Origin of the sequence: Pantoea sp. B550, assembly GCF_024158165.1 — a bacterium.
Classification (GTDB): Bacteria; Pseudomonadota; Gammaproteobacteria; order Enterobacterales; family Enterobacteriaceae; genus Pantoea; species Pantoea alfalfae.
On sequence record NZ_JAMYXI010000003.1, the window covers coordinates 1,660,823 to 1,717,830 of the forward strand.

General features: G+C 55.8%; 52 protein-coding genes (2 of these 52 running past the window's edge). 23 read left to right on the forward strand and 29 right to left on the reverse strand.

The genetic code is table 11. The annotated features are described in order from the left end of the window. The 9 genes from NIM72_RS10890 to NIM72_RS10930 form a co-directional block, all read right to left on the reverse strand. A protein-coding gene (locus NIM72_RS10890; RefSeq protein ID WP_253420307.1) for a sn-glycerol-3-phosphate import ATP-binding protein UgpC crosses the window boundary here: on the reverse strand, positions 1–623 show its 5' portion. 451 nt of this gene lie to the left of the window's left edge; only the first 623 of its 1,074 coding nucleotides appear in the window; the start codon lies at positions 621–623; the stop codon falls past the left edge of the window. Position 624: 1 nt separating this feature from the next. Further along, a complete protein-coding gene (ugpE, locus tag NIM72_RS10895; protein ID WP_161735538.1) occupies positions 625–1,470 on the reverse strand; it encodes a sn-glycerol-3-phosphate ABC transporter permease UgpE in 846 nt (281 codons plus the stop codon). Continuing rightward, positions 1,467–2,354 (reverse strand): sn-glycerol-3-phosphate ABC transporter permease UgpA, encoded by an 888-nt coding sequence (gene ugpA, locus NIM72_RS10900; RefSeq protein WP_010253295.1) that lies wholly within the window; start codon positions 2,352–2,354, stop codon positions 1,467–1,469. Before ugpA ends, ugpE begins: the two co-directional genes overlap by 4 nt. Before the next feature lie 53 nt (positions 2,355–2,407). After that, complete coding sequence (ugpB, locus tag NIM72_RS10905; RefSeq protein ID WP_161735542.1) at positions 2,408–3,724, reverse strand: sn-glycerol-3-phosphate ABC transporter substrate-binding protein UgpB; 1,317 nt, start codon at positions 3,722–3,724, stop codon at positions 2,408–2,410. A 439-nt stretch (positions 3,725–4,163) separates the two neighbouring features. Then, positions 4,164–4,877, reverse strand: coding sequence for a high-affinity branched-chain amino acid ABC transporter ATP-binding protein LivF (gene livF / locus NIM72_RS10910; RefSeq protein ID WP_013359341.1), 714 nt, complete (start codon positions 4,875–4,877; stop codon positions 4,164–4,166). A gap of 1 nt (position 4,878) precedes the next feature. Further along, positions 4,879–5,646: a high-affinity branched-chain amino acid ABC transporter ATP-binding protein LivG gene (gene livG, locus NIM72_RS10915; RefSeq protein ID WP_013359342.1), complete on the reverse strand. Its 768-nt coding sequence runs from the start codon at positions 5,644–5,646 to the stop codon at positions 4,879–4,881. Next, positions 5,643–6,914, reverse strand: a complete 1,272-nt coding sequence (locus NIM72_RS10920; RefSeq protein WP_161735544.1) for a high-affinity branched-chain amino acid ABC transporter permease LivM — start codon at positions 6,912–6,914, stop codon at positions 5,643–5,645. Before NIM72_RS10920 ends, livG begins: the two co-directional genes overlap by 4 nt. Continuing rightward, on the reverse strand, positions 6,911–7,837 hold the full coding sequence (gene livH / locus NIM72_RS10925) for a high-affinity branched-chain amino acid ABC transporter permease LivH (protein ID WP_009087789.1): 927 nt from the start codon (positions 7,835–7,837) through the stop codon (positions 6,911–6,913). Before livH ends, NIM72_RS10920 begins: the two co-directional genes overlap by 4 nt. A gap of 134 nt (positions 7,838–7,971) precedes the next feature. Next, complete coding sequence (locus NIM72_RS10930) at positions 7,972–9,084, reverse strand: branched-chain amino acid ABC transporter substrate-binding protein (RefSeq protein WP_013359345.1); 1,113 nt, start codon at positions 9,082–9,084, stop codon at positions 7,972–7,974. 395 nt (positions 9,085–9,479) lie between these two features. Here NIM72_RS10930 and panM point away from each other — a divergent pair, with 395 nt between their 5' ends. Then, complete coding sequence (gene panM, locus NIM72_RS10935) at positions 9,480–9,875, forward strand: aspartate 1-decarboxylase autocleavage activator PanM (RefSeq protein ID WP_013359346.1); 396 nt, start codon at positions 9,480–9,482, stop codon at positions 9,873–9,875. A 60-nt stretch (positions 9,876–9,935) separates the two neighbouring features. Here panM and rpoH read toward each other — a convergent pair whose 3' ends face one another. The 4 genes from rpoH to ftsY all read right to left on the reverse strand — a co-directional run bounded on the left by rpoH (position 9,936) and on the right by ftsY (position 14,381). Further along, on the reverse strand, positions 9,936–10,793 hold the full coding sequence (gene rpoH, locus NIM72_RS10940; protein ID WP_003852201.1) for an RNA polymerase sigma factor RpoH: 858 nt from the start codon (positions 10,791–10,793) through the stop codon (positions 9,936–9,938). Positions 10,794–11,033: 240 nt separating this feature from the next. Then, complete coding sequence (gene ftsX / locus NIM72_RS10945) at positions 11,034–12,023, reverse strand: permease-like cell division protein FtsX (protein WP_013359347.1); 990 nt, start codon at positions 12,021–12,023, stop codon at positions 11,034–11,036. Beyond that, positions 12,013–12,681 (reverse strand): cell division ATP-binding protein FtsE, encoded by a 669-nt coding sequence (ftsE, locus tag NIM72_RS10950; protein ID WP_253420311.1) that lies wholly within the window; start codon positions 12,679–12,681, stop codon positions 12,013–12,015. The genes ftsX and ftsE overlap by 11 nt, the downstream gene beginning before the upstream one ends. Positions 12,682–12,686: 5 nt before the next feature. Next, positions 12,687–14,381 carry a signal recognition particle-docking protein FtsY gene (gene ftsY, locus NIM72_RS10955; RefSeq protein ID WP_161735572.1) on the reverse strand — a complete coding sequence of 565 codons (1,695 nt, stop codon included), beginning with the start codon at positions 14,379–14,381 and terminating at the stop codon, positions 12,687–12,689. A 231-nt stretch (positions 14,382–14,612) separates the two neighbouring features. Here ftsY and rsmD point away from each other — a divergent pair, with 231 nt between their 5' ends. Together rsmD and NIM72_RS10965 are read left to right on the forward strand one after the other, a co-directional pair. Continuing rightward, positions 14,613–15,212, forward strand: coding sequence for a 16S rRNA (guanine(966)-N(2))-methyltransferase (rsmD, locus tag NIM72_RS10960; RefSeq protein WP_253420314.1), 600 nt, complete (start codon positions 14,613–14,615; stop codon positions 15,210–15,212). Beyond that, positions 15,202–15,474, forward strand: a complete 273-nt coding sequence (locus tag NIM72_RS10965; RefSeq protein ID WP_003852192.1) for a DUF1145 family protein — start codon at positions 15,202–15,204, stop codon at positions 15,472–15,474. Before rsmD ends, NIM72_RS10965 begins: the two co-directional genes overlap by 11 nt. Before the next feature lie 26 nt (positions 15,475–15,500). Here NIM72_RS10965 and NIM72_RS10970 read toward each other — a convergent pair whose 3' ends face one another. Continuing rightward, on the reverse strand, positions 15,501–15,857 hold the full coding sequence (locus NIM72_RS10970; protein WP_253420317.1) for a DUF2500 domain-containing protein: 357 nt from the start codon (positions 15,855–15,857) through the stop codon (positions 15,501–15,503). A gap of 144 nt (positions 15,858–16,001) precedes the next feature. Here NIM72_RS10970 and NIM72_RS10975 point away from each other — a divergent pair, with 144 nt between their 5' ends. Together NIM72_RS10975 and NIM72_RS10980 are read left to right on the forward strand one after the other, a co-directional pair. Continuing rightward, positions 16,002–16,631 carry a lysoplasmalogenase gene (locus NIM72_RS10975; RefSeq protein ID WP_253420318.1) on the forward strand — a complete coding sequence of 210 codons (630 nt, stop codon included), beginning with the start codon at positions 16,002–16,004 and terminating at the stop codon, positions 16,629–16,631. 85 nt (positions 16,632–16,716) lie between these two features. Then, positions 16,717–19,008 carry a zinc/cadmium/mercury/lead-transporting ATPase gene (locus NIM72_RS10980; RefSeq protein WP_253420324.1) on the forward strand — a complete coding sequence of 764 codons (2,292 nt, stop codon included), beginning with the start codon at positions 16,717–16,719 and terminating at the stop codon, positions 19,006–19,008. Positions 19,009–19,060: 52 nt separating this feature from the next. On the opposite strand, the gene tusA is transcribed toward NIM72_RS10980, so the two are convergent. Then, positions 19,061–19,312, reverse strand: coding sequence for a sulfurtransferase TusA (gene tusA, locus NIM72_RS10985; RefSeq protein ID WP_161735554.1), 252 nt, complete (start codon positions 19,310–19,312; stop codon positions 19,061–19,063). A gap of 204 nt (positions 19,313–19,516) precedes the next feature. Between tusA and NIM72_RS10990 the strand changes: the two genes are divergently transcribed. Together NIM72_RS10990 and NIM72_RS10995 are read left to right on the forward strand one after the other, a co-directional pair. After that, a complete protein-coding gene (locus tag NIM72_RS10990; protein WP_253420327.1) occupies positions 19,517–20,182 on the forward strand; it encodes a 7-cyano-7-deazaguanine/7-aminomethyl-7-deazaguanine transporter in 666 nt (221 codons plus the stop codon). A 116-nt stretch (positions 20,183–20,298) separates the two neighbouring features. Then, positions 20,299–20,853 (forward strand): DcrB family lipoprotein, encoded by a 555-nt coding sequence (locus NIM72_RS10995; protein WP_010253333.1) that lies wholly within the window; start codon positions 20,299–20,301, stop codon positions 20,851–20,853. Positions 20,854–20,902: 49 nt separating this feature from the next. Here NIM72_RS10995 and iolE read toward each other — a convergent pair whose 3' ends face one another. From iolE to iolD, 3 genes are all read right to left on the reverse strand, one after another. Next, positions 20,903–21,799, reverse strand: a complete 897-nt coding sequence (iolE, locus tag NIM72_RS11000; protein WP_161735556.1) for a myo-inosose-2 dehydratase — start codon at positions 21,797–21,799, stop codon at positions 20,903–20,905. A 47-nt stretch (positions 21,800–21,846) separates the two neighbouring features. Next, on the reverse strand, positions 21,847–22,857 hold the full coding sequence (locus NIM72_RS11005; RefSeq protein ID WP_253420330.1) for a Gfo/Idh/MocA family protein: 1,011 nt from the start codon (positions 22,855–22,857) through the stop codon (positions 21,847–21,849). A 62-nt stretch (positions 22,858–22,919) separates the two neighbouring features. After that, positions 22,920–24,860, reverse strand: coding sequence for a 3D-(3,5/4)-trihydroxycyclohexane-1,2-dione acylhydrolase (decyclizing) (iolD, locus tag NIM72_RS11010; protein WP_253420333.1), 1,941 nt, complete (start codon positions 24,858–24,860; stop codon positions 22,920–22,922). Between the two features lie 544 nt (positions 24,861–25,404). Here iolD and iolC point away from each other — a divergent pair. Continuing rightward, positions 25,405–27,318 carry a 5-dehydro-2-deoxygluconokinase gene (gene iolC / locus NIM72_RS11015; RefSeq protein ID WP_253420336.1) on the forward strand — a complete coding sequence of 638 codons (1,914 nt, stop codon included), beginning with the start codon at positions 25,405–25,407 and terminating at the stop codon, positions 27,316–27,318. A 572-nt stretch (positions 27,319–27,890) separates the two neighbouring features. After that, positions 27,891–28,733, forward strand: coding sequence for a MurR/RpiR family transcriptional regulator (locus tag NIM72_RS11020; RefSeq protein WP_253420338.1), 843 nt, complete (start codon positions 27,891–27,893; stop codon positions 28,731–28,733). A gap of 98 nt (positions 28,734–28,831) precedes the next feature. On the opposite strand, the gene iolB is transcribed toward NIM72_RS11020, so the two are convergent. Both iolB and NIM72_RS11030 read right to left on the reverse strand, forming a co-directional pair. Further along, positions 28,832–29,650: a 5-deoxy-glucuronate isomerase gene (iolB, locus tag NIM72_RS11025; RefSeq protein WP_161735564.1), complete on the reverse strand. Its 819-nt coding sequence runs from the start codon at positions 29,648–29,650 to the stop codon at positions 28,832–28,834. A gap of 112 nt (positions 29,651–29,762) precedes the next feature. Then, the gene (locus NIM72_RS11030; RefSeq protein ID WP_161735566.1) at positions 29,763–31,268 is read right to left on the reverse strand and encodes a CoA-acylating methylmalonate-semialdehyde dehydrogenase; all 1,506 of its coding nucleotides are present in this window, start codon (positions 31,266–31,268) and stop codon (positions 29,763–29,765) included. Between the two features lie 420 nt (positions 31,269–31,688). Here NIM72_RS11030 and NIM72_RS11035 point away from each other — a divergent pair, with 420 nt between their 5' ends. Beyond that, the gene (locus NIM72_RS11035; RefSeq protein WP_253420341.1) at positions 31,689–32,504 is read left to right on the forward strand and encodes a TIM barrel protein; all 816 of its coding nucleotides are present in this window, start codon (positions 31,689–31,691) and stop codon (positions 32,502–32,504) included. 75 nt (positions 32,505–32,579) lie between these two features. Here NIM72_RS11035 and NIM72_RS11040 read toward each other — a convergent pair whose 3' ends face one another. After that, entirely contained in the window at positions 32,580–33,803 is a 1,224-nt protein-coding gene (locus NIM72_RS11040; RefSeq protein ID WP_222924882.1) for an MFS transporter, read from the reverse strand. A 276-nt stretch (positions 33,804–34,079) separates the two neighbouring features. On the opposite strand from NIM72_RS11040, the gene NIM72_RS11045 reads away from it, so the two are divergent. Continuing rightward, the gene (locus NIM72_RS11045) at positions 34,080–35,135 is read left to right on the forward strand and encodes an AI-2E family transporter (protein WP_161734145.1); all 1,056 of its coding nucleotides are present in this window, start codon (positions 34,080–34,082) and stop codon (positions 35,133–35,135) included. Here the strand turns inward: NIM72_RS11045 and NIM72_RS11050 are convergent. Continuing rightward, the gene (locus tag NIM72_RS11050) at positions 35,124–35,807 is read right to left on the reverse strand and encodes a FadR/GntR family transcriptional regulator (protein ID WP_222924881.1); all 684 of its coding nucleotides are present in this window, start codon (positions 35,805–35,807) and stop codon (positions 35,124–35,126) included. The two genes, NIM72_RS11045 and NIM72_RS11050, sit on opposite strands and share 12 nt — an antisense overlap. 148 nt (positions 35,808–35,955) lie before the next feature. Here NIM72_RS11050 and uxuA point away from each other — a divergent pair, with 148 nt between their 5' ends. From uxuA to NIM72_RS11075, 5 genes are all read left to right on the forward strand, one after another. Continuing rightward, positions 35,956–37,140, forward strand: a complete 1,185-nt coding sequence (uxuA, locus tag NIM72_RS11055) for a mannonate dehydratase (RefSeq protein ID WP_253420344.1) — start codon at positions 35,956–35,958, stop codon at positions 37,138–37,140. 287 nt (positions 37,141–37,427) lie between these two features. Next, positions 37,428–39,035, forward strand: coding sequence for an EAL domain-containing protein (locus NIM72_RS11060; protein WP_253420347.1), 1,608 nt, complete (start codon positions 37,428–37,430; stop codon positions 39,033–39,035). Positions 39,036–39,459: 424 nt separating this feature from the next. Next, entirely contained in the window at positions 39,460–40,965 is a 1,506-nt protein-coding gene (gene proP / locus NIM72_RS11065) for a glycine betaine/L-proline transporter ProP (protein WP_161734137.1), read from the forward strand. A gap of 127 nt (positions 40,966–41,092) precedes the next feature. Next, positions 41,093–42,070 carry a porphobilinogen synthase gene (hemB, locus tag NIM72_RS11070; RefSeq protein ID WP_033734324.1) on the forward strand — a complete coding sequence of 326 codons (978 nt, stop codon included), beginning with the start codon at positions 41,093–41,095 and terminating at the stop codon, positions 42,068–42,070. Positions 42,071–42,173: 103 nt separating this feature from the next. Continuing rightward, the gene (locus tag NIM72_RS11075; protein WP_222924879.1) at positions 42,174–43,142 is read left to right on the forward strand and encodes a sensor domain-containing diguanylate cyclase; all 969 of its coding nucleotides are present in this window, start codon (positions 42,174–42,176) and stop codon (positions 43,140–43,142) included. Positions 43,143–43,168: 26 nt separating this feature from the next. On the opposite strand, the gene NIM72_RS11080 is transcribed toward NIM72_RS11075, so the two are convergent. Further along, positions 43,169–44,191, reverse strand: a complete 1,023-nt coding sequence (locus NIM72_RS11080) for an alpha/beta fold hydrolase (protein WP_253420350.1) — start codon at positions 44,189–44,191, stop codon at positions 43,169–43,171. Positions 44,192–44,538: 347 nt separating this feature from the next. On the opposite strand from NIM72_RS11080, the gene NIM72_RS11085 reads away from it, so the two are divergent. Continuing rightward, positions 44,539–45,039: a helix-turn-helix domain-containing protein gene (locus NIM72_RS11085; RefSeq protein ID WP_013359375.1), complete on the forward strand. Its 501-nt coding sequence runs from the start codon at positions 44,539–44,541 to the stop codon at positions 45,037–45,039. On the opposite strand, the gene NIM72_RS11090 is transcribed toward NIM72_RS11085, so the two are convergent. Further along, positions 45,040–45,699: an epoxyqueuosine reductase QueH gene (locus NIM72_RS11090; RefSeq protein ID WP_150011223.1), complete on the reverse strand. Its 660-nt coding sequence runs from the start codon at positions 45,697–45,699 to the stop codon at positions 45,040–45,042. 270 nt (positions 45,700–45,969) lie between these two features. On the opposite strand from NIM72_RS11090, the gene NIM72_RS11095 reads away from it, so the two are divergent. Next, a complete protein-coding gene (locus NIM72_RS11095; protein ID WP_161734131.1) occupies positions 45,970–47,358 on the forward strand; it encodes a sugar porter family MFS transporter in 1,389 nt (462 codons plus the stop codon). A gap of 15 nt (positions 47,359–47,373) precedes the next feature. On the opposite strand, the gene NIM72_RS11100 is transcribed toward NIM72_RS11095, so the two are convergent. Continuing rightward, positions 47,374–48,051, reverse strand: coding sequence for an SDR family oxidoreductase (locus tag NIM72_RS11100; RefSeq protein ID WP_222924877.1), 678 nt, complete (start codon positions 48,049–48,051; stop codon positions 47,374–47,376). A gap of 227 nt (positions 48,052–48,278) precedes the next feature. Between NIM72_RS11100 and NIM72_RS11105 the strand changes: the two genes are divergently transcribed. Beyond that, positions 48,279–49,298: a LacI family DNA-binding transcriptional regulator gene (locus NIM72_RS11105; protein ID WP_161734127.1), complete on the forward strand. Its 1,020-nt coding sequence runs from the start codon at positions 48,279–48,281 to the stop codon at positions 49,296–49,298. A 342-nt stretch (positions 49,299–49,640) separates the two neighbouring features. Continuing rightward, positions 49,641–50,723, forward strand: coding sequence for a type I restriction endonuclease (locus NIM72_RS11110; RefSeq protein WP_253420353.1), 1,083 nt, complete (start codon positions 49,641–49,643; stop codon positions 50,721–50,723). A gap of 32 nt (positions 50,724–50,755) precedes the next feature. Here NIM72_RS11110 and NIM72_RS11115 read toward each other — a convergent pair whose 3' ends face one another. Both NIM72_RS11115 and NIM72_RS11120 read right to left on the reverse strand, forming a co-directional pair. Beyond that, a complete protein-coding gene (locus NIM72_RS11115) occupies positions 50,756–51,583 on the reverse strand; it encodes a hypothetical protein (RefSeq protein ID WP_253420356.1) in 828 nt (275 codons plus the stop codon). Position 51,584: 1 nt separating this feature from the next. After that, the gene (locus tag NIM72_RS11120; RefSeq protein ID WP_161734151.1) at positions 51,585–51,782 is read right to left on the reverse strand and encodes an anti-sigma-F factor Fin family protein; all 198 of its coding nucleotides are present in this window, start codon (positions 51,780–51,782) and stop codon (positions 51,585–51,587) included. 292 nt (positions 51,783–52,074) lie between these two features. Between NIM72_RS11120 and NIM72_RS11125 the strand changes: the two genes are divergently transcribed. Beyond that, entirely contained in the window at positions 52,075–53,061 is a 987-nt protein-coding gene (locus NIM72_RS11125; protein WP_253420359.1) for an aldo/keto reductase, read from the forward strand. 7 nt (positions 53,062–53,068) lie between these two features. On the opposite strand, the gene NIM72_RS11130 is transcribed toward NIM72_RS11125, so the two are convergent. Then, positions 53,069–54,253 carry an NAD(P)/FAD-dependent oxidoreductase gene (locus NIM72_RS11130; RefSeq protein ID WP_222924875.1) on the reverse strand — a complete coding sequence of 395 codons (1,185 nt, stop codon included), beginning with the start codon at positions 54,251–54,253 and terminating at the stop codon, positions 53,069–53,071. A 243-nt stretch (positions 54,254–54,496) separates the two neighbouring features. On the opposite strand from NIM72_RS11130, the gene pitA reads away from it, so the two are divergent. Continuing rightward, positions 54,497–55,999, forward strand: coding sequence for an inorganic phosphate transporter PitA (gene pitA, locus NIM72_RS11135; RefSeq protein ID WP_150011381.1), 1,503 nt, complete (start codon positions 54,497–54,499; stop codon positions 55,997–55,999). Between the two features lie 36 nt (positions 56,000–56,035). Here the strand turns inward: pitA and uspB are convergent, their stop codons facing one another. Further along, positions 56,036–56,371, reverse strand: coding sequence for a universal stress protein UspB (gene uspB / locus NIM72_RS11140; RefSeq protein ID WP_150011237.1), 336 nt, complete (start codon positions 56,369–56,371; stop codon positions 56,036–56,038). Between the two features lie 415 nt (positions 56,372–56,786). Here uspB and uspA point away from each other — a divergent pair, with 415 nt between their 5' ends. Beyond that, a protein-coding gene (uspA, locus tag NIM72_RS11145) for a universal stress protein UspA (protein ID WP_161734119.1) crosses the window boundary here: on the forward strand, positions 56,787–57,008 show its 5' portion. The gene runs 216 nt beyond the window's last position; only the first 222 of its 438 coding nucleotides appear in the window; it begins with the start codon at positions 56,787–56,789; the stop codon falls past the right edge of the window.

A 57,008-nucleotide genomic window follows, 5' to 3' on the forward strand; every position in this document is an offset into this window, starting at 1 on the left:
ATTACCATCACCCGCTGCGCCAGCGTCATCGCCTCCACCTGATCATGCGTGACATAGAGGCTGGTGGTCTGTAAGCGGCGATGCAGCTGTTGCAGTTCCAGCCGCATCTGCACCCGCAGGCGGGCATCAAGATTCGACAACGGCTCATCAAACAGAAACACTGCCGGTTCACGTACGATGGCGCGCCCCATCGCCACGCGCTGGCGCTGTCCGCCAGACAGCTCGCGAGGCCGCCGCATCAGCAGGTGATCCAGCTCCAGACTGCGCGCCGTTTCAAGTACCCGCTGGCGAATCTGCTCTTTGCCCATACCGCGGATTTTCAGGCCATAGGCCATGTTCTCCTCTACCGACATATGGGGATAGAGCGCGTAGTTCTGGAACACCATCGCAATGCCGCGATCTTTCGGCTCTTCCTGAGTGACGCGCCGGTTATCAATATAGATATCGCCGGAGGTGACGCGCTCCAGTCCGGCCACCATGCGCAGCAGGGTCGATTTGCCGCAGCCGGACGGCCCGACCATCACCATAAATTCGCCGTCATTGATGGTGACGTTCAGCGGCTGAATGATCTGATTTTTGCCATCGTAGGACTTGGTTACTGCCTGAAGGGTTACGCCTGCCATCTTATTTCTCACTCTCAACCAGACCGCGCACAAAGGCACGCTGCATGACTAACACCACCACCAGCGGTGGGATCAGGGTTAATAACATTGCCGCCATCACTTCGTTCCACTGGGTCGGCGAACCGCTGGAGGAGATCATGCTTTTGATCCCTGCCACCGCCGTGCCGAGGCTGGCGTCATTGATAATCAGCAGCGGCCAGAGATACTGGTTCCAGCCGTAGATAAAGGTGATGACAAACAGCGCCGCCAGATTGGTTTTTGACAGCGGCAGAACAATGTCGATAAAGAAGCGCATCGCGCTGGCACCGTCGATGCGCGCCGCTTCCACCAGCTCATCCGGCAGTGACATAAAGAACTGGCGGAACAGAAAGGTCGCGGTTGCCGATGCCATCAGTGGCAGGGTTAATCCGCTGTAGCTGTCGAGCAGGTTGAGATCGGCAATCACCTGAACCGTAGGAAAGATACGCACCTCTACCGGCAGCATCAGGGTGATGAAGATCAGCCAGAAAAAGAGCGTGCGCAGCGGAAAACGGAACCAGACCAGCGCAAACGCCGACAGCATCGACACGGTGATTTTGCCGAAGGTGATGCCCAGCGCCATGATCATGCTGTTGAGCAGCATCAGGCCAAACGCTGGCCCGCTGCCGTTGACGCCATGGGTCCAGATGCGCGAGATGTTCTCCCACAGGTGCGTACCGGGCACCAGCGTCATCGGCACCTGATAGACCGCCTCGTTATCCAGCGTCGCCGCCACAAAGGCGACATAGAGCGGAAACAGGATAGTGAGCACGCCCAGCACCAGCACGATGTGGCTGAAGATATCCAGCCCGCGTCGATTCTCAATCATTGGTATTGCACCTTACGTTCAACAAAGCGGAACTGGAGCACCGTCAGCCCGATGACCAGCAGCATCAGCACCACCGACTGCGCCGCGGACGAGGAGAGATCCAGACCGGTAAAGCCTTCACGATAGATTTTGTAGATCAGCGTGGTGGTCGCCTGCACCGGCCCGCCGCCGGTCGCGGCATCAATCACCGGGAAGGTATCGAAGAAGGCGTAGATGAGGTTCACCACCAGCAGAAAGAAACTCACGGGCGTGATCAGCGGCAGTGAGAGGTTGAAGAAGCGACGCACCGGCCCGGCACCGTCAATGGCGGCGGCTTCCACCAGCGATTTGGGAATAGATTGCAGGGCGGCAAAAAAGAACAGGAAGTTGTAGCTCATCTGCTGCCAGATTGATGCCAGCACAATCAGGAACATCGCCTGACCGCTGTTTTGCGCATAGTTCCAGTTGTAGCCGATGTGGTTCAGCAGATAGCTGAACAGGCCCAGACCGGGGTTAAACAGAAACATCCACAGCACCGCAGCCACCACAGGCGCAACGGCGTAGGGCAGCAGCAGCAGGGTCTGATAGAGGCGGCGCAGTCGCACCACATAATCCACCAGCGCCGCCAGCAGCAGCGAAAAGACCATGCCGAACACCGTGACCATGCCGCTGAATTTTATCGTGGTCCAGAACGAGTCCAGATAGTAGGGATCGGCAAACAGGCGTCTGAAGTTTTCCAGCCCGACAAAGCTGCTGGAGATGCCAAAGGGGTCGAGGCTTTGCAGCGAGTACCACAGCGCTTCACCGGCAGGCCAGAGAAAGAAGATGGCGGTAATCAGCAGTTGCGGCAGCACCAGAAGATAGGGCAACAGGCTGGTGCGAAAAACCGGACGGGATGAAGACATGGCGTACCTGGCGTCAGAAAAGAGGGGCCAGCCTGGGCTGGCCAGAGGAGAGATTATTTCACCTGCTGCTGAAAGCGGCGCAGCAGTTCGTTGCCGCGTTTCACTGCGTTATCCAGCGCGCTTTGCGGCGACTGTTTGCCGGTCCAGACGCTTTCCAGCTCCTCGTCGATCACGGTACGAATCTGCGGCATGTTGCCCAGACGCATGCCTTTGGTGAACGGCAGTGGCGGCTTGTTCATCATCTGGCGGGTCGCAATATCTGCACCCGGATTCTTATCGTAGAAGCCCTGCTGTTTCGTCAGCTCGTAGGCGGCGGTGGTAATCGGCAGATAGCCGGTTTTCTGGTGCCATTCCGCGGCGATTTCCGGTTTAGCCAGGAACTGCATGAACTCGGCCACGCCTTTGTAGGTTGCCGCATCTTTGCCTTTCATCACCCACAGGCTGGCCCCGCCGATCAGGGCGTTCTGCGGTGCATTCGGCACGGTGTCGTCATACGGCATCATGCCGACGCCGAAGTTGAATTTGGCGTAGTGGCGGATATCAGCCAGCGATCCGGATGAGGCGGTGGTGATACCGCAGTCACCGTTGTAGAACTTGGCGGTGGACTCATCTTTGCGGCCAAAGTAGGTGAAGTCCCCTTTTTTGTTCATCGCTTCCAGCAGGTCGATGTGACGAACCTGTACCGGCTTGTTGAACTCCAGCACCGCGTTGAGCCCATCAAATCCGTTGTTCTCTGTCGCCACCGGCAGCGCATGCCAGGCGCTGAAGTTTTCAATCTGGATCCAGCCCTGCCAGCCGCTGGCGTAGCCACAGCTCATCCCCGATTTGCGCAGTGCGGCGGCATCCGTCGCCAGCTCCTGCCAGGTTTTAGGGGGTTGATCCGGGTTAAGGCCCGCTTTTTTGAAGGCGTCTTTGTTGTAGTAGAGCACCGGCGTCGAGCTGTTGAACGGCTGAGAGATCAGCTGACCTTTGCTGTCGCTGTAGTAGCCCGCCACCGTTGGTACGAACTGCTTTTCATCAAAGGGGATGCCAGCATCTTTGAAAACCTGATGCACCGGCACAATCGCCTTAGAAGCCATCATGGTCGCCGTACCGACTTCATAGACCTGCAGTACCGCGGGGGCTTTGCCGCTGCGCACGGCCGCAATCCCTGCCGCCAGGCTCTGCTCGTAGTTACCTTTGTAGGTCGGAACAATTTTGTAATCGGGATGCGTCTGGTTAAAACGCTGTGCCAGCGAATCCACTTCTTTGCCTAACTCGCCTTCCATAGAGTGCCAGAAAGGAATCTCAGTGGCGGCCATGGCATGGCTGCTGAGTGTCAGACCGAGCAGCACGCTCATCAGGCTACGACGAAAGGTAACGACGGACATAGAATTTTCCTGTGCAGGTAAATACGCGTGAAATCACGGATTTCTGGTTCGCGAAGTAACATGACACGGGGAAATGACGGATTAATAACAGGAAGATGACAGGCGGGTGACAGGCTTTATTGAGAAAAAGAGGACGCTGGCAGCACGGCGGCAAAACGCCCGCGATACCAGTTTTTAGTTACATAAATTGCAGAGCGACTGGAAGCTGAAAATACCTTACTGAGGTTTTCACTTCACTGAAGTCGAAGGCCGTCGGCGGCTCCACTCAAACCAACACTCAAGGCCGTCAGCGACACATTCCGCATCACTTTCAAAGGCCGTCGGCGGCGCAGCCAGGTTGCGGGCGGACAGCGCGCAGCCACCGGAGCGTACACGTAGTACGTGAGGATGGCGAGCACTGCCCAACCGGAACCTGGCAAGTAAGCCAGGCCGTGCCCCATCAGGCACCTAAGTAAGCGCTGCGGACGGCTTCGTTGGATAGGAGCGCTGCACCGCTATCTTCGAGCACGACATGCCCGTTCTCCAGCACATAGCCCCGATCAGCCAGCTTCAGCGCCTGATTGGCATTCTGCTCCACCAGGAAAATCGTCATCCCTTCGCTGCGCAACTGCTCAATCGTGTCGAAGATCTGCTGAATAATGATCGGTGCCAGTCCCAGCGACGGCTCATCCAGCAACAGCAGGCGCGGCTGGCTCATCAGCGCACGGCCAATCGCCAGCATCTGCTGTTCGCCGCCTGACATCGTCCCGGCACGCTGGATTTTACGCTCCTCCAGCCGTGGAAAGAGTTCATACACGCGCTTAATCCGCGTCAGATACTCCGGGCGGCTGGCAAAAAAGCCGCCCATCGCCAGGTTCTCTTCCACCGTCATGCGCGAAAACACCCGCCGTCCCTCTGGCACGATGGCGATCGCTTCACGCATGATGCGCGCCGTTTGCCAGTCAGTAATGGCTTTGCCATCAAAAGTGATGGTGCCCTGGGTCGCGCGCGGCTCGCCGCACAGCGTGCCCAGCAGCGTGGTTTTTCCGGCGCCGTTAGCGCCAATCAGGGTGACGATTTCGCCCTGATTGATATAGAGACTAACGTTGTGCAGCGCCTGAATTTTGCCGTAGTGAGCGCTGACGTTCTCAATGGTTAACATCGCATTTGCCATCTCAGGCCTCTCCTAAATAGGCACGAATGACATCCGGATTATTACGAATCTCCTCCGGCGTTCCGTTAGCCAGCGGCGTTCCCTGATTAACCACGTAAATACGGTCAGAAATACCCATCACCAGCTTCATATCATGTTCAATCAGCAGCACCGACACCTTGTGTTCACCACGCAGTTCCGCAATCAGCGCGTCCAGCTCGTGGGTCTCTTTGGGGTTAAGACCCGCCGCCGGTTCATCCAGCATCAGAATCTCCGGGCGCGTCACCATACAGCGCGCAATCTCCAGACGGCGCTGCTGACCATAGGCCAGATTGCCCGCCTGACGGTTCGCCAGATCCAGCAGACCCACCCGCTCCAGCCAGGTCGCCGCACGATCCAGCGCCTCGCTCTCACTGCGGCGAAACGCCGGGGTTTTCAGCAGGCCGGAAAATACGCCGCTTTTCAGATGCTGATGCTGCGCGACCAGCAGGTTCTCAATCACCGTCATCTCACGGAACAGACGCACGTGCTGGAAAGTCCGCACGATGCCCATCCGCGCAATCTTCTGGCCCGGCAACCCTTCCAGATGCTGCTCACGCAGTTTGATCGTGCCACCGGTGGGTTTGTAAAAGCCGGTCAGGCAGTTGAACACGGTGGTTTTACCGGCACCGTTGGGACCAATCAGTGAAACGATCTCCTGTGGACGCAGCTCCAGTGCCACATTGTTCACGGCTAACAGACCGCCGAAGCGCATCATCAGGCCTTCAACGGCTAATAAAGGCTGAATCATGCCTGTTCTCCTTGTTTACCGGTTCTGAGCTTCAGATGCGGACGCTTCATCGGCAACAGGCCCTGCGGACGCCAGATCATCATCAGCACCATCAGGCCACCCAGCACCAGCATGCTGTATTCATTGAGGTCGCGCATCAGCTCGCGTGACACCACCAGCAGGATGGCGGCCAGAATGACCGCAAACTGCGAGCCCATCCCGCCCAATACCACAATCGCCAGCACAAAGGCGGACTCGACAAAGGTAAAGGATTCCGGGCTGACAAAGCCCTGACGCGCCGCGAAGAGACTGCCGGCAAAACCGGCAAACGCGGCACTGATGGTAAAGGCGGTCAGCTTGATGCGGGTCGGACTCAGGCCCAGTGAACGACAGGCAATCTCATCTTCGCGCAGCGCTTCCCAGGCCCGGCCCAGCGGCATCCGCAGCAGCCGGTTGATCACGAACAGCGTCAATACCACCAGCAGCAGCGCCACCAGGTAGAGGAAGATGATGCGGTCGCTGGGATCGTACTTCAGCCCAAAGAAGTTATGGAAGGTATCCCAGCCGCCTTCACGGGGCGTACGGCCAAACTCCAGACCAAACAGCGTCGGTTTCGGGATCTGGCTGATGCCATTCGGCCCGCCGGTCAGGGCGGTATTGTTCAGCAGCAGAATACGCACGATCTCACCGAAGCCCAGCGTCACAATCGCCAGATAGTCGCCGCGCAGTCGCAGCACCGGGAAGCCCAGCAGCAGACCAAACAATGCAGCGACCATGCCGGAAAGCGGCAGGCATTGCCAGAAGCCAAGACCGTAATAGTGATTCAGCAGCGCAAAAGTGTAGGCACCGATGGCGTAAAAGCCGCCATAACCCAGTACCAGCAGGCCAGAGAGACCGACCACCACGTTTAAGCCCAGACCGAGCATCACATAGATCAGCGTCATGGTGGCGATATCGACGGTGCCGCGTGACACCAGGAATGGCCAGGCAATGGCGGCGATAATCATCACTGCCATCACCAGCTTCTGCTTTGGCGTCGAGCCATCCAGGCCAGGCAACACCAGCGCCGGACCGGAGATTTTCTTCAGGCCGCTTTGCCACACCGGACGCAACAGCTGGAACAGAAACACCACCGCACAGCCTGCGGCGATCCAGTTCCAGCGCACGCTACCCGCGTTCTGCACTACCAGATTCGTGCCGTCCAGATTCAGGCGCAATCCCATAAAGAAGGTGGCAAGCACCAGCAGCATCACCGACGAGATCAGGGCATTGATAAAGGAGATCTTCATACTTTTTCAACCTCCGGGCGACCCAGAATCCCGGTCGGCATCACCAGCAGCACCACAATCAGCAGGGCAAACGAGACCACATCTTTATATTCCGTGCTGAGATACGCAGAAGTCAGCGCTTCAGCGATGCCCAGTACCAGGCCGCCAATCATTGCGCCCGGAATACTGCCAATCCCGCCCAGCACCGCGGCGGTAAAGGCTTTCATGCCCGCCATAAAGCCGATGAAGGGGTTGATCGACCCATAGAACTGGCCCAGCAGCACGCCTGCGACTGCCGCCATCGCGGCACCGATCACAAAGGTCAGCGAGATCACGCGGTCGGTGTTAATCCCCAGCAGGCTGGCCATTTTCAGGTCTTCAGCGCAGGCGCGACAGGCGCGGCCCATACGGGAATAGCGGATAAAGGTGGTCAGCGCCAGCATCGCCAGGAACGTCACCACCCAGATCACAATCTGCATGGTAGAAATCGTGGCGGCAAACCCGTTGCTCTCGCCTACCGTCCACTGTCCGGTGATCAGGCTCGGCAGCGCCAGGTCGCGTGAACCCTGCGTCAGGCTGACGTAGTTTTGCAGGAATATCGACATCCCGATGGCGGAGATCAGCGCAATCAGGCGCTTGGATGAACGCACAGGCCGGTAGGCGACGCGCTCAATGCTCCAGCCGTAGGCGCTGGAGATAATCACCGCCATCACAAAGCCAGCAGCAATCATCAGCCAGGTAGTGTCGATGCCCATCATCATCAGGGCGGCGATCACGATAAAGGAGACATAGCTACCGATCATGTAGACCTCGCCGTGGGCGAAGTTGATCATGCCGATAATGCCGTAAACCATGGTGTAACCGATGGCGATCAGCGCGTAAGTGCTACCCAGGGTCACACCGTTAAACATCTGCTGAATAAAATAGAGGAACTGCTCGGACATACCTTGACCCTTACTTAACCGATCGCAGGCGATCGGGGTACAAAAAACGCCTGGCAGACGAGCACCAGGCGTTCGTGTCGCTGGTCAGGGGAAACCGGTTACCCGGCCTCCCGCTCACCACAAAACAGCCTGGTTTACTTCACAGCCGTCGAGGTGCCATCGGCATGCCATTTGAAGACGCCGAATTCAAAGCCCTTGAGATCGCCCTTCTCATCCCAGTTCAGGTTGCCCATCACGGTTGGCACCGCGGCACCTTCCTTGAGGTTTTTTACGATAGCATCCGGCTCAGCACTCTTGCTGCGCTCCATACCGGTTGCCAGCGACTGCAGAGCGGCATAGGTGGTCCAGACGAACGGGCCGGTCGGATCCAGTTTCTTCGCTTTCAGCGCGTCAACGATCGGTTTGTTAGTTTCGACCTGGTCGTAACGTTTCGGCAGGGTCACCAGCATGCCTTCAGAAGCCGCACCAGCAATGTTCGACAGCGAGGCGTTACCCACACCCTCTGGTCCCATAAACTGGGTTTTCAGGCCAGCAGCACGTGCCTGACGCACGATTTGGCCCATTTCCGGGTAGTAACCGCCGAAATAGACGAAATCGACGTTCTCTTTCTTGAAGCGGGCTACCAGCGTAGAGAAATCTTTATCGCCCGCGGTGATTCCTTCAAACATCACGATATTAGCGCCCTGCTTTTTCAGGCTCTCCTGCACGGAGCGCGCCAGGCCTTCGCCATACTGCTGTTTGTCGTGAACCACTGCGATACGCTGCGGTTTCAGCTCGGTCATCACATATTTCGCGGCGGTCGGCCCCTGATCGGAGTCGAGGCCGGTGGTGCGCATAATCAGTTTATAGCCACGGGAAGTCAGGTCAGGTGCGGTCGCGGCCGGGGTGATCATCAGCACGCCTTCATCTTCATAGATGTCAGACGCCGGCTGGGTGGAGGAAGAGCAGAGGTGGCCGATGACGTAGCGGATGCCATCGTTAATCACCTTGTTCGCGACCGCAACCGCCTGTTTCGGGTCACAGGCGTCATCATATTTCACCGCCACCAGTTTGTTGCCGTTAACGCCGCCTTTGGCGTTAATATCTTCAATCGCCTGCGTTGCACCGGCGAACTGCATGTCGCCGTACTGCGCTACCGGACCTGACATTGCGCCGACAATTGCCACTTTGATATCTTCAGCCAGCGCCGCATGGCTCATCGCCAGTGCTACACATCCTGCCAGTAATGCGCGCCCTTTCATTTTCATCCTGACTACCCCATTTATTTTGTCGTGTATGTTGTGAGTGCTTGCGTTGCCAGATAAAGTCGAAAACTGATTAATGATGAATGAGTTAGCGTACTTTTCTGACATTTATTAGTAATAAGGCTTTATTTTTCAGGTTATTAAACAGGAAGTTTCTTCTGTAAATCAACTGACACATTCAGAATTGACCGGGTTAAACAGCATAATACACTGGATGCAATGGCCGGTTTATGACCACTTTGCCAGCGTGTTATGCTGGATTCTTCGCCCGCTATCCAGGTTTACTCCTGTTATCCTGGCATCCAGGCCATCTTTTGACCTGTTTTATTGATGAAAATGTGGTGGCCCTCTGGTTGTATACTTTCGCTACACTTTCCCCTTTTTTAGAGGTTTTTGTTATGAAGCTCACTATCCAGCGCCTGACCGCGCTGACGCCGCAGGACCGCATCGATCTTGGCAAAGTCTGGCCGGATCTGGAGATGGAAAAACTGGAACAGGGTTTAAGTGAGTCTCATCGTCTTTACGCAGCGCGTTTTAATGACCGTCTGCTGGCAGGTTTGCAGCTGGAAATCTCCGGCATCCATGGCAAGGTTCACCGGCTGGCGGTGCGCGATGTCACCCGGCGACGCGGGGTAGGACAGTATTTGCTGGAGGAGACAATCAGGCAGAATGGTTCAATCGCGGACTGGTGGATTGCCGATGATGGCAGTGACGATCAGCAGGTACGCGCGGCGTTTATGCAGGCGTGTGGCTTCAGGGCGCAGAGTGATGGCTGGATACGGGCGGCAGACTAGCCGGACGCAGAAAACAAAAAGGGCGACATCATCTGTCGCCCCTTAAGGTGTTGAAGTGCGTTACGCTTCAATCGCCATACGCAGTTTCTTCATGGCGTTCTTTTCCAGCTGCCGGACACGTTCGGCGGATACGCCGTACTGATCGGCCAGCTCCTGCAGCGTGGTTTTATTGTCTTCGTCCAGCCAGCGGGCGCGAATGATGTGCTGACTGCGCTCATCCAGACCTTCCATCGCATAGCTCAGCTTGTCAGCCGCATGCGCATCCCAGTTATCCTCTTCGATGCCGTCGGCAAAGTCAGAGGTTTTATCCTGCAGATACAGCACCGGTGCCATCGAACGGCCTTCGCTGCTCTCGTCGTCGGCAGACATATCAAAGGTCATATCCTGCGCGGCCATACGCGATTCCATTTCGCGCACGTCTTTGCTGCTTACGCCCAGCTCGCGCGCAACCATCTCGACTTCGTCCTGATTGAACCAGCCCAGACGCTGCTTGGTTTTACGCAGGTTAAAGAACAGCTTACGCTGTGCTTTGGTGGTCGCGACTTTCACAATACGCCAGTTACGCAGCACGTATTCGTGAATCTCCGCTTTAATCCAGTGCACGGCGAACGAAACCAGACGCACGCCCACTTCAGGGTTGAAGCGACGCACCGCTTTCATCAGGCCGATGTTGCCTTCCTGGACCAGGTCAGCCTGTGGCAGACCATAGCCGGAGTAATTACGAGCGATATGAACTACAAAGCGTAGGTGAGACAGGATCAGCGTCTTTGCTGCTTCCAGATCGCCCTGGTAATGCAGCCGTTCAGCCAACGCTTTTTCCTCTTCAGCCGAGAGCATCGGCCAGGTATTCGCAGCCCGGACGTAAGACTCCAGGTTGCCAAGAGGAGCAATAGCTAAAGTTTGCATTTCTTTGGTCATTCAAACCCTCACAAATTCAGTGGAATTGCCGCACATTTCCCTGCGCAGACGATACATTACGTCAACGTCGCGCGAGATCCGAAAGCAATCTGTGCTACTTAGAGTGATAAAGTTATCCACAAGTTCAATTATAGCAGTGAATATTTTACACACAGATGACAGGAAGGGAAGAGGGGAAAAATCCTCTGCACCCACTATCGGTAGCAGAGGACCATTATAACAAAAAAATGTTGCAGGCGTTTACTGCGGCGTAAATCGACGTAAATGTTGTACCGTTGCCAGCCAGGCTGCCACCCAGCCGATGATGGCCGCAATCAGTAGCAGCAGCAGCGCTTCATCCCAGGAGAAGCCTTCCAGCGAGAAGGTGGTACCAAATACGGTTGCCACACTGGCGACGACCGACTGCAGACGCAGCACCAGCACTTCTGACAGCAGCAGCGACAGCACCGCACCGCTGAAGCCCAGCAGCGCGCCGCCATAGAGGAATGGACGCAGGATAAAGCCATCGGTGGCACCAATCAGCTTCTGCACGTTAATGGTGTCGCGTCGCGCAAAGATGCTGAGGCGGACACTGTTACCGATCACCAGGAACACTGCCACAATCATCAGCACGCCAATCATGGAGGCAATCTGCCCCACCAACCCGGTCAGTGCCGCCAGCCGCGCAAACCAGCTGTCATCCATTCGCACTTCATCCACGCCCTGCACTTTACTCACCCGATCGCGCAGGCTCTGCATGGTGTCTGAGTTCTGGAAGTTGAGCTTAGGCGTGATGATGGCTACCGCAGGCAGCGGATTCTGCTCCAGCATATCCATTGCGCCACCAAAGCCCGACCAGTTACGGAACTCATTCAGCGCCTCTTCCCGCGTCAGGTAGTTGACGTTATCTACGCCTTCGACCTGCTTGAGCTGCGCCACCACATTTTCTGCCGCCGTGTCATCCAGCGTTTTGGAGAGATAAACGGTCAACTGCGGCGCCGGATACCACTGCGTGGCCGCCTGACTGACGTTTTTCCACACCATGTAGCAGACGCTGGGCAGCGTCAGAGAAATGGCGATGACCATCACCGTCAGCAGTGTAGCCAGCGGCTGACGCCACATATCCGAAAGCGTACCGCGCAGCGCATAGCGCCACTGCTCCTGCCAGCCGCCCTTCAGCGCTTTACTCTTCGACTTCGACGGCTGCTTAGCTTTCGGCGCAGCCGGACGTTTAATGCGTTTATTGACCATCGTGGCCTCCGTGCAGACGTCCCTGATTCAGCGTCATCATCCGGTAGTTACGTCGGGCGATCAGGCCGCTGTCATGCGTCGCCATCAGGACGGTGACGCCGACGCGGTTGAACTCTTCGAACAGGCACAGAATGTCTTCTGACAGCGCGTCGTCGAGGTTACCGGTCGGTTCATCGGCCAGCAGTACGGCTGGCTTGTTCACCACCGCACGGGCGATGCCCACACGCTGCTGCTCACCGCCCGAAAGCTGAATCGGATAACTTTTCGCTTTGTCGAGCAGGCCTACTTTATCCAGCGCCGCCGAGACGCGACGACGGATATCCTCGCCGCTGGCACCGGAAATAATCAGCGGGATCGCCACATTGTCATAAACCGACCGATCCATCAGCAGGTGGTGATCCTGGAAGATCATGCCAATCTGACGACGCAGGAAAGGCACCTCACTGTTACGCAGGCGGGAAATGTCATGGCCGCTGAACCAGATTTTTCCGGCACTCGGGCGCTCAATGCCACAAATCAGCTTCAGCAAGGTACTTTTACCGGCACCGGAGTGGCCGGTCAGAAACGCCATTTCGCCGGGACGCAGATGGAAATCTACCCCCTGCAGCGCCTGACGTCCGCCGAGATATGCCTTACTGACCTCTTCAAAGCGAATCATCCTAATTAGTCCTCTCGGGCAAACAGTGCCTCAATAAAATCTTCCGCCTTAAACGGCCGTAAATCTTCAATGCCTTCACCGACGCCGATGTAGCGAATCGGAATACCGAACTGATCGGCCACCGAGAAGATCACGCCGCCTTTGGCGGTGCCATCCAGCTTGGTAAGCGCAATCCCGGTCAGGCCGACGGCTTCATTAAACAGTCGGGCCTGGCTGACCGCATTCTGTCCGGTGCTGGCATCCAGCGTCAGCATCACTTCGTGAGGTGCGGAATCATCCAGCTTTTTCATCACGCGGGTGATTTTTTTCAGCTCTTCCATCAGGTGCGATTTGTTCTGCAGACGACCCGCCGTATCGGCAATCAGCACGTCAACGCCGCGTGATTTCGCGGCCTGAATGGCATCGAAAATCACCGAAGCGGAATCTGCGCCGGTGTGCTGCGCAATGACCGGAATGTTATTGCGCTGGCCCCACACCTGCAGTTGCTCAACCGCTGCGGCGCGGAAGGTATCACCGGCCGCTAACATCACGGACTTGCCCTCGGCCTGATACTGGCGTGCCAGCTTACCGATGGTGGTGGTTTTACCCACGCCATTGACGCCCACCATCAGGATGACAAATGGCGTTTTACCTGAGACATCCAGTGGCGCATCCACTTTCGCCAGAATCGAGGCCATCTCTGCTTTCAGCAGGCTGTAGAGCGCTTCCGCGTCACGCAACTGCTTGCGGTTTGCCTGCTGGGTCAGGTTGGTGATGATGCGACGCGTGGTATCCACGCCCACATCCGCAATCAGCAACTGCTCTTCCAGCTCGTCAAACAGGTCATCATCAATCTTTTTGCCACGGAACAGGCTGATAAAACCGGAACCGAGGTTCTGACGGGTTTTGACCAGGCTGCGCTTCAGGCGGGAGAAGAAGCCCTCTTTGCTGGGACGCTCCTGCTCCTGCACGATGAGCGGCGCGGCGGCCAGCGGCAGATCGCTGACGGTATCGGATAGCGACTCAGTCGGTTCCTGGTCCGTGACATCGGCGTCATCCAGTGCCAGTGCAGTCAGCTCTTCCTCAGTCAGCGGCGCGTCTGCTTCGCTATCCTGCGTTTCAGCGCTCGCGGCGTCATCCAGCACCTGTGGCCTGGGCACTTCGTCGTTTAACTGTGCTTCACTGTGCGGGGTTTCGACGATCTCTGCATCGCCCAGCGCCAGCGCCGTCAGCTCTTCTTCGCTTAACGGCGCGTCGGTTTCGCTGTGCGGGATGTCAACGATTTCTGCGTCGCCGAGCGCCAGTGCCGTCAGCTCTTCTTCGCTTAACGGCGCGTCTGCGGGTTCCGCGTCAGCGATCGGCGTGACCACGTCGTCGGCGTCTATGACCGGCGTCGCATCATGTTCAGGTGCGGCAACCTCCAGCAGCGCTTCAGGGTCGGCCTCAATCGGCTCAGCCTCATCCAGCACCGCAGGTGCTGATTCATGCGGCGCTGCCGCAGTGACTTCCGCCTCACGCTGCTGCCCGGCCACCGTTTCGGTGATGACGACAGTCTCTTCCGCTTGTGCTTCAGCCTGGCTTAATGCCGGGGCTTCCTGTTCTGTCTGCTGCTGTGCGGGTTCAGCGACCTCTGGTGTCTGCTCCTCCGCTACAGGTTGTTTCTCTTCCTCTTTGCCAAATCCCAGCCAGGAAAAAAAGCCACGTTTTTTCTCTTTTGCCATTGTGTGACGACACTCCTCGATGGCTTTGTCCCGGTCGCGCGTGGTTTCCAGGGGTAAATCAATGAAATTGGTCAGCGCCAGACCGGCGTAAACCGCAGAATAATGCATGACTTCAGCAACTCAGTAGTCTAACACTTTCCAGCCAGCTCACCACAGCACCCTTTTTTAACGTTTCTTCTCACCGATTCGCCCGTTAAACTACGCAACAAATTATGACGAGTTGTGAGCAAGATGAATAAAAACCCCCGCAGTACAGGCGGTGCCGGGCAGATTCGCATCATTGGCGGCCAGTGGCGCGGACGCAAACTGCCGGTGCCGGACAGCGCCGGACTGCGCCCCACGACCGATCGGGTTCGCGAGACGCTGTTTAACTGGCTGGCCCCGGTGCTGCCAGAAGCGCGCTGCCTCGACTGCTTTGCCGGTAGCGGCGCATTAGGACTGGAAGCGCTGTCGCGTTACGCGGGATCGGCGACGCTGCTGGAGCTGGAACGTCCGGTAGCACAGCAGTTATCAAAAAATCTGCAGACGCTGCGCGCCACGAATGGCACCGTGGTTCAGACCAATGCGCTAAACTGGCTGGCACAGGCGGGTACACCCTTTGATGTGGTGTTTATTGATCCGCCGTTTCGTCAGGGATTGCTGGAACAGACGTTACAGTTGCTGGAGCAGAATCACTGGCTGGCCGACCAGGCGCTGATTTACGTCGAAAGTGAAGTGGAAAATGGCACACCGCCGGTGCCGCCAGAGTGGGATCTTTATCGCGAGAAAATAGCCGGACAAGTGGCTTATCGTTTGTATCAACGTCAACAGGAGACGCAGGATGTTACTTAATTTGGGGCGTCTGTTGATGCTATGCGTGTGGGGATTTTTACTGGCTAATCTGGTCCATCCCTACCCGAAGCCACTGACTTATTTTATCAACGTTGCGCTGATTTTCATGATCCTGATGCATGGTCTGCAGCTGGTGTTACTGCGCACCACGCAGACCAAAGATGCGCCGCCGATTGACCGCGTCACCCAGGCCAAAGTGTTTCTGTTCGGGGTATTCGAACTGGTCGCCTGGCAGAAGAAAAACTTCCCACGTAAGAAATAAACCCGGGCGGGCGCAATGCCCGCCTGTTACTGTCGGGGTGTGAAGCTGATAAAGCGCGTGCCCTGCATCTTCAGCTCGCCTTTGACACCCTTGTCCAGCTGATGATATTCCGCCTCTTTAAGCTGCACTTTGATGTCGCTGGCACCGTTCAGCGGGTGAAGCAGCACCTCGTAGCGCATCTCTTCCCCGGCGATAACTTCCCGCTGCCGTGAACGGCGATTGGGTGCAGGAAATTCACGTTTGGTTTTGACCTCAACCTGCAGAGAACGCTCGGGTGAAGCGTCATTCACCGCCACTTCCCGGCGTTGCTTAATGAACTGACGGGTCGCCAGCACGGCGATAATCGCCAGAACGATAATAAAGATTAGCGGCGGTTTGCTCATAGCGATCTGGTGCCTGCAGAATGATTAATCAGGCGGCAAAGCATACAACCAGAGTTGCCTGATTGTCACATCTCAGAGGCTTAACCTAAACTGGAAAGGATATTTTGGGATCTTTCACCATTTTGAATAAAAAAGGGAGAAACAATGCTCTGGTCTTTCCTCGCTGTACTTTTCTCCGGCTGGCTCTATGTCGACGCCACCTATCGCGGCCCGCAATGGCAACGCTGGTTATTTAAACCGGTCACGCTGCTGCTGCTTGTCGGGCTGGCCTGGCAGGCACCTGTGCTGCAGACTACGGACTACCTGATTCTGGCCGGTCTGGTCGCGACGCTGGTCGGTGATGCGTTAACGCTGCTGCCGCGTCAGCAGATGCTCTATGCCGTCGGGGCTTTCTTCCTGTCGCACCTGCTTTATACCCTCTGCTTCGCCGCCAGCATGACCATGACCTTCTTCTGGCCGATCCCGCTAACGCTGCTCATCATCGGTGCCGCTCTGATTGGCGTCATCTGGAGCCGACTGGAAGATCTGCGCTGGCCTGTCTGCACCTTTATCGGCATGACGCTGGTAATGACCTGGATAGCGACCGAGCAGTACTTCTTCCGCCCGACCGATTACAGCTTCTCGATCATGGTGGGTGCCGGTCTGCTGCTGCTGGCAAACGCCGTCTGGTTTATCTCACACTATCGTCGCCGCTTTACCGCCGACAGCGCGATTGTTGCCGCCTGCTACTTCGCCGGTCACTTTATGATCGTGCGCTCGTTGTGGGTCGTCTGAGAAAATAGCCTTGACTCTGGAGTTCACTCTAGAGTGTAGGATAGCGGGATGGGCAGCGTTGCTCATCCCATTATCCGGAGGTCATATGCATCAACATCACGCCTGTGGCTGCGGCAAACCCCGTGCCAGTCACGCCGCAGCAAAACCGCTGTGCCAGGTTCGCCAGACTCGCCCCCTCTCCCTTTCTATTCACGCCGCGACGCCTGTACCTGCGGAGACGGCAGGCTGTTGCTGTGACTGCAACAGCAGCCCTGGCAACGACACCGACCCCGCTGAGGAAAGCGACCGGCGAGGTGCCGACAGTTATCCCTTTAGCTGGCAGGTCAGCGGGATGGATTGCCCGTCGTGTGCCCGCACTATTGAAACCGCTGTCCGTCAGATAAGTGGTGTGACCGACGCCCGTGTGCTGTTCAGCAGCGAGAAGCTGGTGGTTAACGCTGACCACGATGTACTGAACGCCGTTGAACAGGCGGTGAAAAAAGCCGGCTTCCAGCTCGCAACCCCATCAGCCACGTCGGCCACATTCCCCGCTAAGCCCGACTGGCAACATAACCGCATGCTGATTTTACTGGCACTGCTGGTGCTCGCCAGCAGCGTTCTCAGCCAGTTCGCGCCCCTCTGGGGCGATCGGCTGTTTGTGCTGACCACCCTGGTCGGCCTGATCCCGGTGGCGCGCGGTGCCTGGCAGCGTCTGCGCAGCGGATCGCCTTTTACCATTGAGACCTTAATGACCCTGGCGTCGGCTGGCGCACTGATCATTGGCGCGCACGCCGAAGCCGCGATGGTACTGATGCTGTTTCAGCTGGGCGAAAAGCTGGAAAGCTATGCCGCCTCCAGGGCACGCAGCGGCGTCACCAGTCTCATGGCGTTGCGGCCTGAATCGGCGATTCGTCTGGAACAGGGCAAACGCAGTGAAGTGCCGCTGGCGGCGCTGCAACCGGGTGATGTGATTGAAGTCGCGGCGGGCAGCCGCCTGCCGGTCGATGGCTGTTTAATCAGCCCGCTCGCCAGTTTCGATGAGAGCGCGCTGACCGGTGAGTCGCTGCCGGTTACGCACACCAAGGGTGAAAAAATCCTTGCCGGTGCCACCAGCGTGGATCGGCTGGTGATGCTGGAAGTGGTATCGAAGCCGGGTGAAAGCGCGATTGACCGTATCCTGCAACTGATCGAGGAAGCGGAAACGCACCGTGCGCCGGTCGAACGCTTTATCGACCAGTTCAGCCGCATCTATACGCCGCTGGTGATGCTGCTGTCGCTGCTGGTCATGATGGTGCCGCCCCTGCTCTTCGCAGGCGACTGGCAGCCGTGGATCTATAAAGGGCTGACCCTGTTACTGATTGGCTGCCCCTGTGCACTGGTGATCTCAGTGCCAGCAGCCATTACCTCGGGGCTGGCTGCGGCGGCGCGTCAGGGCGCACTGATCAAAGGCGGTGCGGCGCTGGAGCGGCTGAGTTCGGTGCGCAGAATGGCGTTTGATAAAACCGGTACACTGACGCTGGGCAAGCCACAGCTGACGCAGATCCTGCGCTTTGGTACGGCCAGCGAGTCAGAGATGCTGGCGCTGAGCGCCGCTGCAGAACAGGGTGCCACCCATCCACTGGCCAGCGCTATCGTGGCGGCCGCGCAGGCGCGTAACCTGGTGATTCCTGACGCGCAGGATCAGCAGGTGCAGGCGGGACGCGGCATCCGTGCGCAGGTCTCAGGCCAGCAGATTCAGCTGCTGACGCCCAGCCATACGCCCGGTCTGACGCCGCAGCAAAATGCGCAGATAGCGCAACAGGAAGCCGAAGGTGAAACGCTGGTGGTGCTGATGCGCAATGGCGAAGCACTGGGTGCGCTGGCTCTGCGCGATCAGCTGCGCGACGACGCCGCCGATGCGTTAAAAGCGCTGAAAAAGCTGGGTATTGAGAGCCTGATGCTGACCGGTGATAACCCGCGCGCTGCGGCGACCATTGCCCGCCAGCTGGATATTGATTATCGCGCCAGCCTGCTGCCCGCCGATAAAGTCGCGGCGATCCGTGAACTGAGTCAGCAACAGCCGCTGGCGATGGTCGGGGATGGCATTAACGACGCGCCAGCAATGAAAGCGGCAACGCTGGGCATTGCGATGGGCAGCGGCACCGATGTCGCGCTGGAAGCGGCCGATGCGGCCCTGACGCGTAATCAGCTCAGCAATCTGGTGCCGATGATAGCACTGGCACGGCGGACACGGCGCATCATCCGCCAGAATGTCGGTATTGCGCTGGGGCTGAAGGCGATTTTCCTGGTCACTACCCTGCTGGGTCTGACCGGACTCTGGCTGGCCGTGCTGGCAGATTCCGGGGCGACCGCGCTGGTCACGGCCAACGCGCTGCGGTTACTGCGACGTCGCGCCTGAGTAAAAAGCGCTGTCTGAAGAGTGCGGTTAACGGCGGCCTGAACGGCTGCTGTTAACCGGCTATACCTTTGCGGATCAGAAACTGATAGGGCAGCGTGTCGGTCTGCTGCGCCAGCAGGCCATGTTCCATAAAGCGGCAGAAGCCGGGAATATCGCGGGTCGTTGCCGGATCATCGGCGATGATCAGTAACGTCTCGCCATCCTGCAGGCTGCGTACGGTTTTGCGCACCATCATCACCGGCTCCGGGCAACGCAGGCCACGGGCGTCCAGCTGATGGTCGGCAGAGGAAAAGGCATCGCTCATAATCAACTCGGTTCAGGTAAGGGGCGCTCATTCTAGCGCGTGCTGGCGGTGAAGCAAGGCGATAACGATTGCGTTAAAATTAACCATTGCATAAAAAGCACAACGCGGTAATATGCCGCCGCTTTTTGCTCATAAAACTGCCAGGCGCTGCCCGAACGGCGTCCCGCAATGGGTTCCCTCACCCCAACATTAAAAAGGTTGAATATGCTCGCATTTTCTTCACGTCAGCGCATGAATGCGCTTTTCTGGCTATCGCTGTTTCACCTGCTGGTGATCACCTCCAGTAACTACCTGGTTCAGTTGCCGATCTCCGTCTTTGGCTTCCACACCACCTGGGGCGCGTTCAGCTTCCCGTTTATCTTCCTGGCGACCGATCTCACCGTGCGTATTTTTGGCGCACCGCTGGCCCGACGCATTATTCTGGCCGTAATGATCCCGGCGCTGTTTATCTCTTATGGCGTCTCGGCGCTGTTCTATCAGGGTGAATGGCAGGGCTGGCAGGCGCTGGAAGTGATGAACCTGTTTGTGGCCCGTATCGCCTGCGCCAGCTTTATGGCTTATGCACTGGGTCAGATCCTCGACGTTCATGTCTTTAACCGTCTGCGTCGTCTGCCTCAGTGGTGGATAGCACCCGGCTGCGCCATGTTCCTGGGGAATATCAGCGATACGCTGGCCTTCTTCTTTATCGCCTTCTATAAAAGCCCCGATGCGTTTATGGCGCAGCACTGGGTTGAGATTGCTCTGGTAGATTACAGCTTCAAGGTGCTGATCTGCATGGTCTTCTTCCTGCCCGCCTACGGCGTACTGCTCAATGCCGCGCTGAAACGTCTGGCTGAACGCCAGACCGCCCGCCAGGTCAATTTCGGCTAAGTGCCCATACGGTTTCCACTCCTATCCGCTAAGATCTTCTGACAATCATCAGGTTGCGTTTGCAACCTGATTCCTGTTGTATTAATGCCTGACTGGAAACTTAAAAAGGGATTCTGATGCGCAACCTGGTGAAATATGTAGGAATGGGTTTACTGGTACTTGGCCTGGCGGCCTGTGACCAGAAGAAAGATGAAGCGGCGAACGACAACGGCGTCAGCGCCAGTCAGTCGGCGCAGACCGTCACGCTGATGGATGGCAAACTGAGCTTCTCGCTGCCACCAGGCATGTCCGATAAAAGCGGTAAACTGGGTTCGCAGACTACGAACATGCACGTTTATGCGGATGAAACCGGTGCCCGCGCCATTATTGTGATTGCCGGTGACCCGACCAATGATGGTCTGGATGTGCTGTCGCAGCGCATGGAACAGCAGCAGCGTAACCGCGATCCACAGTTGCAGGTGGTGTCGAACAAATCTGTGACGCTGAAAGATCAGCCCGCCCAGCAGCTGGATACGGTGATTTCTGCTAACAACCAGACCTCATGGTCTTCCGTGGTTCTGGCAAAAGTGGATGGCAAGCTGGTGACACTGCAGATTACGCTGCCAGGCGATAATCAGCAGCAGGCACAGAGCGATGCTGACAACATTGTGAAAAGCATTACGCTGAAGTAAAACAAAAGGCGGGCTTCCCACCGGGAAGCCCGCCTTTGCTCACAGAACTTTATAAGCCTGTATTTTCCCGGATATATTTCCGCGCTTTCACCGCATACTCAAACGGATTGGCCAGCGCCGGATCCTGCTCCGCTTCCACCACCATCCAGCCTTTGTAGCCGTAATCGTCCAGGATTTTAAACACGGGTTTGAAGTCGATCACGCCATCGCCAGGTACGGTAAAGGTGCCCTTTTTGACGCCCTCCAGGAATGAGAGATGGTTCTCGCGCACCTCAGCCACCACTTCATCACGCACATCCTTAAGATGAACATGGAAGATGCGCGGCAGATATTTTTCCAGTACCGCCAGCATCTTCTGCTGGGAGCCTTCGGAGTAGTAGACGTGGCCGGTGTCATAGAGTAAACCAACCTGCTCGTCAGTCATCGTCATAAACCGGTCAATCTCTTCAGTGGTCTGAATGCCGGTGCCCATGTGGTGATGCAGCGTCACGCGCATCCCCTTGTCCGCTGCGATGCGGGCCAGTTCGTTGTAGCCCTCTGCCGTTAACCGCCACTCTTCATCGCTGAAAATCGCTTTCTCTTCAAACACCGCAAGCCCGGTGCCCTGAATACTTTTACTCTGCTCAGAACAGCCAATCACCCGCGCGCCCATCGCATGCAGGAAGTTCATGTGCTCGATGAACTGTTCGATGGTTTTCTCTTTATCGCCGTTGGCAAAAAAGGTGCTGAACCAGGCATTGCAGATTTCGATGCCGCGAATATCGAGCATCGGTTTCAGAATCGCCGGATCCCGCGGGTATTTGCTGCCCACTTCGCTACCGGTAAAGCCCGCCAGCGCCATCTCACTGACGGTCTGCTGAAAGGTGTTTTCACTGCCGAGATCCGGCATGTCATCGTTGGTCCAGCCGATCGGCGCGATCGCCAGTTTTACATTCTCTTTGTTCATCTTCTCATTCCCAGGCGGAGAGCGGCCAAGCCGCATAGACAGCTGAATCAGTTATAGAAAGCGGGACGCGGTGGCATCTCTACCGTCTCGATCGCACCACTGTTCTGCGCTTTGATGCAGGCATCGGCGGCCACCGAGGCAGCAAAGCCATCCCAGGCAGAAGGACCGGTAAGCTGGCCCGCGTTGATATCGTTGATAAACGCCTGCAGCTCAACGTCATACGCCTCGATAAAGCGATCTTTCCAGTCCACCAGAATGGTGTTCGACAGGCGGGCATCTTTGCGCAGCTGCACCGAAGAAGGCTCTGGCAGGCGGGCAATGCCCTCTTCACCGACCACTTCACACTGAATGTCATAGCCGTAAGCGCAGTTAACGAAGATCTCGACGTCAATGCGGACCCCTTTGTGAGTTTCGAACAGGACGATCTGCGGGTCTTTCAGCTGACCATGGGACTTTGACGTCACGCGCGGGAAGATCACCTGCACCGTTTTATAGTCATCACTGGTCAGCCAGCGCAGCACATCCAGCTCGTGGATCAGGGTATTCGTAATCGCCATCGGCGTGGTGTAGTTTTCTGGCACGGTCGGGTTGCGGTGCGCGCAGTGCAGCATCAGCGGTTCACCGATATCGCCATCGGTGATCACTTTTTTCAGGGCGCGATAGCCCGCATCGTAAGGGCGCATAAAGCCAACCTGCACCAGGCGTTTACCCGCCTGAATCTCTGCATCCACTACCCGGCGGCAGCCCTCGGCGCTCATCGCCAGCGGCTTCTCACAGAAGACCGGTTTACCGGCGGCAATTGCCGCTAAGGTGAACTCTTCGTGGGTCGGATCCCATGAGGTGACCAGCACCGCATCGACGTTGGGTGACTGAATCACATCATGACCATTTTCAAACACCTCCGCCTCTATGTTCAGGCGTTGCAGTGCAGCCCGCGCGCCGTCAACATTGATGTCAGAGACGGCAACCACCTGAGCCCCCTGCAGCACATGGCTGCAGCGGCGAATATGTTCCTGACCAATTGCACCTGTACCGATGACGCCAAGTTTCAAAGTCATAATTACACCTGTGTAGGGTTCGTACGGAGAAGAGGAAAACGGGCCGCAGCACGGCCCGGAAATCAGTATTTGCGCGCCTGATCCAGATGGCTGTTGAGCTTGTCCGCCACCGCCTGAGCGCGTTCGGTTTTCGACGCCTGTGCTACGCCGAGGTGCCACCAGCTGAAATATTTGTGGATCATGGTTTTTGGCAGCACTTTGATGTCGATAAGGGTAGAAACCGTCTGGGTGCGGGCATCTTCCAGCGCCGCTTTAAGCTGCTCCAGGCTGGTGACGCGATAAGTTTTGCAGCCATAACCGGCAGCAATGGCCGCGAAATCGACCGGGATAAAGCCACCGTCCAGCCTGCCGCTTTCCGCGTTACGGAAACGGAACTCGGTGGTGAAGCTGTCCATACCGTGTTCCATCTGCAGGTTGTTGATACAGCCGTTAGTCATGTTATCCAGCAGCACGACGTTGATCTTCGCCCTTTCCTGAATCGAGGTGACCAGCTCAGAGTGCAGCATCATAAAGGAGCCGTCGCCGACCAGCGCATAGACCTCGCGTTGCGGCTGCGCCAGTTTTACACCCAGCGCGGCATTCACTTCATAGCCCATGCAGGAGTAGCCATATTCGACGTGGTAGGCGTTGTAATCTTTGGTGCGCCAGACGCGCTGCAGGTCGCCCGGCAGGCTGCCTGCGGCGGCTACCACGACCGCATCTTTCGGCAGTTGCTCATTTAAGGTGCCGAGCACGCTGCTTTGCGTCAGCAGTGACTGAGTCAGGCGGTTAAATTCTGCGAACACCGCTTCGCGGTCGAGATGGTCAGCAATCTCCGGCACAAAGTCGCCATCGTGATATTCCACCTGATAGACGCGCTGCGTCTCTTTCAGCAACTGACTCTGCGCCTGCTCAATCTGATTGCCCCAGTCATTGCTGTAGTGCTGTGAGGCCAGCGCAGCAGTGAGCGCGGTCAGCCCTTCACGGGCATCGGCCAGCAGCTGCACGCCATCGAGCTTGTAGCTGTCGAAGTTGCTGACGTTGATGTTCAGGAAGCTGACATCGGGATGCTGGAAAATCCATTTGGATGCGGTGGTGAAGTCGGTGTAGCGGGTGCCGATGCCGATGACTAAATCGGCCTCTTTCGCCAGCAGGTTAGCGGCCAGACAGCCGGTTTCGCCTACGCCGCCGACATTCAGCGGATGGTCAGAGACCAGCGTGCCCTTGCCCGCCTGCGTCTCGGCAAAGGGAATCTGATAGCGTTCGGCAAACTGGCGCAGTGCCTCGCCCGCTTCGGAATATTTTACCCCGCCGCCGCAGATAATTATCGGCTTGCGCTTACGGTTAATCAGCGTCAGGGCATCCGCCAGCTGCGCCGCGACCGGCAGGCGGCGATCCAGACGGTGCACGCGTTTCTGGAAGAAGTAGTCCGGGTAATCCCAGGCTTCGCCCTGCACATCCTGCGGCAGCGACAGCGTGACCGCGCCGGTTTCGGCCGGATCGGTCAGCACGCGCATGGCATTGATACAGGCGGACATCAGCTGCTCAGGGCGGCTGACACGATCCCAGTATTTGCTGACGGCGCGGAAGGCGTCGTTAGTGCTGATGCTGAGATCGTAGCTCTGCTCAATCTGCTGCAGCACCGGATCGGGCTGGCGCGTGGCGAAGACGTCGCCGGGCAGCAGCAACAGAGGAATGCGGTTAGCGGTCGCAGTGGCGGCGGCAGTAATCATGTTAGCCGCACCCGGTCCTACAGACGAACTGCAGGCGATAATCTGACGGCGCAGCGACTGACGGGCAAAGCCAGTGGCAGCATGGGCCATGCCCTGCTCATTACGCCCCTGCCAGACCACCAGATCGCCGCTGTCCTGTTCCAGCGCCTGGCCCAGCCCCAGCACGTTGCCATGGCCGAAGATGGCGAAGATGCCTTTGACGAACTTCGTCTCAACGCCATCAACATCGATGAATTGATTATCAAGAAATTTAACCAGCGCCTGTGCCGTGGTCAGTCTGATTGTGCCCATGTTTCTTCCTTACATGCTGGTGGACCCCGACTTCCGCGACAGCGCGCCAGGCGTTGTCATTGGCGGAAAAGCGGCCGGAATAACTGAAACGTGAGGCGATTATAAACAAATATATTTTTCATAAAACACGATTACAGAAGAAACATTTCATTTTGCGAGTGAGATCAAATTTAACGATGGCAGCAGGACTGGCGAGCGATCACGACGGGGAAATCTGGAACGTTTAGCAGAGAGTGGTTCATGATGAAAAAATTCATTTCAATGCAGCAGCTTGCCTGACTGGCGTGCTGATTCCTGCGATCGCCTTCACAACCCTGACATACCGCACATCGTAGCAGCAGAGATCGTGCAGGTGGGCGGCAATCAGGAGTTTTACCTGGTTCACAAAATTGCGATGGATATTTCATTTCATATTGAATATGGAATTTTTATTCCTCATACTCCCCTCATAGTCAGCCAGATACCCACAGACCCGGAAGCAGAGCCTGCCTGGATCGGTTTTTTCGCCCACCAGCTCTGCGAATCACAGAAGGAAACCACAGGTATGAGTACACAACAGAAGCCGCTTGATGTGATTTGTATCGGGCGCATCGCCGTTGATTTTTATGGCCAGCAAATCGGAGCGCGGCTGGAAGATGTCACCTCCTTTGCTAAATATCTGGGGGGATCGTCGGGCAACGTCGCTTATGGCACCGCGATTCAGGGGCTGAAATCAGCGATGCTGGCGCGGGTGGGAGATGAGCATAATGGTCGCTTTCTGCGTGAGGAATTGCAGCGCGTGGGCTGTAACACCGATGCCCTGATCACCGATGCAAAACGCCTGACTGGCATGGTGATCCTGGGGATTAAAGATGAAGAGACTTTTCCGCTGATTTTCTACCGTGATAACTGCGCTGATATGGGTCTGGTGCCGGACGATATCGACGAAGCCTTTATTACCTCGTCCCGCGCGGTGGCGGTCACCGGCACGCACTTATCCCATCCGCAGACGCGTGAAGCGGTGCTGAAAGCACTGGATATCGCCCGCCGCAATGGCCTGCGCACGGCGCTGGATATCGATTACCGCCCGGTGTTATGGGGACTGACCTCTCTGGGCGACGGTGAAACACGTTTCATTGAGTCCTTTCAGGTCACGCAGCAGTTGCAGGAAGTGGTGCACTATTTCGATTTGATCGTCGGCACCGAAGAGGAGTTTCATATTGCCGGTGGCAGCACCGATACTCTGACTGCGCTGAAAAACGTGCGTCAGGCGAGCCAGGCGACGCTGGTCTGCAAACGCGGTCCGCTGGGTTGTGTGGTGTTTGAAGGTGAAATTCCGGATAGCTGGGAACAGACTCAGCTGCACACCGGCGTGCGCGTCGACGTGCTCAACGTGCTGGGCGCGGGCGATGCCTTTATGTCTGGCCTGCTGCGCGGCTGGCTGAATGATGAAGGCTGGGAGCAGGCGTGCCGTTATGCCAATGCCTGTGGCGCGCTGGTCGTGTCGCGCCACGGCTGTGCCCCTGCCATGCCAACCAAAGCGGAGCTGGATGATTTCCTGAGCCGCGACACAGAGGTGAAGCGTCCCGATCTCGACAGTCGTCTGAACCATCTGCACCGTGTGACCACCCGTAAGCAGCAGTGGCCGGAGCTGAACGTTTTCGCCTTTGACCATCGCAAACAGCTGGCGGATATGGCGCAGGAAGCGGGCGTTGATGAGAGCCGCATTCCACAGCTTAAACTGCTGCTGCTGGAAGCCGCTCAGCAGGCGGCCAGTGAGGCGGGACTAGAGAACAAAAGTGGCATTCTGGCGGATACCACGTATGGTCAGAAAGCGCTGAATGCCATCACGGGTAAAAAGTGGTGGATTGGCCGCCCAATCGAGCTGCCCAGCTCACGTCCACTGCGTCTGGAGCATGGCAACATCGGCTCGCAGCTAATCGACTGGCCCGCCGAACATGTCGTGAAATGTCTGGTCTTCTATCATCCACATGACAGTGCTGAACTGCGCAAAGAGCAGGACGATCTGGTGCTCGACGTCTGGAAAGGCTGCAATAAAAGTGGCCATGAGCTGCTGCTGGAAGTGATTCTTCCCGAGAGTAACCCGGATAAGAATGAAGCCTATTACCTCGATATACTGAGCCATTTTTACAGTCTGGGCATCCAGCCGGACTGGTGGAAACTGCCCCCGCTATCCGCAGAGAGCTGGCAGGCGATCAGCGGTCTGATTGAGCAGCAGGATCCTCACTGTCGCGGCATTCTGTTACTCGGTCTGGATGCGCCCGAAGAGAAGCTTAAAGCGGGCTTCGCCGCGGCGGCCAAAGCGCCCTGGGTGAAAGGTTTTGCGGTAGGCCGCACTATCTTTGGTCAGCCTTCCCGCCAGTGGTTACAGGGGGAGCTGGACGATCAGGCGCTGATTGAGACGGTTAAAGGCAACTATCTGCGACTGATTGAGTACTGGCGCGCTGCCCGCGCCTGATTTCCTGCTCTGCCAGAGGCTGTCTCAACCGGGATAGCCTCAGACTGCTGACTCATTCAAAGCAGGGTGAATGTTGCCGCAACGAATAAGCTCAATGCGCAGGTAACACGGTCAGAGGAGGAAAGCGTCCCGCCGCCCGGATAAAAACGCCAGGCGTTTTTGAACAACGCAACGCGTTGGCCCGGCTACGGGCGCACCTCAGGGATGAGGTGCGTAATTGCGCGGGCCGAGCGGCCAGGGATGGCTTTAGCGACTTTCCGATCTGACCGTGTTACCTGAGCCTGCACAGTCTTACAGCGGGAAGGGGCACACTTTTCAACAATCTCACGCCATCCCAGCCGGGATGGCGTTTTTACTCGCATCCCTCTTCCCCTCACTGACTTTCCACGCCGGTTTTCATCCTGTTATGACCTGTGCAGAGGCGCGCCTCGGGCGCTGAGGCTAATCTGTGAACCATTTCATAAAGCCATGAAATAAACCGCATCGTTGACGCAAAGAAATGAAATTTTCCATCCATCTGATACTATAGCGCTCATTATGCAGCCATTATTCTAATGATACGGGCAGAAGTGATGAACAATAATCCCACCCAACTTTCTCTCTTGCAGGACGATATTCGTCGCCGCTACGAAACGCTGAGCAAGCGTCTTAAACAGGTTGCGCGCTACATCCTTGATAACAGTAACAGTATTGCTTTTGATACCGTCGCCTCAATTGCTCAGCAGGCCGATGTGCCGCCGTCGACGCTGATCCGTTTTGCGAATGCATTTGGCTTCAGCGGCTTCAACGAAATGAAACAGGTTTTTCGTCAGCACCTGATGGAAGAGACGGTCAATTATACCGAGCGCGCGCGTCTGTTTCGTCAGACCTCAACGGACGACAGCGCCAGTGCGCCTGAAAGCCCGGCGGAGATCCTTAACGTCTTTACCATGGTGAACAGCCAGGCGCTGCAGCAGCTGGCGATGCAGGTAAACCCTGAGCAGCTGAACAAAGCAGTGAAGCTGCTGAATGAGGCTGAGAACATCTATGTAATTGGCCTGCGTCGCTCGTTCAGCGTCGCCTCCTATCTGGTCTACGCGCTGCGTCATCTGGAGCGTCGTGCTTTTCTGATTGATGGTCTGGGCGGGATGTTCACCGAGCAGCTCAGCCTGGTTAACCTGAAAGATGTGGTGATTGCGATCAGCTACTCGCCCTATGCGCGTGAAGCGGTCGAGGTAGTCGAAATGGGAGCCAAGCGTGGCGCGCATCAGATTGCCATTACCGACAGTCAGGTCAGCCCACTGGCTGCCTTTAGCGATGTCTGTTTTGTGGTGCGAGAAGCACAGGTCGATGGCTTCCGTTCGCAGGTCGCCTCACTCTGCCTGGCACAGACGCTGGCGGTTTCGCTGGCGCTGAACAACGCAAAGACCAGCTGAGTTTCACACACAAAAAAGGGCAGCGCGACAGGCTGCCCTTTTTACTGATATGAACGCGGGTTATAAACGGTGATTGCTGTTTATTTTTCAGCGAAGACTTACGCTTTCCGTGGATAGCTGTCGCTGTTCACCCAGGCGTGATCTTTCTCCCAGGTAAATTTCCACAGCCGCACCGGCCCCGCCATCACGTTCAGATAGTAGTTGTTGTATCCCGCCAGCGTCGCTACCGGATGATAGCCGCGCGGTACCATCACAACGTCGCGATTATAGGGTGCCATACAGACATCCAGGGAACGGTCGTCGGTGTAAACGCGCTGCATGGCAAAGCCAGGTTCCGGATCGAAACGGTGATAGTAGGTCTCTTCCAGGTAGGTTTCGTTTTCACTCTCCTCCTGGTCGTGCTTGTGGCTGGGATAAGAGCTGGTATCGCCCTCGTTGGTATAGACTTCCACCACCAGCAGGCTATCAGCCGGTTCATTGTCAGGCAGGATATTGTGAACCAGGCGCTGATTGCGCCCTTTTCCGCGATGCTCAACACCGACATCGGCTGGCGCAATCAGTCTTGCAGGCAGATTGCCCTGACCGGGTGCGTTACAGACAGCCAGCTCAAGATCGCTGTCAGCATAGACTTCCACTTCATCATCATGCGGCACATACACAGAATATGGCGGCACACGTTCGAAAGGCGACATGCGCTTACCGATGCCGGGAAATTCAGCATGGCGGGTTTTCACCGAGGCCAGCCCGGCCACCAGCACCAGACACAGCTCTTTATCACCGCTGGTCAGACGCAGGGTTTCCCCTTTTTTCAGCAGATAAGCATCAAAGCCAACATAACGCCAGCCAGCGCGCTCAGGCGTCACATGCTGGATACGACCCTGTGCGTCAGGGGCCTGTGCTTTCGACAGTAAAGACATCCTGATCCTCCTCTCTGTCACGATTGACGCTGCGGTAGGCTCACGGGCGAGGTGCCAGCGAACAAAGCGACCGGCAGACTCTCCTGCCGGTCGCGATCAGCGTTGAAATAGATCAGCCTAAGGTTGGCATACTGAATTCAGACACGGTCTGCTGACCGGACGGCCAGCGCACGGTGGCGGTTTTCATACGGGTATAGAAGCGCACGCCATCCGGCCCGTGAACATTGAGCGCGCCAAACACCGAACGTTTCCAGCCACCGAAGCTGTGAAACGCCATCGGTACCGGAACCGGCACGTTAACACCGACCATGCCCGCTTCAACGTTCTGCACAAACTCACGCGCGGTGTGACCGTTGCTGGTGAAAATGGCGCTGCCGTTACCAAACTCATGGCTGTTGACCAGTTGCAGCGCGCTGTCGTAGTCCGGTGCGCGCATGATGCTCAGCACCGGCCCAAAAATCTCTTCACGCCAGATCACCATCTCAGAGGTGACGTTATCAAACAGCGTGCCACCAACGTAGTAACCTTCGGCGTGGCCTGCAACCTGAACGTTACGGCCATCGACCACCAGCTTCGCGCCTTCCTGCTCGCCTTTATCGATGTAACCCAGCACCTTCTTCTGGTGTGCAGCTGAGACAACTGGCCCCATCTCATTTTCTTCGGCACCCTGATTGATCCCAGGGCCGATCCGCAGCGCTTTCACCAGCGGCGTCAGACGGGCAATCAGTTTGTCGGCAGTATCATCGCCCACCGCGACCACCACTGGCAGCGCCATGCAGCGTTCACCGGCCGAGCCAAATGCGCCGCCCATAATCGCGTTAACGGTGGCATCCAGATCGGCGTCCGGCATAACGATAGCGTGGTTTTTCGCCGCGCCAAACGCCTGCACCCGCTTGCCGTGGGCGCTGGCGGTTTTATAGATATGTTCAGCCACGCCCGATGACCCGACGAAGCTCACCGCAGCAATGCGCGGATCTTTATAGAGCTGTTCAGCATCTTCGTTAGAGCTGTGCACCACGTTGAATACGCCATCCGGCAGACCCGCTTCGGTCAGCAGTTCAGCCATACGCACGGCCGCAGACGGATCCAGCGCTGGTGGCTTCAGAACAAAGGTATTACCGCAGGCCAGGGCGATCGGGAACATCCACAGCGGCACCATTGCGGGGAAGTTAAACGGCGTAATACCCGCCACGACACCCACCGGCTGCATCAGCGAGAAGCTGTCAACGCCGCCGCCGACGTTCGGGGAATATTCACCTTTAAGCAGATGTGGAATCCCGCAGGCAAACTCAATCACTTCAATGCCGCGCGTCAGTTCACCTAACGCATCAGACCAGACTTTGCCATGCTCAGAGACAATCAGCGCCGCCAGCTCATCACGATGCTGCTCCATCAGGGCTTTAAAGTTAAACAGAACGCGGGCGCGACGCAGCGGCGAGGTTTTTGACCAGGCAGCAAATGCGTCATGTGCGACACCAATCGCCTGAGCCACTTCATCAGCGGTACTTTGCGTCAGTTCACGTACCACTTTGCCGGTTGCCGGATCGTAAACAGGAATGGTTTCGTTGCTGGCGCTGAACGTCGTTTGGCCGCCAATAAAGTTACCTATGATTGTCATGATGTTGCCTCTTAAGATGGTTAAGTTCCCTGCAGACGGGCCCTGTGGCCTGCCACACTGCCTGACCAGGCAAACCTGAAAGCGTGCTATGAAGCTATTACAGTGGAATAAATTTTTCAAATAATTCTTTTTGGAAAATTTGCTTTTAGCGGCACGGATCGCATTTTTGCCGCCCTTCAGCGCCTGACGATGTCCCGATGGCAGGAGGCGTTTAATAGCGCTCAGCCTTAGCCTGACAGGCGAATAGCAGAGGTGGTGAGAGCTGGTATTCCTGCGATGTTGCTCCAGCGTTTATGCATCAGACTGAAACGGAATATGAAATTAATGCGAGACCGATCTAATAATTTGCATTTCATAATTCACTATCAATGAAATAAATGTTTTCTTTAGCCCATCATTCTCCTGTCCCGGAGTCAGCGCATGGCTATCGATCCCACCCGTTTCTGTATCAACCGCAAAATTGCGCCCCGGCTCTCGCTGGAGGCCTTCTTTCAGCTGGTTCAGCGTCTGGGGCTGAGCAAGGTCGAACTGCGTAATGACATGCCGGGCGGCAGCGTCACCGATGATCTCAGTACCGTTCAGCTGCGTGCCCTTGCCGATAAGTATCACATCGATATCGTCACGATTAATGCGCTCTATCCGTTTAACCGGATTGATGACGCGCTGCTGACGCGGGCCGAGTCGCTGTTACAGACAGCACAACAGATTGGCGCAAAGGCACTGGTGATGTGTCCACTGAATGAGGGAATTACCGTGTCGCCTCAGCAGACGCAGGCGGCGATGCAGAAGCTGGCGCCGCGCTTTGCCCATTACGGTATTCAGGGTCTGGTCGAGCCGCTGGGGTTTCCGGTCAGCTCACTGCGTTCGATCGTGCAGGCGCAGGAATTGATCGCAGAGGCAGGCGTGCCCTTTAAGCTGCTGCTGGATACCTTTCATCATCATCTCTATGAGCAGGCTGAACAGGAATTTCCGACAGGTATCGATATTGACCAGATTGGGCTGGTGCATCTTTCGGGCGTGGAAGATCGGCGTCCGACTGCCGAACTGACCGACGACGAACGGATCATGCTGAGTGACAACGATGTGCTGAAGAGCGTGGTGCAGGTTAAACGGCTGGAAATGCTCGGCTACAAAGGCGTCTACGCCTTTGAGCCGTTCTCCGGTCAGCTCAACAGCTGGACCCCGGCGGAGATTGAACGCCAGATCCGCCACAGTATTGAACTGCTGCAGGCCTGAAGCCTGTTTCAGCCATAATTTATACGTTTATCTGTGTCTGAAAAGACGTTATGGCCCACTGCTGGGCCATTTTTTTTATCCTGAACTCTCGTCCGTTACTGACGCTGAAGCGTGACGCCGCTGCAGACGCAGCGTGCAGAAAAACGCGACGCAGACCAGCAATCCCGTGAGCAGATAGACGCGTGAAACATCCGCATAATTCATGATGAACCCGGCCAGTGGCCCGGTTATTCCCAGCGACAGATCCATAAAAGCGGTGTAGGTCGCCAGGGCGCTGCCCTGATTCTGCTGCGGCACTACTTTTACCGCCACCACACCCAGCGCCGGGAACACCAGTGAGAATCCGGCGCCGGTCAGAAACGCGCCCGCTTTTGCCATCCAGGGATCACCCGCTGCAGCGACCAGAAAGAGTCCGGCAGCCTCAACCGCCAGACAGACGCTGGCGACCCGCAGGCCACCATGGCGGTTAATTGCATTCGGAAACAGCAGGCGCGCCCCGACGAAAGCAGCGCTGAACAGGGAGAGCGCAAAGGCGGCCCCTTCCCAGCCTTTATCCTGATAGAACAGCGTGATAAAGGTGGCAATCACGCCGAAACCTGCCGATCCCATCGCCAGAATTGCGCCAAAGCCAGCGATTTTCCCCAGCACCGCCCGAAACGGCAGCGGTCTGGCGCGGCTGGCTTTTACCGCCGGACGCGGGACCGCGCAGACGATGCCGACCACGCAGATGGCCACAATCACCAGTGACAGCCACAGCAGCCCACCTGCCCGGAAGATTACCACGCCCAGCGGCGCGCCTATCGCCATCGCACCGTAGGTGACGATGCCGTTCCAGGAAATCACGCGGCCAATGTGCAGTGACCCCACCCGCGCCACCCCCCACAACGAGGTGCCGGTGCCAGTAAAGCTCTGGCCCACACCCAGAATCAACCGGCCCACGCAGAGCAGTATCAGGCTCCACACCGGTGATGCGATCAGCGCCGCCAGCAGAATACACAATCCGCTAATCAGACAGCCCACCAGACCGGTCACCACCACTTTCTTTGGTCCCCAGAGATCGGCATAGCGCCCGGCGTGTGGCCGGCTCAGCAGTGTTGCCACATATTGCAGGCTGATCACCACGCCCGCCCAGAATGCGCTGAAGCCCAGCTGGTCATGCACCCAGCCAGGCAGGACCGCCAGCGGCAGACCAATAGTGAGATAGCTGGCAAAGTTGTAGGCGACGATAGAGAGGATCAGCAGCGAGATATTCAGGCTTCCGGATGGAGCATTCTGTTCCGCTGCAGGCTGTTCAGGCATAGGTTCTCGCGCGTAGTTGGCTGAATGATAAGGTTTATCCTTTAACTATACCCGCTTTCGTCACTGGCGCATCCCAATGGCTCGGTTATCGGGCAGCAGAACGCGGCGTAAAAACAGGAACAGCAGGGCGTCGCGGCCCTGGCGTCATAGCTGAGTGCGATGGCGCTGATTAACTCGCTATTATGCCGCCGCGCTTTACCGTTTCTCTGATAAATCAGATTGTTAATTTTCTTTCAGCTACACTTCCAACAGCCAGATTACGTCACGGGAGAGGCAATGAGCGAGCTGCAACGGGAAAAGATTGGACAAAATATTCTGATAAAACTGGCAATGCTGGTCATCATTCTTGCCGGGGTTCGGGCCGCGTCCGATATTCTGGTCCCGCTTCTGCTGGCGGCGTTCTTTGCCATTGTGCTGAATCCGTTGGTGACAATGCTGATGCGTCGTGGCTTCCGCCGTGGACTGGCGATTGGGCTGGTCATTACTGTGATCTTCTGCGGTATTCTGCTGCTGGGTGCCATCATCGCCAGCTCGATGAGCGAGTTTTCTGATCTCTACCCGCAACTGCGCGCCACCATGGAGCAGAAAATGACGGTGTTGCAACATCTGGCGGCGGGTTTTCATCTCAATATTTCTACCGATGCGCTGGTACAGCGCTTTGACCCGAATACCATGATGAACCTGGCGAGCGTGGCGCTCAGCGGCTTTTCCGGCGCGATGACCAATACCGTGCTGCTGGTGCTTACCGTGGTCTTTATGCTGTTTGAGGTTCATCACCTGCCTTACAAAATGCGTAACGCACTGGTAAATCCCAAAATTCGCATCGCCGGGCTGCATAAGGCGCTGAAAGGTGTAACGCACTATCTGGCGCTAAAAACCCTGGTGAGTCTCATCACCGGCATCGCCGTCTGGTTGAGTCTCTATCTGCTGGATGTAAAGTTCGCGCTGCTGTGGGGCGTCGTGGCATTTATCCTCAACTATATTCCTAATATCGGCCCGATTATTGCCGGCATTCCGCCTTTTCTGCAGGCGCTGTTACTGAACAGCCTGTTTGATGCCGCGATGGTGGCAGCGCTGTTTACCGCGATTCATATGGTGTTTGGTAACATGCTGGAACCGCGTCTGATGGGTCGCGGCCTGGGTTTATCAACGCTGGTGGTATTTCTGTCACTGGTCTTCTGGGGCTGGCTGCTCGGACCGGTCGGCATGCTGCTCTCGGTGCCGCTGACCAGCATTACCAAAATCCTGATGGAGACCACGCCGGGCGGCAGCCGTCTGGCGATTATGCTGGGCACCGGACGACCTAAACGCGTTCGGGGATTAACCAAGTAGCCGCTGCTGGACGTGCTGCAGATGGCTCTCCATCGCCTGGCGGGCTACTGCTTCGTCGCCTGCCACAATCGCGTCGGCGATCTGCTGATGGTCAGCGTTCATCGCCTGCGCAAAGCTGTTATCGGCATAATGGCGTTCCAGCCGCTGCACGTGTGGGCTATGACGCCGGTTCCAGAGCTGCTCCAGCAGGTCGCGTAACACGTCATTGCCACTCATCTCGCCGATCAGCAGATGAAAGCGTTTATCCTGCTCCAGAAACGCCGCGTCGTTTTCATTGTACTGCTGCAGTTCAGCGGTCAGCGCCAGCAGCGCCTCACGCTGCACGGCGGTTCCGTTACGGGCGGCAAATCCTGCCAGCATGCCTTCAAAGGCTTCACGCGCCTGCAAAAGGTCCTGCAGGCTGCAGGTTTCACTCTCCTGCGGGATTGCGGCCTGTGGCAGTGGCTGAGCGACGTAAACACCGTTGCCGGTACGGATATCGACCCAGCCGGTCATCTCCAGCGCAATCAATGCTTCACGCACTGACGAACGGCTGACACCCAGCTGTTTTGCCAGCTCGCGCTCGGGCGGTAACAGGCCACCCGCCACAAAATCACCGCGCGCGATACCGGCCATAATGGCGTTGGCGATCTGACGGTACAGGCGCTCCGTTTTAATGACTGGCAGGTTCATTACCTTCTCCTTTTATTCCGCATAAACCGCTCACTTGCCGGATGCAGTTTGTCATGCTGCGATCCGGATCACGGCCCTGTTTTGCCCTCTATCATACTCTTGGCCCAGCGGCCTGACCACTGGGCCGCATCACAGTTGAGGAGTAAAAATGGAACATACATGGCGATGGTACGGTCCGAACGACCCGGTCTCCCTGGATGATGCCCGTCAGGCGGGCGCAACCGGTATTGTGACGGCGCTGCACCATATCCCTAACGGCGAAGTGTGGCCGGTTGAGGAGATTAAAGCGCGTCAGGCGCTGCTGGCGGAAAAAGGTCTGGTCTGGTCGGTAGTGGAGAGCATTCCGGTTCATGAGGCGATCAAAACCCAGCGCGGTGACTACCTTCGCTATATCGCCAGCTATCAGCAGTCGATACGCAATCTGGCCGCCTGCGGCATTGATACCGTCTGCTACAACTTTATGCCGGTGCTGGACTGGACGCGCACCGATCTCGCCTGGACGCTGCCGGATGGCGCAAAAGCGCTACGCTTCGACGCCGACGCTTTCGCCGCCTTCGAACTTTATCTGCTGCAGCGTCCGGGTGCGGAGCAGGATTACAGCGCGGCTGAACAGCAGGCCGCCGCTCAGCGCTTTGCCGCCATGAGCGCTGAAGAGAAAAGCACGCTGGTGCGCAATATTATCGCCGGTCTGCCTGGGGCCGAAGAGGGTTACACGCTGGAGCAGTTCCAGGCACAGCTGGCGCAGTATGACGGCATCGACAAAGCAACACTGCGCGAGCATATGGCGACTTTCCTGCGCGCCATTGTGCCGGTTGCCGAAGAGGTGGGTATTAAACTGGCAGTACATCCGGACGATCCACCGCGCCCGATTCTGGGCCTGCCGCGCATTATCTCTACCCAGGAAGATATGCAGTGGCTGAAGGAAACCGTGGACAGTCTGCACAACGGTTTCTGTTTCTGTACGGGTTCCTATGGCGTGCGTGCCGACAATGCGCTGCTTGAGATGGCGGAAACCTATGCCGACCGCATTAACTTTGTCCACCTGCGCGCCACAAAACGCGAGGATAACCCCAACAGCTTCCATGAAGCCGCGCACCTGGCGGGCGACGTCGATATGGTCGGTGTCATCAGGGTCATTCTGGCGGAAGAGCAGCGGCGTCGCCAGGCAGGCAATCAGCGAGCGATTCCGATGCGTCCCGATCACGGCCATCAGATGCTGGATGACCTGCATAAGCATACCAATCCCGGCTATTCTGCCATTGGCCGGCTGAAAGGACTGGCTGAACTGCGCGGCGTTGAAGTGGCGCTGAAACAGATCTATTTTGCTGATTGAGAAACACGTTTACCCTGCGCCCGCTCTCAGGCGGGCCAGGGTCTCCCCGGGCTACCGCAAGTGATTCGCCCTTTTGCCGCGCCTGTCGTCCCTGCTCATCTGATTTTTTTGCTGAATACCAATAAAGGCAAAACAACCTGTCATTAAATGCAAAGTCTGGTCGATAATTGACCTGAGTCAGTTCAGTTGATGGCAAAAACGCTAATCTGCACCGCCCGGAGAAATGCTATGCTGCGCCACTGATTAGCCCCTCCGTATAATACCAATAATATCCAGAGGATTTAGCGGTGCCGCTACTAAAACGAAAACGCGACTACGCCAGGCTGGTGATTATTATCTCCGGTGTGCTGCCTCTGATTATTGGCATTTTTTTCACCGCCCTTGATGCGCGCCATACCGTTCGGCAGCAGCAGGTGAGCGCGGCAAACACCCTGTTATCTCAGGCCGAGAGAATGAGCGACAGCGCGTGGGATATGATTACTGAGCTGCGCCAGTTTCAGCATCAGTCGTGCCGCCAGATTGAAAACCAGTTGCAGCGCATCGGTTCGCTGAATCCCTATTTTCGCGCCGTCGGTAAGATGGAAGAAAACAGAATTGCCTGCTCTTCAGCCTATGGTACAAAACCGGGTTCTCTGAGCGATATGATCATGCGTGACGCGCCGGTCACCGGAAAAGCCTGGTGGAGCCTGTCGATTGCAGGAACCACAGGTGTGCCGGATCGTCCCGCAGTGATTTTTATGCGCGATCTGCCCGATGGTGAGGGATTCTGGGCAGTGATTGATGGCCAGTATCTCATCGATTTTATGCGCGCTATCAGCAGCACCCATCTCTATCATTTCAGCATGGAGTTTAACGACGGCGCGCCGATCTCGTTTGGCGATCCGCAAATCGCCCTGTCCGGCTGGTTTGAACCGCTGATTTATCAGGCCGGCTCCAGTCGATATCCGCTCTCTGTCACCCTTATTGCCTCACCCTCTGAGCTGATCTCGGCATGGCGTCAGGTGATGTTGATCATCATGCCGATGGCGATAATTTTCTCTATTCTGCTGATGATGCTGATGGCGAACTGGCTGCAACGGCGTATTTCCTGGCGCGATGAGATTCGACGGGCCATCGCCAGCGGCCAGTTCAGGGCGCACTATCAGCCCGTCTATGACAACCGACAGCAGCGCTGCAGCGGCGCAGAGGCACTGCTGCGCTGGACAACACCGGACGGTAACGGGATCCGGCCCGATATTTTTATCGGTGCCGCTGAAGCGGAAGGCATGATTGTGCCGCTGACCCGTCATCTGCTCGATTTAATTGCAGAGGATGTGCAGGCGTGGCAGGTTGAGCCAGGCTTCCATCTGGCTATCAATGTGGCGGCCGATCATCTGCAGCATCCGGATTTTGTCGACGATATGCTGCACTTCGCCGGGCGGGTAAAAGAGAAGCAGTTCCTGATTACCCTGGAGCTGACCGAACGCAGCCTGATCAAAGACGGCGTTGAGGTAGCACGCAAACTGGAGCAGCTGCGCGGTTGCGGAATGAAAGTCGCGATTGATGATTTTGGTACCGGTCACTGTTCGCTGAGTTATTTACAGACCTTTACGATGGATTATCTGAAGATCGATCGCGGCTTTATCAACGCGATTGAATCCCTGGAGGGCAGAACCCCGGTACTGGATGCAATCATTCAGCTCAGTCATGAGCTTAAGCTGGAAGTCCTGGGGGAAGGCGTCGAAAACGCATTGCAGTTCAGCTATCTGCATCGGCGCGGCGTAGTCTTTATCCAGGGCTATTATTATGCCCGCCCGATGGACAACGCGGCGCTGATCGCCTGGCTCGCCAGGCAGGGCGAACAGCCGGTTAAAGCGGATCATGCCTCTGAGACTCATCAGACAGTCAGCCTCTGAACCGCCCCTGAACTTAACAGACTCGCCGCGCAATATCGGCGTCTAAGCGTCTTTGTTAAGCCGCCTGGCTTACTGCCATCCGGCTCTGTATAGCGAATAACCACCTGCGGCGTCGCTATCGCCGCGCATCACCCTCAATTTGCTGAAAAAAACGGCGGTTGTCACGCAGCGTGATAATTTTTTCGCAGCTAATCAGCCGCATCAGTGGTAAAAATAGCTGTATGTAGCCCAAACATGACAGATATCACACAAAAACGGTATACTCTGTCGCTGTTCGCAATAATCACAACAGTAATTATTGTGTCAGTGAGCGCGTAAACCGCGCTTATTTGAAGCTATGCTTAAATTTCTCAACGCAGCGGTCTGATGACTCACCGCGGCTCGCGCCGTTGAGGACTTTCGTGTTCCATTACAGGGTAATTCTATGAAATTGCGTAGGAAGCGTGTAAAACCAATTGGGATCGATGATGTGACTATCATCGATGATGCCCGTTTACGTAAAGCCATCACCGCGGCCTCTCTGGGGAACGCGATGGAGTGGTTCGACTTCGGTGTTTATGGCTTTGTGGCCTATGCACTGGGTAAAGTCTTCTTCCCGGATGCATCACCAGGCGTGCAGATGATCGCCGCGCTGGGTACCTTCTCTGTCCCCTTCCTGATCCGTCCGCTAGGTGGTCTGTTCTTCGGTATGCTGGGCGACAAATATGGTCGTCAGAAAATTCTCTCTATCACCATCATCATCATGTCGGTCAGTACGTTCTGTATCGGCCTGATACCCTCCTATGCCTCCATCGGCATCTGGGCACCGATTCTGCTGCTGTTAGCCAAGATGGCACAGGGCTTCTCGGTAGGCGGTGAATATACCGGTGCGTCTATCTTTGTGGCCGAATATTCGCCTGACCGTAAACGCGGCTTTATGGGAAGCTGGCTCGACTTCGGTTCGATTGCGGGCTTTGTGCTCGGCGCGGGCCTGGTCGTGCTGATTTCCTCTATTATCGGGGAAGAGCGCTTCCTTGAGTGGGGCTGGCGTCTGCCGTTCTTCGTCGCGCTGCCGCTGGGCATCATCGGTCTTTACCTGCGCCATGCGCTGGAAGAGACCCCGGCATTCCAGCAGCATGTGGACAAACTGGAACAGGGCGACCGTGAAGGCCTGCAGGATGGTCCGCAGGTTTCATTTAAAGAGATTGCGACCAAACACTGGCGCAGCCTGCTCTCCTGTATCGGTCTGGTTATCGCCACGAACGTCACCTACTACATGTTGCTGACGTACATGCCGAGCTACCTGTCGCACAACCTGCATTACAGCGAAGATCACGGCGTGATGATTATCATCGCCATCATGATTGGTATGCTGTTTGTTCAGCCGATGATCGGCATGATGAGTGACCGTTTCGGCCGCCGTCCGTTTATCATCATCGGCAGTATCGCCCTGCTGGTCTTCGCGATTCCCGCCTTCATGATGATCAACAGTGGCGTGCTGGGCCTGATTTTTGGTGGTCTGCTGCTGATGGCGGTGATCCTCAACGCCTTTACCGGTGTGATGGCCTCGTCACTGCCTGCGATGTTCCCGACGCACATCCGCTACAGTGCGCTGGCGAGTGCGTTTAACATCTCGGTACTGGTTGCCGGTCTGACGCCAACGCTGGCGGCCTGGCTGGTAGAAACCACCAACAACCTCTACATGCCAGCCTACTATCTGATGGTGGTCGCGGTGATTGGTCTGATTACCGGTCTGTTCATGAAAGAGACGGCGAACAAGCCACTGAAAGGTGCCACGCCGGCCGCCTCAGACATGGAAGAAGCGCGCGAAATCCTGCAGGAGCATCACGATAACATCGAGCACAAAATCGAAGATATCGACGAAGAGATTGCCCGCCTGGAAGCGAAACGTAAAAACCTGGTGCAGCAGCATCCGGATATCAACGAGTAATCGTTCTGCTCTCCCGCCGCCCGGCGGGAGAGTTCTTTTCCCCTCTTATTACCGCACACAAACCTTCATGCCTCGCAGACAAAGAGAGTAAACTGTAGCCACTTTTTTCACCTGCTTAAGAATGAAAATGTCTGATTATTCCCTTATCCAGCGCCCAAGACGATTGCGCGCCAGCGCTTCAATGCGTGAAATGTTCCAGGAGTCTTCTCTGAGCCTGAACGATCTGGCTCTGCCTATCTTTGTTGAAGAAGAAGTCGACGATTACAAAGCGATTCAGGCGATGCCTGGCGTGATGCGTATTCCGGAAAAACGTCTCGCCTATGAGATTGAGCGCATCGCCAAAGCGGGCATTCGCTCGGTGATGACCTTTGGTATTTCGCACCATACCGACGCGACCGGCAGCGATGCCTGGAACGAAAACGGTCTGGTGGCACGCATGTCCCGCATCTGCAAAGACACCGTGCCGGAAATGATTGTGATGTCTGACACCTGCTTCTGCGAATACACCAGCCACGGTCACTGTGGCGTGCTCTGCGATCATGGTGTCGATAACGATGCAACCCTGGCAAATCTGGGTAAACAGGCGGTGGTTGCCGCCGCAGCCGGTGCGGATTTCATTGCGCCGTCAGCGGCGATGGATGGTCAGGTTGAGGCGATTCGCCGGGCACTGGACGCGGCGGGCTTTACCCAGACCGCTATCATGTCCTACTCCACCAAATTCGCTTCATCGTTTTACGGCCCGTTCCGTGAAGCCGCCGGAACGGCGCTGAAAGGCGACCGTAAAACCTACCAGATGAACCCGATGAACCGTCGTGAAGCGATCCGTGAATCGCTGCTTGATGCGGCTCAGGGCGCGGATTCATTGATGGTGAAGCCGGCAGGTGCCTATCTGGATATCCTGCGCGACATTCGTGAACGTACCGAACTGCCGCTGGCGGCGTATCAGGTGAGTGGCGAATACGCGATGATCAAATTTGCCGCGCAGGCCGGTGCCATTGATGAGCGCAATGTGGTGCTGGAAAGCCTCGGTGCGATTAAACGCGCCGGTGCGGACCTGATTTTCAGCTATTTCGCCCTTGATCTCGCAGAACAAAAAGTGCTCTGATCCCCTCCTCATAAAGAGCGTGGTTGCTATGCCACGCTCTTCTTCTTCGCCGTAAGGCAAACACCAGAACCTGGCTTCAGCTAAAACAATAAAGGTCTCTGAGATGAAAGCACCTGAAATCCCTGCCGACGAGGCACAACGTTTATCGCAGTTGCGTGCGCTGAACATAATGAACACGCCAGCGGAGGAGCGGTTTGATCGTTTAACCCGCCTGGCGCGCCGCCTGTATGACGTTCCTATCGCGTTAGTCAGCCTGCTGGAAGCTGACCATCAGTGGTTTAAATCCGCTCAGGGCTATGAACCTAAAGGATCGCCCCGCAACATCTCATTTTGCGGCCACGCCATTCTTCAGGATGAGATCATGATCGTTGAAGATGCGCAAAAAGATGCGCGTTTTTATGATAATCCGCTGGTAACCGGTGAGCCGCACATTCGCTTTTATGCCGGCTGTCCCCTGCGTGCGCCGGGCGGTGCCAAAATGGGCACGCTCTGTATTATTGGCCGTGAACCGCGCCAGTTTAATGAAGAGGATCAGGCCACGATGCGTGACCTGGCCGCGATGGCTGAAGCGGAACTGGTCGCCTTTCAGACCGCCACCTGTGATGAGCTGACCCAGATTACCAATCGCCGCGGCTTTATGACGCTGGGGCAGATGGTGCTGAATGAGTGCCGGATGAAAAACCGGCCCGCCTGCCTGACCTTTCTCGATCTCGACAAATTTAAGCAGATTAACGACTCGCTGGGCCACCGTGAAGGCGACCGCGCGCTGATGGACTTTGCCGATGCGATGAAGGTGGTTTTTAAGCACTCCGATCTGTTTGCCCGTCTGGGCGGCGATGAGTTCGTGGTGCTGTTCAACGGCCTGCAGCAGCAGCAGAGCGAAGCATTGCTCGCGCAGTTTGACCGTTATCTGCAACAGCAGTCAGTCAGTCTGAATCGTCGTTATCGTCTGCAATTCTCGTCTGGCGTGGTGGAGTTTGACGCGGCGCATCCACAGTCGCTGGAGCAGTTGCTGCACGACAGCGATGAGCAGATGTATCTCAGGAAGAAGCAGAAACGCGTAGCGGTTTGAGATCAGGTGCCGCAGCACCTGACCCTTCAGGGCCGGCCCAGATCGTTGAGCAGCGCCTGGTTAAACTTTGCCGGTTCTTCCATTTGCGGCGCGTGTCCCATACCGGGAAATTCAATTAAGCGCGCGCCCGGAATACGTTCTGCGGTCTCTTTCCCCAGCACCGCATAATTCCCCAGCCGGGCTTTCACGTCTGCAGAAGCGATATCACTGCCGATGGCTGTGGTGTCTGAGGTGCCGATCATCAGCGTGGTGGGCACGTTCAGAGCGCCAAATTCATACAATACCGGCTGCGTGAAAATCATGTCGTAGATAAGCGCGGAGTTCCACGCCACTTTCTGATGTCCCGGCCCGCTGTTGAGCCCGGCCAGCATATCGACCCACTTGTCATAGTCAGGTTTCCAGCGCCCGACATAGTAGGTCTGCTGCTCATACTTCTTAATGCCCTCCGCGCTGAGTTTCAGTTCGCGCTGATACCACTGATCCACCGAACGCCACGGTGCGCCTTTGGCTTTCCAGTCCTCCAGCCCAATCGGGTTGACCAGCACCAGCTTCTGCGTCTGTTCCGGGTACATCAGCGCATAACGCGTTGCCAGCATTCCGCCCGTGGAGTGACCGATAATCATTGCCTTCTCTACACCCAGCCGGGCGAGCAGCTGATGGGTGTTATCTGCCAGCTGCTGAAAGCTGTACTGGTAACTGGCTGGCTTGGTCGAGCTGCAGAAGCCAATCTGGTCGGGCGCGATAACGCGATATCCCTGCTGAGTCAGCGCGCGAATGGTCTCTTCCCACGTTGCGCCACAGAAGTTTTTACCGTGCATCAGCACCACGGTTTCGCCGTTGGCACGCTGCGCCGGTTTCACATCCATATAGCCCATACTCAGCGGTTGCTGCTGGGACTGAAAATCGAAATGCTGCAGAGGATAGGGGTAATGAAATCCTTCCAGCTGTTCGCCATACACACCAGCGGCACTGGCAGGTGCATGCGCAAATAAAGCCAGCGAGGTGAGCAAAGCGGCAAGCGGTTTTTTCAACACGTATGTCGGGCTCATCCAGGGTTCTCCAGGTTAAAGGTAAGTCGTAAGCCTGGCATGTCGCGGCAGAAAATCTATTGATGGTCCGTGCTATGACGTTGATGTCATCGACGCTGGCTGCGTTAGCTGCGAGGTCGAAAGCCAAATCATATGCTCGCGTTTATTGTTATTCGCCCAGGATCGAGTATCCCTCGCCTGTAATTACCAACAAACCAATTACAATTCATGCTTTTTATTAATAACTGCTGTTCATATGAATCTCTTCAGAGATAACGATTCAAATACTGAAAGAACTTTACGCAAAGAATAAGCACATTAAGATAAATAATTCATAATTCCTCTTAATTAAACAGGGGAGAACAGCCATGAAAGAAAACAGATATAACGAAAGCGTGATCGTCTCAATTACTGAGTGGATTAATAATAATCTCGACCAGCGTTTAAGCGTGGATGATATTGCAGAAAAAGCCGGGTATTCGAAATGGTATTTACAGAAACTCTTTGCCCGTTATCATAATGAAACACTGGCGCGCTATATTCGTAAGAAAAAACTTAACGCCAGTGTGAATGATTTAAAAAACAGCCGCACGCCAATCATCAGCCTGGCACTGAAATACCATTTTGAAAGCCAGCAATCTTTTACCCGCTCGTTTAAGCAGATTATGGGTTGCACGCCAAGCGCCTGCCGTAAACGTCTGATGAGTGAAGAAGCGAAGCAGCAGATGGCCGACGTTGACGACCCCTGCGCGCTGTGCAGCTACGTACGGCCAGGAAGCATAAAGCAGAGCTGTGGCGTAACAGTCCGGCCTGTTACGCGCTCAGCGCGCGGCTATGCGCAGGCAGATGCTTTCTGCGATATCAGTTAATCAGGATTCATCCGGCTGATAATATTGCACACCAATCTTAATACGCTCACGTCCCTGGGTGACGCGATGACGATTGGTGTCGCGCAGTGAATAGACGCAGCCGCAATATTCCTGCTGATAGAAACTTTCGCGCTTACTGATTTCAATCATGCGCGCCGATCCGCCACCTTTACGCCAGTTAAAATCCCAGTACATCAGATCCGGATACGCCGCCGCTGCACGGACACCACAGCTATTAATCTGCTTCATATCTTTCCAGCGTGAAATACCCAGACAACTGGTCATTACCGGGAATCCGTTCTCATGGGCATAGAGTGCCGTGCGCTCAAAGCGCATATCGAAGCACATGGTGCAGCGTTCACCCCGTTCCGGTGACCACTCCAGCCCGCGCGCCCGCTCAAACCAGTTATCCCGGTCATAGTCAGCATCGACAAACGGCACGCCAAATTTCTCGGCAAAACGAATATTCTCCTCTTTGCGCAGCTCATACTCTTTGAGCGGATGAATATTCGGGTTGTAGAAATAGATGGTGTATTCAATGCCGGAGGCCAGCATCGCTTCCATCACTTCCCCCGAACAGGGTGCGCAGCAGGAGTGCAGTAAAACTTTTTTATGACCGCCCGGCAAGGGTAGCGGCTGACGCTGGAAAGGTTCAGACATAAGCACCTTCAATCAATAGCAGAAAGGCGGAAGTGTAATGCCGCAGGCGGTCAGTTGCAAAATCTGACCTGATGCAGGCTGCTTTGCGTATTCGTGCCCTGCTGCGGTTTCCCGTTTCTGCATCAACCTGCTGATCTCTGATGCTTTCTTTTCGCAGCCATGTTGTGCGCCCCCAGCGATAAGCTGAAGTGTGATCGGACCCACATTGATATCGACTATGTTTACATAACATTAACAATATTGACACTGAATCACTGCAAGGAGACTCGCATGGCCGCGGCTAAAAAATCAGGAAATCATCAGAACCGTTTTACCTGGTTCGTCTGTTTTATGGCGGCGCTGTCCGGCCTGCTGTTTGGTCTGGATATCGGCGTCATCGCGGGGGCCTTGCCGTTCCTGGCGAAGGATTTGCAGATTACCAACCATCAGCAGGAGTGGGTGGTGAGTTCGATGATGTTTGGTGCGGCGCTGGGTGCGCTGGCGGCGGGCTGGATGTCCTCAAAGCTGGGACGTAAGAAAAGTATGCTGGCGGGCGCGACGCTGTTCGTCATTGGTTCGCTCTGGTCCGCCTTTTCACCCGATGTAGAGTCGCTGGTCTGTGCCCGTGTGATGCTGGGGCTGGCGGTAGGCATCGCCTCTTACACCGCGCCGCTCTATCTGGCGGAGATTGCGCCGGAACGTATTCGTGGCTCAATGATTTCGATGTATCAGCTGATGCTGACTACCGGCATCGTGGTCGCTTATCTCTCCGACACCGCGTTCAGCTACAGTGGCAACTGGCGCGCAATGCTCGGCGTTATCGCTATTCCGGCAGTAATCCTGTTTATCGGCGTGCTGTTTTTGCCCAACAGCCCGCGCTGGCTGGCGGCGCACGGACGTTTTAACGAGGCACAGCGCGTGCTGGATCGGCTGCGTAACAGCAGCGAACAGGCGCGGGAGGAGCTGGAAGAGATCCGTGAAAGTCTGCAGGTGAAACAGCGCGGCTGGTCGCTGTTCCGCTCTAATGGCAATTTTCGCCGCGCGGTGTGGCTGGGGATGCTGCTACAGGTGATGCAGCAGTTTACCGGGATGAATGTGGTGATGTATTACGCCCCTAAAATCTTCAATATTGCCGGTTTCTCCAGCACCAGTGAGCAGATGTGGGGCACGGTGATTGTCGGGCTGGTCAACATGCTGGCCACGCTGATTGCCATCTTTTTTGTCGATCGCTGGGGTCGCAAGCCGATGCTGACCACCAGTTTTCTGGTGATGGCGGTGGGCATGGGCGTGCTGGGCACGCTGCTGCACATCGGCGTCGAAACGGATTTCCGCAAATACTTTGCGGTCGCGATGCTGCTGATGTTTATCGTTGGTTTTGCGATGGCGGCCGGACCGGTGATCTGGCTGCTCTGTTCAGAGATTCAGCCGCTGAAAGGGCGTGACTTCGGCATTACTGCTTCCACCACCACCAACTGGGTCGGCAACATGATTGTGGGTGCGACCTTCCTGACGATGCTGGATCAGTTGGGGAACGCCAACACCTTCTGGTTCTACGGTGCACTCAATCTGGTGTTTATCGTGCTGACCATGATGCTGGTACCTGAGACCAAACATGTGACGCTGGAGCATATTGAACGCAACCTGATGAAGGGTAAGGCACTGCGGGACATCGGGGCGTAACCGCCCCGTTTCAGCTTACCACTGCAGCTGCTGGCCGGCGTAATCGACGTAGTGATGGCCCCCGCGTCCGCCCCACTGGGTTAACTGCCGAACGATACCGGCCGCACTCTCTTCTGCCGTCAGCGGCGCACTCTCGCCGCCCATATCTGTTTTTACCCAGCCGGGATGCAGCGTCAGCAGCGTCCCGTTCTGTGCTTCAACTGCGGGGGTCAGCGTGCGGCTCAGCATATTCAGTGCAGCTTTGCTGGCCGAGTAAATCGGCATCTGCGCGTCCGGATTTTCATTCAGGCTGCCGAGCTGGGATGAGGTCAGCGCCAGTACGCCCTCCGGCTTCAGCAGCGGCAGCAGAATCTCTGCGCTGCGAACCGGTGCTATCGCATTAGTCAGGAACAGCTGCGCCAGCTCCTGATCGTTACTCTGCGACACCTTCTGGTGCGAAGGCCCGGAAATCCCGGCATTGATCAGAATCGCATCGAACGATTTGCCACTGAGCTGGCCGGCAAGCTGTTGAACCGCCGATGCGTCGGTCATATCGAGCGCCTGCCAGTCGATACCTGGCTTGTTGCCCTGCTCCGGAACGCCGCTGCGATGGGTGGCTGTGACCTGCCAGCCCTCACCGGCAAACGCCTGCACGACCGCCAGACCGATACCGCGTGATGCACCAATAATCAGAACTTCTTTTTGCTGCGCCATATTCACTCCTCGTTAATTGTCTCGCTACAAGCTTAACGGTATTTCCGTCCGGACAGCGGCCCGCTGTGCTTTTTAACCTGACGACCGCACTGAGGGTAAAAGCTCATGGCGCAATGCCATTGATGGTTTTCCATCATTAAATCGCTTTATCTTTTACTTTTAACCGGTTAGAAGAGATAAACAGTCTGGCAGGCAGCAGCTAAGCCCCGTTTACGCGTGGAGTCTGAATGAAAAAGCTCACCTTAGAGGTGGTGGCAAAAATGGCGGGCGTCGGGATTGCGACGGTCGACCGGGTGCTGAATGAGCGCGGCGGCGTCTCGCTGGAGACCAGCCGCAAAGTCCTGAAAGCCGCGCGCGAAGCGGGACTCCGGCGTCTGCTGCCAGAGGAGTATCAGCATCCCTGGCAAATCGAAGTCTTTCTCAGCAATAACGGCTCATCCTTTTTTCAGCAGCTCACCACCTGTTTCAGCGAGATCGCCAGTCAGCTTGGCTATCGCCGCCTGAAGCTGCACAAAACGCTGGTGGCCGAAGCGCAGCCTGAGCAGCTGGCGCAAAGCATTATCGCCTGCAGCAGTAACCGTGACGGCATCATTGTGTTTGCGCACGACTCGCCACCTGTCTATCGCGCCCTGGCGCTGTGCCGCAGCCGCAATGTGCCGGTGATCACCATCGTCACCGATCTGCCCGACGCTGACCGCCTGTGTCATGTTGGCATCGACCAGTATCAGGCAGGCCGCACCGCAGGCCTGCTGATGAGTAAAACCCTGAACCAGCCCGGCGATATTCTGATGGTCAGCGGCCGCTTTGATTATCGCGCCCACCGTCAGCGTATCGCTGGCTTCCGTGAAGCCATGGAGCAGCGTGCGCCACTGCGTCATCTGCGTGAGGTGCTGTCGGGTCAGGATCAGCGGGAAACCATCCGCAGTGAGCTGGCCCGCCATCTGCGTCCGTCGCAGGCAGTTGCAGGGGTCTATAACACCGGCATGGGAAATAGTGATGTCAGCGACACCCTGCGCGCCCACCAGTTGCTGGGTAAATGCACCTACATCACCCATGAGCTTTATGATGTCACCCGCCAGCTACTGCTGAACGATGAAGTGGCCTTTACCCTGGATCAGCATGCCCAGCAGCATGCCCGTTTAGCGATTGATCTGATGCTGAGTTATCTCGAAACCGGCTATCAGCCGGATGTGTATCAGGCGGGCAAAGTGGCGTTTCGGCTGTTTACGGCGGAAAATATGGTGTGAGGTGGGCCATATTCAGGGGAGTGATGGCCTGATAAGCGATGACAGCGTTATGCGGCTAATACCTGATGTAGCTGGTTAAAATTCAAAACCAGCCTTTTAAAATGAATTTAATGAAAAAAAAACCTTTCCCATCGATCACGAAATAGCCAACTTCCTTTTTTTCTGATAATTTTTTCTTACTTTATCCTGAATTGAAGGAACAATTCAAAATGCTGCCTATCACATAAGCAATTGATCGGTATCATAAAGATATAAAAATGACCTTTTACATTCCGGCAACTTCATTACCTTAGCTAATGAAGTTAAAACGATGACTAAGAAGAACTAAAAACAGGGTGAGCTATGGATATTTTCAATAACCTCAATGGTCTTTCCGCTAAGATTCAGCAGCAAGCAGCAATTATTCAGACAGAAGAAGCCACTAAAAGCGCGTTTGTTATGCCCTTCATCAGTCAGATACTGGGATATGATGTATTTGACCCGACTGAAGTTATACCTGAGTTCATTTGTGATGTCGGCACTAAAAAAGGTGAGAAGATTGATTACGCCATTTCTAAAGGCGGAGAGATTCAGATTCTGATTGAATGCAAAAAGATTGGCGAACCTTTGAATGTTAAACACGCCTCGCAACTCTTCCGTTACTTCCATGTGACTAACGCGCGCATTTCCATCTTAACAAATGGCCAGCTCTATAAATTTTTCACCGATCTGGATGCACCTAACAAGATGGATGAAAAGCCATTTTTAGAACTGGATTTGCTGGATATTGATGAACACGTGGTTCCAGAGCTGGTTAAGCTCACCAAAAGTGCTTTTGATGTTGATTCGATTGTCAGTGCAGCTGGTGAACTTAAATTTATCAGTCAGATAAAGAAGATGATCTCCAGTCAGTTTAGTGAACCCGATGAGGACTTCGTTAAACTTTTTGCCTCACGTGTATATGACGGCATACTCACGCAGAAAGTCAGAGAGCAATTCTCTGTACTGACTAAAAAAGCTGCCACTCAGTGGCTAAATGATCAGGTGAATGAAAGACTCAAATCCGCGATCAGCGGTGGGGCGATGGTTTCGTCACAATCTACTCATGAGGATTCGGCAAAAAGCAGTAGTGAGAAGAGCGAGGCTGAAAGCGGCATGATTGTCACTACAGAAATGGAGATAGAAGGGTTTCACATCATAAAATCAATAATCCGAAAAGTTATTGAACCTCAGCGCATCACTTTCCGTGATACTCAAAGTTATCTTGGTATTTTAATCGATGACAACAATCGTAAGCCAATTTGCCGACTTCACTTCAATCGCAGTCAGCTGTATATCGGGATGTTTGATGGCGAGAAAAAAGAGACTCGCCATCCGATTACATCACTCAACGATATCTACAACTTTACCGATCTTTTAAGGGATGCAGCAAAGCAATATTGTTGATAGCAAGGAGCCAGGATGCTTTCCTGGCTCGATTAACCCGCAGTATGCCGGCTTTCATCATCCGGGCTGTCATCGTCATCATTCCCCTGACTCTTCTCCACTTCCTGCGGATGTCCCATCGAAAGCGCCGTGGCACTGGCCGGATCAAACAGTGACAGACTCTCAATCTGGTCCACCATGATCACTTTTCGGAACGACATCGCATCTTTGGGCTTCGAGTCGAGCGTAATCTCGTGCTCGGCGTACCATTTGCTATAGTTATGCTCTACCGCCAGCTTCAGCGTCTTACTGTCGCGATAGCCACTCAGCATCGGGATCAGCACGATGTTTTTGGTGCTTTCATATTCGAAGGTCGAGGCATGAACCATGCCGATGTAGATGCGGCGCGACTTCAGCGTAATCCACGCCAGTTCGCCCTCTTCCATGCACTGAAACAGCAGTTGCTCCACGCCATTAGAGCGTGACAGTCGCTGATAGAGGTCTTTACGACCGGAGACATTCAGTCTTGCGCTGCCTGCCCAGTTTGAGCGATAGAGACAGAGCAGAATGGCAAAGGCGAGCATAATCACCACCGGAGCCTGGATGCCCAGGAAGCTCCAGTTCATAAACTCCACCTGCCACTTCAGATGAACGCCGGGGATCATCTGGACAGCGTTGGCGATGCCGGAGATACAGAGCAGCAGTAACCAGACGATACCGGTCGCAAAGACACCCTGGAGCACAAAAATACAACCGTAAAGCGCGACCAGGAAATAGACATCCCAGCCCGACGAACGACGGATTTTAAAGCGGCTATTCAAATCACGGCTGGTGTACCAGTAACCACTGACCATCAACACCATAAATATTGCGGTACCCACCTCACACTCCCTTTAACATATTCACGTGGCGGGCGAAATCTTCCTGGACTTCCTCGCTCAGCGTGTTGACCGCGATATTGCCGTTTTCATCAATAATGATGCGCTCACCTTCTGCGATCGAGTCGTTGATATCCTGACGGGTCATGATCTGCAGGAACTTCTCGGGACTGGCAAAGACCGACTTAACAAATTTAAACATAGCGATCCCATTGTTGGCCTGAAAGTTGAAGTATGTGATGGAATCCACACTCTCGCCTGTTTAATTTCAGGTGAAATTTCTTAAAATCAATTAATTAGCGAAGCGGTACCTATCCAGCTTAAGCTGCTTTTCGCTGAAATCTTCAACGTAACCAGCAGCCTGCCGTAGCAGCATTGTATTTTTACCCGTCTGGTGTGCGACAACGTTAAAGCGCCTCTCCGTCGGAAAGCGCTAAGCTCAATGGTTAGCCCTTTTCTGTCACCCTGTCTGAAACGCATCGAGGAAGGTTTGCATGAAATTACGAAAACTGGGCCGTACCGGTCAGCGCGTCTCTGAAATTGGCTTTGGCGCATGGGCCATTGGCGGAACCTGGGGAGAAGTGAGCATAGAGGATGCCAAAGCCGCGCTGAACGCCGCGCTGGATGCGGGCATCACCTTTATTGATACCGCCGATGTCTATGGCGATGGCCGTTCCGAAAAGATTATCGCAGAGGTACTGAATCAGCGCGGCGGAGAACGCCCGTTTGTCGCCACCAAGCTGGGGCGTCGCCTTTCACCGCACGTGGCAGAAGGCTACAACGCCGAAAACCTCAACGCCTTTATCGATCGTTCACGGGAAAATCTGCAGACTGAGACGCTGGATTTGGTGCAGCTGCACTGCCCGCCGACCGAGGTCTATTACAACCCGGATGTGTTTGCGGTGATGGATGAGATGGTGGCGGCCGGTAAAATCCGTCACTACGGCGTTTCCGTTGAGAAAGTCGAAGAAGGCCTGAAGGCACTGGAATTTCCCAACGTCTCGTCGATTCAGCTGATCTACAACATTTTCCGCCAGCGTCCGGCAGAACTGTTGCTGCGTGAGGCGAAACGCCGGGATGTGGCGATTATCGCCCGCGTACCGCTGGCGTCAGGCCTGTTGACCGGCAAAATGCGTGCCGACAGCGTGTTTGCCGCTGACGACCATCGCACCTTTAACCGTAATGGTGAAGCGTTTGATAAGGGCGAGACTTTCTCCGGCGTGCCGTATGAAGTGGCGCTGGAAGCGGTTGAGGAGATTCGCCGCTTTGTGACGGGCGACACCACCATGGCGATGTTTGCGCTGCGCTGGATCCTGATGAACGAGGATGTCAGCGTGGTCATCCCTGGCGCAAAAAACCGTGAACAGGCTGAAGCCAATGCCCGCGCCAGCGATGTCGATGCGCTCTCTGAGGAGACGATGGCGGCGCTGAAGCAGATCTATCAGGAGAAGATCGCGCCTCACGTGCATCAGCGCTGGTAAACGCGCGTTACAACGCCTGGGCACAGGCCCAGGCAGAACTCCACGCCCACTGGAAGTTATAGCCACCCAGCCAGCCGGTGACATCGGCTACTTCGCCAATAAAGTAAAGCCCCGGCACTGCACGCGCCTCCATCGTTTTTGAGGAGAGCTGCGTCGTATCCACGCCACCCAGCGTCACTTCGGCCGTACGATAGCCCTCTGTGCCGTTTGGCTGGATGCGCCAGGCGTGCAGCGTCTGCGCCAGTTCGGTTTGCTGTCTGCTGTTGAGCTGCTTCAGGGTGATATCCGGCACCACCTTCAGCCCCTGTAAGACTTCCACCAGACGCTTCGGCAGAATTTTCGCCAGGCTGTTTTTCAGGCTGAGATTCGGATGTGCTTCACGCTGCGCCGTCAGAAACGCCTCAAGCGGCGTGGCGGGCGACAGATCGATAGTGACGAATTCACCCGGCTGCCAGTAGCTGGAGATTTGCAGCACCGCCGGACCGGAGAGGCCGCGGTGGGTAAAGAGCATCGCCTCTTTGAAGCGGGTGCCATCCTGCGCGTCAATCGTGGTTTCCAGCGCGACGCCTGACAGCGTCTGCAGCTGCTCCAGCAGCGGCTTGTGCAGGGTAAAGGGCACCAGCGCCGCGCGCGTCGGAAAGACGCTCAGGCCAAACTGCTCTGCAATTTTGTAGCCGAATGGCGAAGCGCCCAGGCCTGGCATCGACAGACCGCCGCTGGCGATGACCAGCTTCTCCGCCTGAACCGTACTGCCGTTGAGCTGCAGGGTGTAGCCGCTTTCATCGCGCGCCACGCTGAGCACTTCACTGCGCAGCCGCAGGGTGACATTGCCCTTGTCACACTCGACCAGCAGCAGATCGACAATCTGCTGAGCCGAGTCATCACAGAAGAGCTGACCCAGGGTTTTCTCATGCCAGGCAATCCCGTGACGATTGACCAGATCGATAAAATCCCACTGGGTATAACGCGCCAGCGCCGATTTACAGAAGTGAGGATTGTGCGACAGATAGGCCGCTGGTTCGGTATAGAGATTGGTGAAGTTGCAGCGGCCACCGCCAGACATCAGAATCTTGCGTCCCGGCTTTTTGCCGTTATCCAGCAGTAACACCCGGCGACCTCGCTGTCCGGCCTGGGCGGCACAGAACAGCCCGGCGGCGCCGGCACCAATGATGATAACGTCAAACTGTTCCACTGCGGTTCACTCACTTAACTGGAAAGGCGCAGATTGTAGTGATCTGCTCATCGAGACGCCAGCGTCAAAAAATTGCCGTAAATGTGTCATATTGTATCTGCTTAATATCTAACCCTTTTTAGCTGAGTTACCCTTCAGCTTTACGACGAAAGGTCAAATTAACGCTATATTTTCCTTTCCCATACAGCACGTTGTCGCGGATAATGCGCCGCGTTCATGTCCTCCAAAAATGGCGTAACGTTTATGCTACATCTGTTTGCTGGTCTAGACCTCAGTACTAGCCTGTTATTGGTTCTTGCCCTGCTGTTTGTATTGTTTTACGAAGCGATCAACGGTTTCCACGACACGGCCAACGCAGTTGCGACGGTCATCTATACGCGTGCCATGCGTGCCCAGCTTGCTGTGGTGATGGCGGGTGTATTCAACTTCCTTGGCGTGCTACTCGGTGGATTGAGTGTCGCTTACGCTATTGTTCATATGCTTCCCACCGATCTGTTGTTAAATGTTGGATCGGCTCACGGTCTCGCCATGGTGTTTTCTATGCTGCTGGCGGCGATTATCTGGAACCTCGGCACCTGGTATCTCGGTCTGCCGGCCTCCAGCTCCCATACGCTGATCGGCGCCATTATCGGTATCGGTCTGACCAACGCCCTGATGAGCGGAACCTCGGTGGTTGATGCACTCAACATCCCGAAAGTCCTGAACATCTTCCTTTCTCTGATTCTGTCGCCGATCGTTGGCCTGGTGATCGCAGGCGGCTTAATCTTCATTCTGCGTCGCTACTGGAGCAATACCAAAAAGCGTGCGCGTATTCATATGACGCCTGCTGACCGCGAGAAGATCGACGGCAAGAAAAAGCCGCCGTTCTGGACCCGTATCGCCTTGATTGTTTCGGCCATTGGCGTGAGCTATTCGCACGGCGCGAATGACGGTCAGAAAGGCATCGGCCTGATCATGCTGGTCCTGATTGGTGTGGCTCCGGCCGGTTTCGTGGTGAATATGAATGCCTCCGGTTATGACATCACGCGTACCCGCGATGCGGTCAATCACCTGGAGCAGTATTACCAGCAGCATAACGCCTCGCTGACCCACATCATCCAGATGGCACCGCCTAAGCTGCCAACGCCGGAAGAAGTGCCAGCGACCAGTCCGCAGGAGTTCCACTGTGACAGCGCGCGCGCACTGCAGGCCGTTCAGCGTGCTCAGGTGTTACTGAATAATCTGCAGAGCTACGACCAGCTGACGGTTGATCAGCGCGGTCAGATGCGTCGTCTGCTGCTGTGTATCTCAGATACCGCCGATAAAGCGGCCCGTCTGGAAGAGACCTCACCAGATGACAAGCGCTTCCTCAATAAGCTGAAAAGCGATCTGCTTGGCACCATCGAATATGCGCCGATCTGGATTATTGTGGCCGTCGCGCTGGCGCTGGGCATTGGCACCATGATTGGCTGGCGTCGTGTTGCCACCACCATTGGTGAGAAGATTGGTAAAAAAGGCATGACCTATGCACAGGGCATGTCAGCACAGGTAACAGCAGCGCTGTCAATTGGCGTCGCCAGCTATACCGGCATGCCCGTCTCCACAACGCACATCCTCTCTTCATCGGTAGCCGGTACTATGCTGGTTGACGGTGGCGGACTGCAGAGTCGGACCATCAAGAACATCGCCATGGCGTGGATCTTCACCCTGCCGGTCTGTATTCTGCTGTCAGGTTCGCTCTACTGGATTGCCTTAAAACTGGTGTGATGCCAGCTAAAAAAGGGCGACGCAAGTCGCCCTTTTTTAATGCCAGATCGCCAGCGCCACCAGACTGATCACTACCAGTCCGCACAGCGCACTGGTCAGAAGAAACTGCCCCCGCACCCGCTCGCATCGCCGGATAAACTCATCGTCATGATGATCAAGATAGCGCTTTGCCCAGATATAGGTGACCAGCCGTACCTGCTTGCTCGGCTGACCGTGAGAGGTGAAGAATCCCGCCCCATCGACATACTGATACAGCAGCGGATCACAACCCCGTAATACCGCCAGCAGCGCACGCAGCGATGAAAAATAGCGCGCCATATTCACGATACATACCACACAAAGAGCCCAAAAAAGCGCAATAGTGCTGATCATATTCTCCCCCTCCCGGCTGGCATCGCAGCAACAGAACCAGCGTCAGACACCGTATCCGCCTGCAGAAAAAACCAGCCACTGAATCACCGGACTGCGAAAATTTTCGACCCCCTGAGCGGCTACGAACCGGACCGCCTTTTTTCAGTGTAGGAGAGTTCTTTACATTTTTTCCAACGATGATTTTCGTTCAGCGCGAGTAAATCTGGCATAGCCTTGATCTTATTCATAAGCCAGACGGCAACAGCAGCATTTGCAGTGAGAGAAGGCTATACTCAGAACATAACAACATCATCACCTGCAACGCAGGTAGACACTTTGGTGGCGCTCATCGCCCGCTCGCGCAAAGGATTTCGCTAAGCTGTGACGCGGCAGGAACACCGGATGCCATCCTTAATCTCGTGAAAGGAGTTTTATCATGGCTTATAAACACATCCTGATTGCAGTAGACCTTTCTCCCGAAAGTCAGTTGCTGGTGGATAAGGCCGTCTCGCTGGCTCGTCCGTACGATGCCAGAATTTCCCTGATTCACGTTGATGTGAATTACTCCGACCTTTACACCGGCCTGATTGATGTCAACTTAGGGGATATGCAGAAGCGCATCTCTGAAGAGACGCATGCGGCACTGAAAGGATTATCA

Excerpts from the sequence above, each read along its gene's own strand:
- NIM72_RS11040 (WP_222924882.1), bottom strand. The coding sequence starts at position 33,803 with ATGCCTGAACAGCCTGCAGCGGAACAGAATGCTCCATCCGGAAGCCTG.
- NIM72_RS11105 (WP_161734127.1), top strand. The coding sequence starts at position 48,279 with ATGAAAAAGCTCACCTTAGAGGTGGTGGCAAAAATGGCGGGCGTCGGG.
- NIM72_RS11090 (WP_150011223.1), bottom strand. The coding sequence starts at position 45,699 with ATGTCTGAACCTTTCCAGCGTCAGCCGCTACCCTTGCCGGGCGGTCAT.
- ftsX (WP_013359347.1), bottom strand. The coding sequence starts at position 12,023 with ATGGTCAATAAACGCATTAAACGTCCGGCTGCGCCGAAAGCTAAGCAG.
- iolC (WP_253420336.1), top strand. The coding sequence starts at position 25,405 with ATGAGTACACAACAGAAGCCGCTTGATGTGATTTGTATCGGGCGCATC.
- NIM72_RS10965 (WP_003852192.1), top strand. The coding sequence starts at position 15,202 with ATGTTACTTAATTTGGGGCGTCTGTTGATGCTATGCGTGTGGGGATTT.
- proP (WP_161734137.1), top strand. The coding sequence starts at position 39,460 with ATGAAATTGCGTAGGAAGCGTGTAAAACCAATTGGGATCGATGATGTG.
- livF (WP_013359341.1), bottom strand. The coding sequence starts at position 4,877 with ATGGCAAATGCGATGTTAACCATTGAGAACGTCAGCGCTCACTACGGC.
- panM (WP_013359346.1), top strand. The coding sequence starts at position 9,480 with ATGAAGCTCACTATCCAGCGCCTGACCGCGCTGACGCCGCAGGACCGC.
- NIM72_RS11045 (WP_161734145.1), top strand. The coding sequence starts at position 34,080 with ATGAGCGAGCTGCAACGGGAAAAGATTGGACAAAATATTCTGATAAAA.
- iolE (WP_161735556.1), bottom strand. The coding sequence starts at position 21,799 with ATGAACAAAGAGAATGTAAAACTGGCGATCGCGCCGATCGGCTGGACC.
- ftsY (WP_161735572.1), bottom strand. The coding sequence starts at position 14,381 with ATGGCAAAAGAGAAAAAACGTGGCTTTTTTTCCTGGCTGGGATTTGGC.
- pitA (WP_150011381.1), top strand. The coding sequence starts at position 54,497 with ATGCTACATCTGTTTGCTGGTCTAGACCTCAGTACTAGCCTGTTATTG.
- rpoH (WP_003852201.1), bottom strand. The coding sequence starts at position 10,793 with ATGACCAAAGAAATGCAAACTTTAGCTATTGCTCCTCTTGGCAACCTG.
- NIM72_RS11125 (WP_253420359.1), top strand. The coding sequence starts at position 52,075 with ATGAAATTACGAAAACTGGGCCGTACCGGTCAGCGCGTCTCTGAAATT.
- iolD (WP_253420333.1), bottom strand. The coding sequence starts at position 24,860 with ATGGGCACAATCAGACTGACCACGGCACAGGCGCTGGTTAAATTTCTT.
- NIM72_RS11030 (WP_161735566.1), bottom strand. The coding sequence starts at position 31,268 with ATGACAATCATAGGTAACTTTATTGGCGGCCAAACGACGTTCAGCGCC.
- NIM72_RS11005 (WP_253420330.1), bottom strand. The coding sequence starts at position 22,857 with ATGACTTTGAAACTTGGCGTCATCGGTACAGGTGCAATTGGTCAGGAA.
- uspB (WP_150011237.1), bottom strand. The coding sequence starts at position 56,371 with ATGATCAGCACTATTGCGCTTTTTTGGGCTCTTTGTGTGGTATGTATC.
- NIM72_RS11080 (WP_253420350.1), bottom strand. The coding sequence starts at position 44,191 with ATGAGCCCGACATACGTGTTGAAAAAACCGCTTGCCGCTTTGCTCACC.
- NIM72_RS10920 (WP_161735544.1), bottom strand. The coding sequence starts at position 6,914 with ATGAAGATCTCCTTTATCAATGCCCTGATCTCGTCGGTGATGCTGCTG.
- uxuA (WP_253420344.1), top strand. The coding sequence starts at position 35,956 with ATGGAACATACATGGCGATGGTACGGTCCGAACGACCCGGTCTCCCTG.
- NIM72_RS10970 (WP_253420317.1), bottom strand. The coding sequence starts at position 15,857 with ATGAGCAAACCGCCGCTAATCTTTATTATCGTTCTGGCGATTATCGCC.
- ugpA (WP_010253295.1), bottom strand. The coding sequence starts at position 2,354 with ATGTCTTCATCCCGTCCGGTTTTTCGCACCAGCCTGTTGCCCTATCTT.
- ugpB (WP_161735542.1), bottom strand. The coding sequence starts at position 3,724 with ATGTCCGTCGTTACCTTTCGTCGTAGCCTGATGAGCGTGCTGCTCGGT.
- livG (WP_013359342.1), bottom strand. The coding sequence starts at position 5,646 with ATGATTCAGCCTTTATTAGCCGTTGAAGGCCTGATGATGCGCTTCGGC.
- ugpE (WP_161735538.1), bottom strand. The coding sequence starts at position 1,470 with ATGATTGAGAATCGACGCGGGCTGGATATCTTCAGCCACATCGTGCTG.
- NIM72_RS10975 (WP_253420318.1), top strand. The coding sequence starts at position 16,002 with ATGCTCTGGTCTTTCCTCGCTGTACTTTTCTCCGGCTGGCTCTATGTC.
- NIM72_RS11075 (WP_222924879.1), top strand. The coding sequence starts at position 42,174 with ATGAAAGCACCTGAAATCCCTGCCGACGAGGCACAACGTTTATCGCAG.
- NIM72_RS11110 (WP_253420353.1), top strand. The coding sequence starts at position 49,641 with ATGGATATTTTCAATAACCTCAATGGTCTTTCCGCTAAGATTCAGCAG.
- NIM72_RS11095 (WP_161734131.1), top strand. The coding sequence starts at position 45,970 with ATGGCCGCGGCTAAAAAATCAGGAAATCATCAGAACCGTTTTACCTGG.
- NIM72_RS11085 (WP_013359375.1), top strand. The coding sequence starts at position 44,539 with ATGAAAGAAAACAGATATAACGAAAGCGTGATCGTCTCAATTACTGAG.
- NIM72_RS11035 (WP_253420341.1), top strand. The coding sequence starts at position 31,689 with ATGGCTATCGATCCCACCCGTTTCTGTATCAACCGCAAAATTGCGCCC.
- NIM72_RS10995 (WP_010253333.1), top strand. The coding sequence starts at position 20,299 with ATGCGCAACCTGGTGAAATATGTAGGAATGGGTTTACTGGTACTTGGC.
- NIM72_RS11100 (WP_222924877.1), bottom strand. The coding sequence starts at position 48,051 with ATGGCGCAGCAAAAAGAAGTTCTGATTATTGGTGCATCACGCGGTATC.
- NIM72_RS10980 (WP_253420324.1), top strand. The coding sequence starts at position 16,717 with ATGCATCAACATCACGCCTGTGGCTGCGGCAAACCCCGTGCCAGTCAC.
- tusA (WP_161735554.1), bottom strand. The coding sequence starts at position 19,312 with ATGAGCGATGCCTTTTCCTCTGCCGACCATCAGCTGGACGCCCGTGGC.
- hemB (WP_033734324.1), top strand. The coding sequence starts at position 41,093 with ATGTCTGATTATTCCCTTATCCAGCGCCCAAGACGATTGCGCGCCAGC.
- NIM72_RS11020 (WP_253420338.1), top strand. The coding sequence starts at position 27,891 with ATGAACAATAATCCCACCCAACTTTCTCTCTTGCAGGACGATATTCGT.
- NIM72_RS10930 (WP_013359345.1), bottom strand. The coding sequence starts at position 9,084 with ATGAAAATGAAAGGGCGCGCATTACTGGCAGGATGTGTAGCACTGGCG.
- NIM72_RS10990 (WP_253420327.1), top strand. The coding sequence starts at position 19,517 with ATGCTCGCATTTTCTTCACGTCAGCGCATGAATGCGCTTTTCTGGCTA.
- NIM72_RS11050 (WP_222924881.1), bottom strand. The coding sequence starts at position 35,807 with ATGAACCTGCCAGTCATTAAAACGGAGCGCCTGTACCGTCAGATCGCC.
- rsmD (WP_253420314.1), top strand. The coding sequence starts at position 14,613 with ATGAATAAAAACCCCCGCAGTACAGGCGGTGCCGGGCAGATTCGCATC.
- livH (WP_009087789.1), bottom strand. The coding sequence starts at position 7,837 with ATGTCCGAGCAGTTCCTCTATTTTATTCAGCAGATGTTTAACGGTGTG.
- ftsE (WP_253420311.1), bottom strand. The coding sequence starts at position 12,681 with ATGATTCGCTTTGAAGAGGTCAGTAAGGCATATCTCGGCGGACGTCAG.
- iolB (WP_161735564.1), bottom strand. The coding sequence starts at position 29,650 with ATGTCTTTACTGTCGAAAGCACAGGCCCCTGACGCACAGGGTCGTATC.
- NIM72_RS11120 (WP_161734151.1), bottom strand. The coding sequence starts at position 51,782 with ATGTTTAAATTTGTTAAGTCGGTCTTTGCCAGTCCCGAGAAGTTCCTG.